Below are 57,671 nucleotides of genomic sequence, written 5' to 3'. Positions count from 1 at the left end.
GTATCCATGCTTACTTTAAAAGGAACAGGACCTTCATCTTTTTTATCTTCTTTTACTTCCCCTGTTTCTACCTTTAAGTCTTTCACTTCGATACCAGAATAAATTTTTTCATATTTCTCAGTAAACTCTTTCTTTGAAATATCTTTTTTTGCATTTTTTGATAGTTGATCATACATATCTGCAAATTTTTGTTTATTCCACGCTTTTACATATGTATCAAACGCTTCTTGTGGTTTTTCTTCTTTACCACATCCAACTAACATGAATGCTAAGCAAAGAAAAAGAATCCCCCATATCTTTCTCAATCGATTCTCCTCCTCTTTCTATATTAGTACTTTTGAAAATTTTAGCATTTTTACATGCTACCTATCATTATAGCACTATCGAATCTCATCTATAAACTTATATTAGTGAATATAAATAAAAAGATTGATGCGAATTCTCACATCAATCTTTTTTATTATTGTTGTTTCTCATATACATGGTAATAATACGTATACGGGTTTTTTTCATCCGTTAAACCTTTTTCTACAAAAATCTCTTTCCAATTTGTCATATCTATTTCTGGGAAGAATGTATCTCCTTCAAATGCATGATGGATTTTTGTTATATATAACTTGTCTACATAAGGTAAAAAGAGATCGTAAATTTGCGCTCCACCAAAAATAAAAATCTCTTCTTCATTTTTACATAGTTCGAACACTTCTTCTACAGAATGAACAACTTCACAGCCTTCAACATGATACCCTTCATTACGAGTTACAATAATATTACGTCTTCCAGGCAGTGGTCTACCAATCGCTTCATAGTTCTTTCTTCCCATAATAAGCGGGTGACCCATCGTTGTTTTCTTCACGTATTGTAATTCACTCGGTAAACGCCAAGGTAAATTATTATCTTTACCAATTACTCTATTTTCGTCCATAGCGACCATAAATGAAACAATCATTTTTTCATCTCCTCTACAATTATACTGCAACCGGTGCTTTAATTGCTGGATGCGGATCGTATCCTTCAATCGTTAAATCTTCCATTTCAAAATCGAAAACAGATTTCACATCTGGATTTAATGTAAGTTTCGGGAATGGACGTGGTTCACGTGCCAATTGCTTTTCTACTTGTTCAAAATGATTTGTATAAATGTGTGCATCACCAATTGTATGAACAAATTCTCCCACTTCAAGTCCGCATTCATGTGCAATTAAATGTGTTAGTAGTGAGTAACTTGCAATGTTAAATGGAATTCCAAGGAATATGTCACCACTTCTTTGATATAACTGACAAGAAAGCTTTCCATCTGCTACATAAAACTGGAATAGCGTATGACAAGGCGGTAAGGCCATACTTGGTACATCTTCTGGATTCCAAGCAGAAACGATTAAACGACGTGAGTCTGGTGTTTTTTTAATCATTTCAATTACATCTTTTAATTGATCAAGTGTCTCACCAGCTGTCGTTTTCCAAGCACGCCACTGTTTACCGTAAACGTCTCCTAAATAACCATATTTATTTGAGAACTCATCATCTTCTAAAACGTTCTTTTTAAACAATTCCATTTGCTCGTCGTACTGTACTTTAAATTCTTCATCTTGTTGTGAGCGAAGACCAAAATCAGTCATGTCAGGACCAGTATACTCATCACTTTCTACCCAGCTCTTAAAAGCCCATTCATTCCAAATGTTATTATTATGCTGCAATAAATAGCGAATATTTGTATCACCTTTCATAAACCAAAGCAGTTCACTTGCTACAAGGCGAAACGGTACTCTCTTTGTTGTTAATAAAGGAAAACCTTTACTTAGATCAAAACGCATTTGATATCCAAATACAGATACAGTGCCTGTCCCTGTACGGTCTTCTTTCTTCGTACCATGTTCCATTACATGGCGGCATAAATTTAAGTATTCATTTTCAGCATGTTTCATATGTAGGAAAACCTTCTTTCAATCGTATATGCAATTTATCATAACATGAAAAATGATAAATTTAATAATCCTAATTAATAAAATTTCTTGCGCTAATTCTTACAAAATTATTAACTTTCCGAATATAAAAAGGTTTTCATTTTCTATTACCGAAAGTATAGTGCGGTAGAACAAAATTTATATTTGGAGGTTAGAAGTATGTCTAAAATTGAAACGCCTGTTATGACTTCTTTACAAACAACGGTTGAAAAAATGATGAAGGATTTAAATGTTCCTGGTGCTGCTGTCGCTGTTATAAAAGACGGTGAAGTTATTATTTCAGAAGGTTTTGGCTATCGTAATATAGAAACAAAAGAGGCTGTTACACCGAATACTCGATTCGCAATCGGTTCCTCAACGAAAGCATTTGGCACACTTTCATTAAGCTTGTTAGCACAGCAAAAAAAGTTTAATTGGGATACCCCTATCCAGTCTTATATACCTAACTTTACTTTATCTGAACTACTTGCTAGCTCACAAGTTACAGGACGGGATTTAGCTTCTCATCGAACTGGAGTGAGTCGTCATGAGGCTCTTTGGTACAGTTCTTCCTTATCTCGAAAAGATCTCGTTGAAAAAATAAAACATTTACCACTTGATGCACCGTTCCGAACTGCATTTCTATATAACAACTTAATGTATGCAACAATTAGCTACATTGTTGAAAACATTACAAATCAAACGTGGGAGCAATACACTACAGAACATATTTTAGAACCTTTAAATATGAGACATACAAACTTCTCTGTTAACGATTCACAAACTACAGATGATTATGCTTTACCTTACATTGAAAATGACGGTGAAATAAAAGCAGTTCCATTCCGTAACATCGATACAGTTGGCGCTGCTGGGTGTATTAATTCCACAATTGAAGATATGGCAAATTGGGTACTTCTCCACTTAAATGAAGGAAAATTTGGAGATCATGAATTAATCTCCTCTGAATTATTACAACAAATGTATACACCACACAATTCAATTCCAGACCAACCGGTTTTATCACTCCCTGAATCTCCATTAAATAGTTACGGTCTTGGTTGGTTTATTAGCGCTTATCGTGGTAAAAAAGTGATTCATCATGGCGGTAATATCGATGGATTTTCAGCGCTTGTTTCATTCATACCAACAGAAAACATAGGCCTTGTCATTTTAACGAATGCTGGAGGAACATTACTTCCTACTTATCTCGCTAATCAAATTTATGACGAACTACTTGAATTAGAATCCATTGATTGGCATAAACGTGCTGTAGAAGATACTAAAAAAATGAAGGAAATGATGAAAGAAGCAACTGAATCCCTCCCTGAACAAATTAAAGGGACTACACCTTCGCACAAGTTAGAGGATTATACTGGTACTTTTGAACATCCTGCATACGGAACATTACAAGTATACAAACGAGATGATTCGTTATATGCACAATTTATGGAAATGGATATTCAATTAGGGCATCATCATTACGACATCTTCTCTGCAAAAGTTGACTTATTCCAAATGAAAATGAGCTTATTATTCGCTTATGAAATGAATGTAAGTGGTGAATTCCCATCCCTTCAGTTACATGTACCAGCTACATTAAGTACTCAGCCGCTTACATTTAAGAAAATTAAATAAGTATTTTGATGGTAAAAAATAAAGGTAGGTGCGAATCACACCTACCTTTTCTATTTCATATCAATCTTATCTGGTTGAAACCAAATTGGCTTCGATAACTCAAAGTTATTATGATCCTCTAAAACTATAGTAAGACGCTCTAACATATCCTCTAACATATGCGGTGCTGCTCGTAATGTCCAGACAACTGAGGAGAAAACTGTCATACCAACGTACACTGTGTATAATTTCCAGAACTCCTCTGGTATTTTCCTATTAAAGTATCCTTCTATTTGTCCGATTGAATACGGAATACTAATGTCCCTTGCAAACAGTGCAATTTTCACAAAATCATGAAGTGGGTCGCCCCAGTCGTAGCCATTAAAATCAACAACACCTACATATTTTCCATCCCGTACAATTATATTTTCTAAATGAAAATCATCGTGTTGAAATCGATTTGGGCGGTTCTTTAAAGATATTTCATTTTCTTCAATAAACTTTATGATTTTATCATCATTTTTTATGTTTATTCCACATGTTTTATATGCCTCTAAATATTTACTATGTTTTTTCATTGCTCTTTCATACCATGGAAGTATATTATTAGGAGCTTCATATGTATGCATTTTTGCTAAATCTTTTCCTGCCTCTATACCAATATCATATTGTTCTTTTGGTGAATACGTAGGCAATAGCTTCTTCGCATCCTCCCCTTCTAAATATGAAAAAATGCCATAGCATAAACCTTCTTCTGCCAACAAACCCATTTCAATTGGTTTTTGTGCTTGCACACTACGATTTTGCATTTCATTTAAAATTTGAAACTCTATTTTCTTTCTTTCATACTCTTTTATATCGCCTGTCCGCAATAAATATTTTTCATTATTCGTACTCGTAATTATATATTTCTTATCAGGCGAAAAACCTTTAGAAATTTCTTTAATATCCACTGCATCTTTTACTATTTGTATATTATTTTGCCATGCTGTAATTATCTTCATATCTATTCCCCTTACATTTCTGCATTTGGTGTATAGGCAACTTCTACAATAAATCCATTCGGATCGTAAAAATCAATCGTATAATAACCTTCCGAATAATGATTCATTTCAATTGGACCACGTATTACCTTCACTTTCGTACTAGAAAGAAAATCTGCTACTTCATCAACTACTTCTCTATGAATAGCTTGATAACAAATATGTCTAGGCCCTAACGTCCTTACAATTTCCTCATCTACTTCTTTAAAGTATATTTCACTTTCTCCTGTGCTATATGCTACTTCATTTAACTTTCTCCACCCAATTATGGAAAACAACTTATTATAAAAAGAAATGGATTCCTCTAAATTTGCTACCCAAAATTCAATATGATGAATGCCTGCTCGCAGTGTATTCATATTAAGAATACGCTCCTTGTACTACTTGCACAATTTCCATCGGCTTATGAACCATGTAATCTGGTGCATCTTTTTTCACTGTTTCAATAACATCATATCCCCAAGATACCCAAATTACGTTCACTCCAGCCTTTTTACACGCTGCTACGTCTCGCTGTTCATCACCGACATATAACATATCTTTCTCTGTTATTTTTTTTGATTTCAAAAATCTTTTTATCATTTTATCTTTACCAAACAAATTTTTAGAACAATACACTTCTTGAATATTTTCGATACCATTCTTGTGTAAAAACGCCCGAATATGCTCTTCTGAGTTCGATGATATGACTGCAATTCCGTAGCCTTTTTTATGTAGTTCATCTAATACTTCTTTCATCCCATGGAACAAAACGAGATTTTTTATAGCAGGCTGATATAATTTATAAAATTCCAACGCTAATATCGGTAGTTTATACAGTGGTACATTAAGTTGTTTACATCTCTCTGGCATCGTTAATTTACGTAAATGTTCAATTTCGTCTTCCTTTACTGCTTTATACCCATGTTTTTCAGCAAGTTGATTATAAATCGGTACAAATATATTTTGTGAATCTACTAATGTGCCATCAAAGTCAAAAACAATATATTTTTGCATTCCCATACTCCCTTTGCTTCTTTTTTCTAAACCTATGTTATTCAACAACATAGTTGTCTGTCCCTTCTATAAAAATAAAAAAGAACAAGATTTTCTCTTGTTCTTTTTAAGACAACCATTTCGGTGGTACATTCGTATTCCAATAAATATTTCCTAACTCATGATGTCCAGAGTATCCATCATCAAAACGGTGGTAATGGAAATTAAAATAATAACCATCTTGCGGTGGATGATCTCTTCTTACATGGAAACGCAATAAATCATTTCCAGATTTCGTATCGTAGACGTGAAAAATCTTCTCATTATTTCCACCAGCTGGTTTTTGAGAAATCGCTAATGATTGTAGTGAATCTTCTGGTACATCACTAGCAAGCTCAGCAATTGCCTCTTCAATTTTCGGTAATATTACATCTTTAAACTCATCTTCAATTACTGGACCAATTTTAGTACCAAACTTTTGCATCGACTGCTTCTCTGCTTCTTGCATTGCATAAGTAATAAAAGTATCGGTGGTTAACCTGTCATTCGTTTCTTCATATGTATAGGACGTGCTCTCCAAACTTTGTTGCCCAGCTGTGCTCGTAGGCTTGTCCGCAGCTTTGGCATTATCAAGTAATATGGAAGGAGGCGTCACTAAACCAAATGTAAACACGGTAATTAATGCGACTAAGGTTTTTCTAAACCAATTTGGCATTTATGTTCCCTCCCCTTTCACTCATTATTTTTTATATAACGGTGGTTTCTTCTATTATACAAAATGATTGTAATTTTTGCACTTTACATTTTTGTTAACGTTCACATATTTTTCACTTGAATATGAAATTGTAAGATTTCATACAATAAAAATACAACAACAATAAGGAGGCGATCAGATGACTTTAGATGTCATGTATTCCGCCGCAAGTATACTCGTTTTAGTATATTTTATTTATCAATGTGTTACAGACTAGAAAAAGAGCCGTCAATGGCTCTTTTTTAATGGTACAAATACAATCCATACAATTAATAAAATAAAAACAACGCTGCCTACCACAGCTGGCAATAAATAAAACTGTGAAAGTATAACTATTCCATATAAAAGTATTGCTGGTAGTAATAAATAACGATCTGCCTTCCATCTTAACAATAGTAATTTCCCTTCATCACAATATAAACGAAGAAACATCTTATTCGTAAATTCATTCCAATAATCACGTGCATAGCGAGAAATTGCAACTACAGCAAATACGAGAACAATAGCTGCAATCCACCTTGGAGTCATAATTATACTTGCAGTACTGATACATACAATTTGAATATAAAATATTCGTGCAGTACTTGTACGGAAAAATTCTTTCAAAAAAGATTCGACAATACGAGAATCAGCTTTTTTCCCTAAAAGTCTTTTAGAGCGCGGAAACATCCACGGTTTTTTATTCGAACTACTCGGTTTAGCCGCATGACCACCAACTTGCATAATTCCGCTCGTCCAGCGCATGCTTTCCTCCTTTTCTTTCTCGATTTCTTTAAAAAAGAACTTTTTATAATTCATTTTCTCTTTTACTAATACACTACTTAAGAAAATTACTAGACCGATAAATAAAATTGAATACAACGGATTTTTATAAATAAAAAATAAACTAATTCCAAAAAAGGACACGCTCATAGAAAATACTACATTTTTTACAATCCATAAAATCCATCGTTTCCCCACATGTACATGAACAAATCTCGTTAACAACGACAACATAAATCGAAATATAGTAAAGAATACCCAAAATAATAGGACTTGTATCTCTGTTACTTCGATACTTTTCATCAACACCGGTAACATAATAACGACTACTATTATATTCGTTATCGCTATTCGAACAACTGTGTACATCATGCCATACTGGACTAATTTTCGCATATGTGTTGCATACGAAATTAAAAATAAACTATCCGCTTGCTCAAAAAATGAACGAACTCCTCTTGGATATGTTACTAAATAAAATGCGAGTAATCCTAATCCGAAATAAATCGTCTCTTCCGTTGATAATTCATTTATCCATAGCGATCGATAATAGATTCCCATAAATATAAGTGCTGGAATAATAATATATAATGCGACTGTCCAATCTGTTACCGAATATATAGACTTCCATTTCCGCTGGAGTTCATGGCGTAATCTCTTATAAAATTGTTGTTTAATCATGTTGTTCACGCCTTACAATTACATCAAAGCAGTCTAATAATGAACTACCCGGCATTTCCGCTAATATTTGAATAGATTCTAAATGTCCATCTGCGACTAATGTACCTTGTGAAATGAGTAAAAATCTTTCACAAATTTTTTCAGCAGTATCTAATACGTGCGTACAAAGTAAAATTCCTGCCCCGCGCTCTTTTTCTTTATATAAATAATTTAAAAACTCTTTCGTAGCTACTGGATCTAAACCGATAAAAGGTTCGTCAATGATATAAAAATCTGGCTCAGTTAAAAACGCCAATATTAGCATCGATTTTTGTTTCATGCCTTTTGAAAACTTTGATAAATACTCATGTTTATGCTTATTCATTCGAAAAGTATGTAATAATTGTTCCGCTCGTTCTTCCAAACTTCCCATTTCACTTCCACGAGCTGCCATTAATAATTCAATATGTTCCCAGAGCGTCAAGTAATCATAGTATGTTGGATGTTCTGGTACGTATGCATACGGATTTTTCTTTTCACCGAATGATATTTCACCGTCCATATTTACAAGTAATCCGAGTATCGTTTTAATCGTCGTACTCTTCCCAGCACCATTTGCTCCAATAAGAGCAACTAGTTCACCTTTTTCGATAGAAAAAGCTATATCATGAATTATTTTTTCGCCTATTTCATATCCAGCTGAGCGGATATTTACTTTTAACATGCATTCCCCTTCTTTCCATTTCTAATACAATCAAGGAAAAGAATAACATATAGCTATCTATATATCATTATAAAATATTTATTTTCATAGCAGGAAAAAACATTTTTTAACAGAATATTAAATGTTTGATTACATTTTATTGGAGTGGATAATATGTCTTTTCAAATTCGTGAAGCAACGATAGATGATATAGACGCACTTTGTTCTTTAACGAAAGAATTAAAAGGTTCCTCTATTTCCTATGAAGATATGAACAACCGATTACAATTCGTACAAATGAGTCCGTTTGATTTTTTATATGTTTACGAGGAAAAAGAAGCTATATTTGGATTACTTGGATTTCGTATACGTGAAAATTTAGAAGATGTAACACGTTATGGAGAGATTTCAATTATTAGCGTTGATTCTAACATACGACGGAAAGGCATTGGACAAGTTTTGATGGATTATGCCGAGCAATTAGCAAAGAAACATAATTGCATTGGCACATGGCTAGTTAGTGGAACAAAAAGAGTAGAAGCTCATCCTTTTTACAAAAAATTAGGATATGAAGTAAATGGCTACCGATTTGTAAAATATTTTTAAACTACTTTATAAAGTGAAGGGACTATAACTATGACAAACATTAAAGCAATTTTCATTGATCGTGACGGTACAATTGGTGGTGACACTACAATACATTATCCAGGATCTTTTACATTATTTCCATTCACAAAAACATCCTTGCAAAAACTAAAAGCTAAAAATATAAAAATTTTCTCTTTCACAAATCAACCCGGTATCGCAGATGGAATAGCAACTGTAGCCGATTTTGTACAAGAATTAGAAGGCTTCGGTTTTGATGATATTTATGTATGTCCTCATAAACACGGTGATGGTTGTGAATGCCGTAAACCAAGTACAGGCATGCTGCTTAAAGCAGCAAAAAAACATGGACTTAATTTAACACAATGTGCTGTAGTTGGTGATCGTTGGACTGATATTGTTGCAGGAGCAAAAGTAAATGCGACTACGATTCTAGTCCGAACAGGCGCTGGGTATGATGCTTTGCATACGTACCGAGACAAATGGGCACATATTGAACCAAACTACATTGCAGATAACTTTGAAGATGCAACAAACTGGGTTTTAAATCAACTATAATACAAATGAAAATTTTGATTCACCCGAAATAATTTAAAACATAGTTAAAATAACCTTTTTGGCAAATAATTGTATTCCACAAAACAGATCACCTCAAAAGGTAGCAAGTTCCCTTTTGATACGCAAACATTGCAATTCAAATTATATTTTTTATTAGTAACAGCAATTAACGTAAAGAAGGAATAGCTTAGTGGCTATCCCTTCTTTATTGACTTCTATTATTTACATTTGTTATCTGTTTTTATTGAGTATTCTCATCGTTTTTATACTCCAAAATATCCCCTGGCTGACACTCCAAAGCTTTACATATCGCTTCTAATGTTGAAAAACGAACCGCTTTTGCTTTCCCATTTTTCAAAATAGAAAGATTCGCCATCGTAATTCCAACCTTCTCTGAAAGCTCCGTTACACTCATTTTTCGTTTTGCTAACATGACGTCAATATTAATAATGATTGTCATATCCGCCACCTCAGACCGTCAAATCATTTTCTGATTTTATGTGAATTGCTTCTTGTAGAAGTCGTTGGAGGATAGCAGCAAAAACGGCGATAACGAGCGAAGCAAAAACGATAATGAGTCCCACTAACCCAATAGGAGGGTCCATTTTTTTCGCTATAAAATAAAAAAGTGGCAAACTTAATACATACAAACCACTGATTGTAATTGCACAGCGCTTTATATTCTTTAACGCCTTTACTGATAATTCCGAGAACGCTGTGTTCTCATCAATGTACTGTAAAAGATTGAAAGCCTGATAAAGAGCAACATAAAAAGGCACAGCTGCTCCATACATCACAATGAAAACAAGATATTTCATCGGAGCAATATTAGGATACAAATTTGCTGCGAAATTCGCCATTTCCGGCACTAAAAATATGCATAAAGCAAGTACTGAAATTCCAGCAAGAAAAATAATTACTTTTAAGAACGTTGTTGAACTTCGTTTAAGATTCATTTACAATACCTCACTTATTTAATGGCAACATAATTTTATCACAACGTTTATCGCTTAACAATAAATAAATATCGTTTTCATTAATGTATTTTTTAATTTAGGCAAAAATAAAAAAGAATTTCTCATTACAAAGAAATTCTTTTTCTTGAAAATGCCTCTTTCAACTTAATTTTTTAAAACGTTAATTCGTAATGGAAATAACGATTATCTCTCAAATAGCCATTTTCAGCGTATAATCGTTGTGCTGATAAATTATCAATCTCTGTTTGCAATTTTACACCTTTTGCTCCATTTTCTAATGCGTATTCTTTAGCAGCTTCTAATAATTTTTTACCTGTTCCGGCTCCACGCTTCGCCGCTTGTACAAATAAATCATTTAAAATCCATAATTCTTTCATTGAAATGGAAGAAAATGATGGATATAGTTGCGTGAATCCAATATATTCGCCGCCTTCAACTGCTACGAAAATAACGGACTCTTTTTTCTCAATTCGATTTCGTAAAAATACTTTTGCACCTTCTAAATCAGAATCCTGCCTATAAAACATGCGATAGTTATTAAAAACTGATGCTAGTCCCTCTAAATCTGCAATTGTTGCCTCATATATTCTCATTTTACTCCATTCCCCTTCCAATACTGTCTCATTATATCCGTTGCCCATTTAGGCTGGTGTATTTCTTCTTTCGGCATAAACTCTTTCATTATTGGTTTTATATCCAATATAGGAGTACCATTAATAGCATCTAATCCCTCAACAATAATTGATTTACCTTCTCTTTTGATCACCTTTACAATTGTTACACCTATGCGATTCGGGCGATTTTTTCCGCGCTGTGCAAAAATACCTACTTCAGGATAATCCTTATTATTTCTAGGATGTCTAGCAAAATACTGAATTTGCTCGTCAGTTACTTTATGAAAATAAAAAACAACTTCAATATGAGAAAAATCTTCAATCCCTTGTATACTTTCTTCTGCATACATTTCAGTTAAAGTTATACGGGATCTTACTTCTCCCCACTCATCATCTTTTATTTCCTTTCTTTCATTATGTACAAATGCGATTGGTTGAACTGAAAACATACGCATTCCCCCTTAAATGTAACCACTTACATTATAAAATATTTTCTGAATGTTTTCCAGATATACGAATTAAGTTTACATAATATAATTATAATCTATTTATCTAAAGCTACCTTGACTGCTTCAATTGCATGTATATGGGTCGTATCAAATATCGGGACTGATACGTTTTCTTGCTTTATTAATAAACCTATTTCCGTACAACCTAATATAATTCCTTGTGCTCCTTCTTGTACTAATTCTTCTATAACCCTTTTATAATACTCTCTAGATTGAACTACTATTTTTCCTAAACATAATTCTGTATATATTACTTCGTTTACTTTTTCTCTATTTGTTCCTGATGGTACTATTATTTTTATATCATGCTCTTCAATACGTGACTTATAGAAATCTTGCTCCATTGTATATTTAGTTCCAAGCAGACCAACCTTTTGAATGTCTTTTCTTTTAATTTCTTTTGCAGTTGCATCAGCAATATGTAAGACTGGAATATCAATTTTCGCCTTTATTTTTCCAACTACCTTATGCATTGTATTTGTACAAATGATTATAAAGTCTGCTCCCCCCTTTTGTAATGAATATGCCGCATTCCCTAGAATTTCTCCAGCACCATCCCAATCTCCGCTAGACTGACATCGTTCAATCTCTTCAAAATCCACACTATTAATCAAACATTTTGCTGAATGTAGCCCTCCTAATCTCTCTTTTATTTCTTCATTAATAATTCGATAATATTCAGAAGTTGATTCCCAACTCATACCACCTATAAGACCTATCGTTTTCATATAAACACCTACCTAAACTATTTTTATAAAACTAATAACAATGTTTTATTATGTATATTATACATAATAAAACAAGACTTTAAGTTTGGAATATAAAGTCTTGTTTTAACGGAAAATAAAGAATAATTCTACTTTCATTTCCAAGGAAATTTTTATAGAATATTCTGAAATTAACAATCTGATGTTTTTATAAATTCTTTATACTTATAATTAAAACACTCTCGATACAACTCTTTGATTTCATCATATGATGGAACACGTGGGTTATTAGCTGGGCTACCACTTTCAATTGCATCTGATGCCATTTTAGAAATAGCATTTTCAAATTCAATTTCATCGATTCCGTATTCTTTTAAATTTGGAATACGAAGATCAAAGCAAAGTTTTTTTATTTCACCAAGTGTGTAGTCTGCTACTTCCTCATCAGAATTCGAATACAAATCCTTATTTAAACTACGTCCAATTTTTGCTAACCTTTTCATTGCACTTGTTTTTGTAAACTCTAACACTGTAGGTAATAGTATGGCATTTGATATTCCATGCGGTACATGAAATAATGCTCCCACTGGCCTTGACATTCCATGAACTAATGTAACTGATGCATTAGAAAATGCAATTCCAGCTTGTAAGGAAGCAATCATCATCGCTTCTCTTGCCTCCATATTACGTCCATCTTCATATGCTATACGTAAATATTTCATAATACTTTCAATAGCTGAAAGAGCAAGTACATCTGTAAGTGGTTGTGAAACTTTAGAAATATACGCTTCAATCGCATGACATAACGCATCTATTCCTGTTGCTGCCGTAATTTGTGGGGGTAACGAACTTGTCAAAACTGGATCTATAATTGCTACTTTCGGTATAAAACTAGGATACTTCATCATCATTTTTACATCTGTTTTTTTATTCGTAATTACTGCTACACTTGTAACTTCCGATCCAGTACCAGAAGTTGTTGGAATTGCAATAAGTGGTAGTGGATTGTTTTCTATTTTAATATCCTTTTGGACATAATCCTCAACTTCTCCACCATTTGTATATAAAACCGCTACCGCTTTCGCAGCATCAATACAACTTCCACCACCAATACCGATAATAAAATCGCACTTTTCCTCTTTACAAAGAGATAACGCTTCTAATACGTGTATATTTGTAGGCTCAGCATCCACTTTATTATATGTACTAACAGTAATACCTTTCTTATTTAATTGTTGCATACACTTTTCAACATATCCTAATTTTTCCATAATTGTATCAGTAACTATAAAAGCTCTTTTCCCTAACTTTTTTGATTGTTCTCCCAGTTTTTCAAGCGAATTCCTTCCATATAATACCGACTTTGGCATACGAAACTCAGAAACCTCTTGCAAGTCCCCCACCCCTTCTTATCCTAATTAATATTTTATAACATAAATTATCGATTTGATGAATCTTTACGATTCAAATTTTTTAATAGAGTCCTGTTAAAGTATAGAATGCGATAACTAAAAATACAGCAACCGTTTTCAAAATTGTAATAGCAAATATATCTTTATATGACTGTTTATGTGTTAATCCTGTTACTGTAAGAATAGTAATAATAGCCCCGTTATGTGGTAGTGTATCCATTCCTCCTGATGCCATTGATACGATACGGTGCATAACTTCTAATGGAATATCAAATTGATTGGCCGCTGCAATAAATTTATCTCCCATTGCACTTAATACTATTCCCATTCCTCCTGATGCCGAGCCTGTAATTCCAGCTAAAATATTCGTCGTTACTGCACCATTCACTAACGGATTTGTGAAAGTAGCAGAGATGCCATCTCTCATAATTGCGAAACCTGGAAGTGCTGCAATGACACCACCGAATCCAAACTCAGCTCCTGTATTCATCGTTGCAAGTAGCGCTCCACCAATACTTGTATTCAATCCAGCTTGGAAACCTGTTACTACTCGCTTCCAATATAATAATAACGTTGTTAAGATCCCTATAATAAGTGCCAATTCTACAGACCAAATTCCTACTACTGCACTTAATTCTACTTTTCCAAATGCTTTCATACCAATTGCAGAAAAATCAAAACCGCTTGGATACCACTTCGGTATCATAATAGTAAACACTTTATTCATTACACCTACTAAAATAAGTGGTATAAATGCAATAAGTTGTTGTGCTCTTGTGATTTCAATGTTATTAATTAATGGCATATTTTTTTTTTCTACTTGCAAAGATGCTGCCATTTCAGTATTTCCATCATTAAAACCAAAGTATCCTTCACCTGCCGCTTTTGCCTTCTTACGTCTACTCTCTAAATATAGTAAACCTAATGTAAGAACAAAAATTGCTCCTACAATCCCAAGTATCGGTGCAGCATAAATATCCGTTTTAAAAAATGTTGTAGGTATTACATTTTGAATTTGTGGTGATCCAGGTAACGCATCCATTGTAAACGTTACTGCTCCAAGAACAATCGTTCCAGGGATTAAACGCTTTGGAATATTAGCTTGTCGAAACAACTTAGCTGCGAACGGATAAACAGCAAACACTACTACATACACACTAACACCACTATACGTTAAAATAGCCCCCATTAATACAATCGCTAATATAGTACGTTTTTCACCAACTAACTCAATAATCGTTTTTGCGATAGAATCTGCAATTCCTGACATTTCCACTACTTTCCCAAATATTGCTCCTAATAAAAACACAGGAAAATATAATTTTATAAATCCAACCATTTTCTCCATAAAGATATTAGAAAAGAAAGGTAATACATAACTAGGTTCTGTCAAAAATACTGCAAATAATGCAAATATCGGCGCGAATAAAATAACAGAAAAACCTCTGTATGCTACGAACATAAGTAAACTTAGTGCTAATAATATAATAACTAACTCCAATTTTACCCCTCCATTAAACAGAATATTCTAAATTTTATTGATAAATTTCTACTAACCTTTTAATTCTGACATCCCTCCTCTTATTCATACAAATTTTTATGCTAAAAATGTCTAATTATAATTATTCGATTACATATGAAAAATCCCTTTAAACAGAAACGAATTCATCGTCATACGTTATAAAGGGATTGCTAGAATCTATATTTACTGCTTTATTAAACTTTTTTCTACACAAAAATGATACAGTTCTTCAACATCTTTCACTATGTAAGTCGCACTAACTTCAGTCAGTTCTTTCTCACAGCCATAGCCATATAAAACACCAATTGAAGCAATTCCATTCTGATTCGCACCTATTATATCGTGCTTTCTATCACCGATCATTATCATTTCTTCTTTATTTAGTTCTTCATTTGTTTGTAAAATATGAGCAATTATTTCATCTTTTTTTATTCTTGTACCATCTAAATTACTTCCAATGATATCTTCGAAATAATTCGTCAATTGAAAATGCTCTATAACTTGTTTCGCAAATACAGTGGGCTTTGAAGTTGCTACAAATATGCGATTCCCTGAACTTTTTAATTGTTGCAAGAGCTTCAGAATCCCCTCATATACATTATTTTCAAACAATCCACGCTGCTTTAAATACTCACGGAAATAAAAAACAGCACGTTCAAGCTCTCCTTCACTCATATTATATCTCTCTATGAATGATTGCTGAATAGGAGGACCTATAAATGAATCTAACTCACTTACATGTACTTCTTCAATTCCTACTTTTTTTAACGCATATAAAACCGAGTTTACAATCCCTTCTTTCGGATCCGTTAAAGTTCCATCTAAATCAAATAGAAATGTTTTATACATGTTTCATTCCTCCACTTAATTTGCTGTATAAATAACTGCTAACATCTCTTCCACTTCTCCCTATTATACTATCATTATCTATTTTTTCGAAAAATCAATTTCCATATGTCACATACTTTCAGTTACAAAATACGATAGATATGATACAGTAAAAAAGTTACAATTATTTTAATAGAAACTGGTGAAACAAATGTCAATTACGTTAATTTTTATAATGGCTTTCACAATTGTAATCCACGCAGTTGAAACAAGCTCTTATAGTATTCGATTAGCGGGGGTTCGTTTAAAGAAGATTGCTGTCGCATTATCCGTCGTAGGAATCGTATTACTCATTTCAAGAACGTCAAACTTACTACAAGCCTTTTTACTTGGCGGGATTGTGGACGAAGCAAAACTAGATCCTTCTATTGATTTAGAGCATATTATACGTCTTGTACTATTATCTGCTTCTATCGGTACATTGCTTGCGATTATACTGTATCCAACTTTGACAAAACTATTTGGATATGTCATTCAAAACTTTGAAACAGACGGTTCTTTCATTCGAATGATGAAAACGAATAACATTCAAAAATTAAAGTACACAAAAAAATATGTCCGCTTTCCAAAGTTAGAAATGATTCATAGACTGCGTATCGGCGGTATTCCAAAGCGTATAATGCTTATTAACATGTTCGCTACTGCAATTTATACAGCGGGAGTTCTTTCCGCACTATATGCTTCTTTTTTAATTCCAGCTTTCGCAACAAAAGCCACTACAGCTTCTGGTCTTATTAATGGTTTTGCTACTATTTTATTAACAGTGCTACTAGATCCACGTATTGCTCTTTTAACAGAGCGAGCTCTTCAATCAGAAGAAGGTGCTGAAGCAATGAGTAAAATGTATGCTTGGCTAATGATTTCTAGACTTTTTGGTACATTACTTGCTCAACTGTTATTCATACCAGGTGCTTACTGGATTACATGGATTATAAAGCTTATGAATTAAATTTACTCTCTAAAAAAAAGCAGGTGAGATAACAAATGACTATACAAACAGAACAAGATATCATTCGCTTAATAGAAAACGACGAATGGATGATGAATGTATTACAAATGGCAAAATCACTAGAGTTACCTGATTGGTGGATTTGTGCCGGATTTGTTCGTTCTAAAATTTGGGATACTTTACATGACTATGAAGCTAAAACGGCTATGCCTGATGTTGATGTAATTTATTATGATAGTCTACATCAAGATGAGATATACGAACAATCATTAGAAACGAAATTAATGAATATTGATGCTACTATCCCTTGGTCTGTAAAAAATCAAGCTCGTATGCATGTAGTGAATAATATGCCACCATATTCTTCTTCTGTTGATGCTATTTCTAAATTTCCTGAAACAGCAACGGCATTAGGAGTTACACTTGATGAACTAAACAACGTCATATTAACAGCCCCATGTGGTATTGAAGATGTCCTTTCCTTACAAGTGAGACCAACAGCTCATTTTCTTGAATCGAAAGAACGATTACATATGTACAAAAACAGAGTTATAAAAAAGAATTGGCAAAGTAAGTGGCCTAACATCACAATCACATATCCAGAAATATAGAAAGGGTGCCTCTCATTTATAGAAGCACCCTTTTCTTCATTTCAAAAAATGTATGACTGTTTCTGCAAACCTATCTGCTTCCTCATAATGAGGTGAATGACCGCTCTCTTCAAATACGATATACTTGCCGTTTCGGGCATCTTTATTAAATGTTTTAATTTGTTCTTCACACGTTACTACATCATGTTTTCCTACAATTAATAACATTGGATTCTGTACTTCTTTTATTTTATATAATAATGATTTATGACATGCACCCTCTAATTTTAATCTATCAAAATGAATTTGAGAGCGATTTGAAAATACTTCCCACTCTTCATCGCTATATAAACTATAGTCTGTCTCATCTTCCTTATAATTGTAAATCTCCATTCTTTTTTCTTCTAATTCAGCGCTTAATCTTATATAGGCTTCTAACAACTCTTCTGAACTAGCATAGCTAGATGAATAAGCAAAGCACTCTTTTGCTACTTCTTCTTTTTCATGCTTTTTTAATAAATGCCCTGTCTTTTGTAATAAAGCTCTACTTGTTAATGCAAAGTCGAAAGTTGGCCCTTCAAATATTATTTTCTCTATTGAACTTGGATATATCGACGCATATAACAATGCTAAATAGCCACCGAAAGAATGTCCAATTACAGACCACTTTTCAATTTGTAATGCTTTTCTTAGTTCCTCACAGTCTTCAATTAAATCATTTAATCCAAAAGCTTCATCCTCAGTAATTTCTTCTGAGCGACAAACACCCCTTTGATCTATCATAATTACATATAGAGAATCTTTTAAACGTTCCGCTTGATGAAATGAAAAATCATAGCAACTCTCTCCTGGTCCACCATGCAAATATAAGACTGGTTTATCTTTAGGATTTCCATGCGTTTCAACGTATAGCTTTTTCCCTCTAATATTCATGTATCTCCCTGCTTCTATCAAATTTGCCTTTATGATCATCACCTCCCCTTTTTTACTGAATATTATAACATTTAATGTTAAATAATCCCTATTACATTTAAGAAGACGATAATTATTGCAAGTGGTGCTACAAATCGAAGTAAAAATGCCCAACAAGTAAATACTTTCTTTCCATAATTACCACCTACAAAAAACTCTGCTTCTAGTACCTTCTTCTCCATTTTGAATGAAACGAAAATACTAATAAATAGTGCTCCAAGTGGCATTAATATATTACTAGATAAAAAGTCTACCGCATCAAAAATATTCTTTCCAAAAATCGTAATATCACTCCATACTCCAAATGATAACGCAGATGGTATACCTACTAAGAAAATACAGAAACCAATGATCCATGATAGTTTCGTTCTTCTTTCTTGTTCACCATTTGCTAATGCTGAAACAACAGTTTCTAGTAGAGAAAATGCCGATGTTAATGTCGCAAATGTAAATAGTGCAAGGAATACTGTTAAGAAAAACCCACCAAATGGAATTTGACTAAATACAGATGGTAATACGATAAATAGTAATCCAGGTCCTTCTGTCGGCTCCATTCCTAATGAAAATACGGCCGGAAAAATGGCAAGACCCGCAAATAAAGAAACAAATAAATTCAATCCAACAATTGTTATTGCTGATTTTGGTAAACTTTCTTTTTTATTTAAATAGGAACTATACGTAACCATAATTGAAATCCCGATACTAATTGCAAAGAATGATTGCCCCATTGCGAACAAAATACTTTCCGAAGTAATCTTTGAGAAATCTGGTTGTAAGAAAAACTTCACACCTTTCATTGCATCATCAAGTGTTAACGAACGAACAATAAGAGCGACAAATAAAACGAACAATGCTGGCAACATATATTTACTTGCTTTTTCAATTCCGTTTTGTACACCCTTTGATACAACCCATATCGTAATGAACATAAAAGCGAAATGTCCCATAATAGCCCAAGCAGGATTCCCAATTGTTTCAGTAAATAACGCACCGTAATTTTGTCCTGGAGTAATCAGTTGTCCAGTTATTCCTCTGAATAAATAAATTAATACCCATCCACCTACAACACTATAAAACGAAAGTAGTATAAAACACGTTCCAACGCCAAGGCGTCCGATCCAGTGCCATCCTGTATTTGGTGCGATGCTTTTAAATGCTCCAACTGCTTGTTTCTGCGTACTGCGTCCAATCATAAATTCAGCTATAAGTAGCGGTAGTCCAATTAAAACAGTAAATAATATAAAGATTAAAAAGAACGCTCCTCCCCCACTCTTCCCAGCGATATAAGGAAACTTCCATATCGCACCAAGTCCAATTGCTGATCCGGCTGCTGCCATTATAAAACCTAATTTCGAAGTCCATTGCTCCGTCTGTTTCATCTCATTTTCCTCCTAATTAAATCTTTTTATATAAATAAATAAATTTTATAGACCTATCCAAATATACCCTCCATTTCTTCTTCCATATAATAAAAAAATGGCCTAGCATCTCTATATAAAGAGACGCTAAGCCATTTACTTAACGCGGTACCACCCTTATTGATTCCATTATGAATCCACCTTAGTAGTAATCGTTTGATTACAAACCTAATATCGAAGGTTAACCGTTAAGATTTACTAAGAATGTAATTCCGTTCCACCTTACTGCTCCTAGGCGAGTTCAGGATGTCATTTGACTATGTCACACCAACCCATAGCTCTCTGTACAAATACATGACCTTACTACTCCTATTCAACACATTTTAATATTTAGAATATATTTTCTTTTGAAATTAATATGAAGTATATCTGTTATATTTGTAACTGTCAAGGGGTATATTATTTTTTTGTCGAAATGGTTCATATTTCAACTGACTTTTACTAAGCTTATTATAAAAAGAAAGAGTCTATATTTTCACCTTTTCAAACGAACTATAAAAAAGAATCTTCGCGATAATCGCGAAGATTCTTTTTACGGTATAAGACGAGTACAATCTCTCGGAAAAGCACTCGCCTCTCGTACATTTGTTAATTCTAATAGTTTATATACAATCCTTTCTAACCCAATTCCGAAACCTCCATGCGGGGGACAACCGTATCGGAATGTATTTAAATAAGATTGAAATTTCTCTGGGTGTAATCCTTTTTCTTTAAACGAAGCGAGTAACATTTCATAATTATGAATTCGCTGTGCCCCTGACGTTATTTCTAACCCTTTATATAATAAGTCGAATGAATCAGTAATAGCTGGATTCTCTTTATTTTGCATCGTATACATCGGTCTCGCTTCTTTCGGATAATGTGTAATGAAAACAAATTCACTATTATATGTTTCCTTTACATATTTCCCTAGTAACTTTTCACCTTCTGTATCTAAATCCCCTACAGGAGATTCTTTACGATACTTACTTTTCAAAATTTCTTGTGCTTCTAACAATGTAATTTTAGGTATTTCAGTAATAACAGGTACTTCTATTTGTAATAGTTGTAGTTCTATTTCACATTTTTTCGCTACTTGTTGAAATATATATCGTAAAACATCCGTTTCTAGTTGCATCACTTCATAAAAATCATGAATAAATCCAAGTTCTACGTCTAACGAGATATATTCATTCAAATGACGGGAAGAGTTATGATGTTCCGCTCTATATACAGGTGCAATTTCAAAAACTCGTTCTAGTCCACCCGCTACCATCATTTGTTTGTAGAACTGTGGTGATTGTGCTAAATAAGCTTCTTTTTGGAAGTATGGAAGCTTAAAAACATTTGCTCCTCCTTCTGCCCCTTGCGAAACAATTTTCGGAGTAAATATACGTGTGAAATCGTTCTCTATTAGAAATTCACTAAAGCTCTGAACGAGTGTAGATTTCACTTTAAAAATCGCTGCAGTTCGCTCATGCCTTAATGATATTACCCGCTCATTAAGTAGTTGATCTAAGCCAACTTGTAACTTCTTTTTATTTATTTCAAATGGAAGTGGCTCTGCACCGTTTATTACTTTCACTTCATGAGCAAGTACTTCAACACCCAATTCCGTTTTCGACGTCTCGACTATCTCACCGATTACATGGACAACACTTTCTACATCAACTTTATATCCGGCCAATTCATTTTCTAATACACATTGAATTACTCCTGTTCTGTCCCGTAATAATAAAAAACTAACATTTCCAAGGTGCCGAATTTTTTTTACCCATCCTTGAAGTAATACAACCTTTCCACTTTGCTTTGTACATTCTTTTGTGAGTGAACGCTTCATTATTGAATCCATTATTTTTCCCTCCAGTAATTTTATATTTATTTACGTTATTGTTGTCATCGTCATCATCCACGGTCACTCACCCCCTTTCAAAGAATACAAAAATCCGCCCCTATAAATAGGGACGGATTTTTTCCGCGGTACCACCCAAATTGTCATATTGACCATCTTAGCCCTGATAACGGTAGGTACCGTTTGCTTTTACTAATAATCACGTTCAAAGCAACACTCACAGGTGTCTTTCCATCATGCGGTATCGCAACCTTCCCAGCAATCGGCTGCTCTCTGTAGACCTTTGCACCATGTACTTTTCCTGATCATCACTTTTTATATTTACAGAGTATTCTAACTCCTCACCTTATAAAACGCAAGCTTTTTTTGAAACATTCTGGTTTTATAACTCCTAACTTCTTCTAAATTGTGAAAAGTTAATTTTGTAATACATATTCTTATGTATTAAATCCAAAATTACACCTTTAATATTTTCCAATTTTTACATAAAAACTAATTCATTTACGCATATTAATAAAAATTTTAAAGCGAGGTGTGTATATGCAAAAAGCAATTAGTTTCTTTCTCCTTTTGTTTTGCTTAATTGTAGTAAACGAAACGTATGCCTATTCACCAAAATCTTTACCAATCTCTCAAAACTCTGATCAATGGCAAGTGAATATTGATAAACCGAAAAAAACAAACAAGAATATGCTTCAAGCTAAAAAAGATGAATTTCAAACATATCATTTTTCAGTAAAGAATGTCGGGAATAGTGAAGTATATAATGTAAACGTCGAAGTATTCCGCAACGAACCAAATAAGAAAACGAAATATGAACTCTTTTCCCTAAAGGAAAGTCGTTTGGCAAGTGGAAAAACTGGATTTGAACACGCTAATTTACCCGTTGCTACAAAAGCAGATGAAGTTGATGTTATTATTACATGGCAAGAACACCCATTCCAATCGATGCGAAATGGTCAAAAAGTTGAATCTAGAAAATTTAAAGAGCATTTTGTTTTTAAAGAAGCTAAAAAGTAAATGGGATACGGATATATTCACACTATCATTGATATAGCTTTATTTACTAGTACCAGTTCGTAAGCAAATTAAAAAGTCGTGGCTTATAATGCCACGACTTTTTATATTAATTCGTACTAATGCCTCTCGCTGCCCAAATGCGATCGATATCAGCAGCATGTTGTCCGCCATATAAAAGAGCATCCGCTTGCTTAATCGCTTTCGCTCCATCACTGAATTTAGAGTTTGGTGTTAATGACCAGTGTGATTGTAAAATGATTTTTGTTGCTACATCACGGCCAAAAGCTTGTGCCATTTCGTATTGGCCTTGAGCCCAAATTTCACCATCATCATGCACTTCATTCGTTATATCTTTCGGATATACTTTATTCGTATCTAATCGGCGTAAGCATGTTGGATCTGAACTAGAATAAGCTGTCGCATCCCATTCTCCAACACATGCTTTACCATATCCAGTAGTCGATACTGCATCTTCATATGTAGCACCTAAGAAGTCGCCAAATCCTTCTCCCATCGCTCCACCTTCTGCTGAACTACCAAAGCCAGGAACTTGGTTATCTTGAATCGAATGCCCATATTCATGTGCGATAATACCAGCATCTTCTGCATCATCAACACCGCCAGTACCGAAAGTCAAAGCTTTTGTTGATGGAGAATAGAATGAGTTATCATCAGTTGTACCATTAACATTCACTTTTATCGAACGGTTATTAATATTTTTAAAACCTAGACTTTGAATGTAACGTTGCAATGTGTCGATATGATAGTACGACATAACATCTTCAAAGCTATCATTTGCGCGTGTATAGTTAAATTGTAAATTCGTAGATTTTGTTTTCGCTTTTGAAGAAATCGTTACATATTCTCCAATTAAAAATCCTGTTCCATCTAAACCTTTTAACGTAACAGTTTTCAGTTGGTTCGTTAGAGCTGTTGAATCTGCATCGTTATTATCTTTTAAGCCTACTTTACTACCGCTAGATACGACTGGGTTAGGTAAAAATACTTTTCCTGACCCTTCAGCTTTTCGGTTTATATCAACCTTTTTAATTAACTTTCCATTTTCTGCATCAATAAATGTTTCCCATGCACCAAATGGATTATTAGAATGGACTACAACTTTATATACTGGACGAGCAATTCCTTCTTCAACAATATATCCGAACTCTTTATCTGTAGGAGCCCATAAATTTTGCTCACTTGCTTCTCCAACATACGCCATTGATTTTTGTATTGCATCTTTTTCACTAATTTTTGTCGTTACTTCCTTCACACCTGTAACAGGCTGATAATCAGAAACAGCGAGTACTCCCTTTCCCTCTCCGTTAAGCGTAACTGTTATTTGTTTTGAAAATACAGGTGCACCATTAACAACTTGTTGGAACCTAACATATGAAGCTACTGACGTTTCTGTTGTAGAAATATATTGCAAGTCTGAAAGATCTGTTTTCAATCCATACTGCGCAGCATTTTCTTTTAAATATTCAGTTGCTTTTTTCTGTGGCGAATAAGCTTCTAACTTTACTTGCTGTTGTTTTTCCAATGCCGAAACCGTAGAAATTGTCCCCATTACTAACGGCACAGTCATTGCCATTGCCACCATTTTTTTATTAAACATAGAACCACTCCCCCTAATAAAGTAGCTCAACCTTATCCCATTACCACTAGGCAATGATTCCCCGCAAAACGGATGGATAAAAATTGAATCTACGAGTAATTCTCTATGAACACTTCTATTACCTTTCCATTTAGGGTAAGTGAAATTTTCTCAATATTTATGTGTAAAGTGAACACAATACTTTAGAAAGAAATTTCTAAATCCATTCCTTATCCCTAAAGCTTTTCATATTACTGTTTAAAAAAACAGGCTATTTTTTACCTAACGGTAGGTTGAAAAAATCACTTGTAAATGATACGATTTAAATAACCTTTTTTTAGGAGGATCTATATGAGTAAAAGTGAAGAAACACTCTCTTCAATAATGGAAGCAAGTTATCGCCTTTTTGCTACGTACGGTATTGTTAAAACAACTTATACAATGATTGGTGAGGAGGTTGGTATCGCAAAACCATCTATATATTACTACTTTAAGTCTAAAGATGCTTTAATTGAATGTATTTTTACTGAATTATGTAAAGCTATGCAGTTCTCTTCGTATTTCCATACAGAAGAGTTTACAAAATCAAATTTTATTGAAAAATGTATTGCAATTGGCCTTAAAATAATTGATGAACAGCGAAACGACCCTTATTTTAACCGAGTGCTACAAGAATATGTATTACTATCTTCAAGAAACAAGATGTACAAAGATCGATTACTAACTGTGCAAACAGAATATTTACATGGATTTGAAGTACTCCTTACAAAAGCAAATGAACTTCAATTAATTGAAAATAAAAATCTAGTTTCAAAAGCTCATATGTTAGCATTAGTGCTTGATAATATCGGAAATTTTATGATGATTGATGCAAAGATAGATTATAAACAAATTTGGATTGAAGCTGTAAATAACATTTTTGAAAGAAGGGGTTGAAGTGAATATAAAAAAACGCATTATCGGCTTAGATTTTGCTAGAGCTTGGGCGATGTTTGGTATGCTACTTGTTAATTTCATGGTGATAACAGGTGCAGAAGGAAATGGTCCCCCTTTTTTAATAACCTTCATGTCACTATTTGAAGGTAGAGCCTCTGCTTTGTTTGTTATACTTGCTGGCATCGGTATAACTTTAATGACTAGGTCAGCCGTTGCTAGCAATGAACAAATAAAAATTTCTAATAGCCGAAAGACCATATGGAAACGATCACTTTTCTTATTTATTTTAGGATTACTACTATATGTAATGGAGTGGACTGGGGATATATTACACTACTATGGTGTTTACCTTTTCGTTGCTGCATTACTCATGACAGTACGCAAAAAACTATTACTTTTTCTTTCTATCATTATTTTATTGTTCGCACAATCTCTTCAGCTTACTTTCAATACTTTCGAGGGTTGGGTAGGTCCAACTCCATTTATAAATTATGTAGACTTCTGGACAATAAAGGGTTTTCTTCGCAACTTATTCTTTAATGGCTATCACCCTATTTTCCCTTGGTTCTCGTTCTTCTTAATCGGTATGTTAATTGGCAGGTTAGATCTTCATAATAAAAAAATAAAAAAAAGATTACTCTTACTCGGTATTACAATCACAATATTGACAGAACTTTTATCAAAAGGACTTACACACTTTTTTATTCCATACATCGGCAGAGAGGCCGCCACATTTTTATTTAATACAGGACCCATCTTACCAAATGTATTATATATTTTATCTGCTACAGGATCCTCTATTGCTATATTAATCATTTGCCTCTATATCGCTGAAAAATATAGAAATAATTGGTTTGTCACTTCCATTGTACAAACAGGACAATTAACATTAACTCATTATGTCAGTCATGTATTTATCGGTATTGGGACATTAATTCTATTAAATAGAATGGAAAATCAATCACTACTATTCGTTTTATTATTTGCTACTGCATTTTTCATTTTCAGCATTTTAATTAGTGTGTTATGGAGAAAGAAATTTTCTAGAGGTCCTATCGAATGGATTATGAGGAAATTAGCCGGATAAATTTCCATCATACAAAAAGGAAGTTGGAATCATTCCAACTTCCTTCTCCTTTAATGAGCCGCGCTTAATTTAATTCGAACTTTCGTTTCACCTAAAGAAAGTTCATCGTCTTCGTTCGTTAAGTGACCAAATGTAAATTGTTTAACGAGTAAGTTTTCTTCCAATAAATCTTTATGGTTCGTTAACGTTCGCTGTAGCTCTACTTCTGTATCAAGAATAACATCCACTCGTAAATTAACTGGTAAATTCAACTGTTTACGATATTCTTGAACCGCACGAATGAATTCACGCGCTACTCCTTCTTGCAACAATTCTTCCGTTACATTCGTATCTAACATAACCGTATATTGTCCGTTAGTCGTATTAGAGAATCCTGATTTTGCAACTTTCTCAACTAACACATCTTCAGCAGTTACAACTACTTCTTCTCCTGGCGTTGCTTCGTAAACTGCTCTTCCTGTTGATACAAAGTTTTGTACTTCTTCTTGTGATAATTGTTTTAGCCAACCATTCACTGCATTCACATTTTTACCGAATTTCGGCCCCGCTGTTTTAAAATTAAGCTTCAATTGATATGATGTGTATTTTGTTTCATCGAGTTCAACATGGAATGCTTTTACATTTAACTCATCCATAACGATATCACGATAAGATTCCCAATCCATATCATTCTCGTTATGCTCAAGTAATACAAGTTCTGCTAGCGGCTGTTTTACTTTTAAAGAATGCTGATTACGGTTACTTCTTCCAAGTTCAACAACTTGTAAAACAGCATCCATTTCCGCTTCTAATTTCGGTTGAAGTAGTGATTCATTTACAACTGGATAATCAGCTAAATGAACGCTGCCTCCTTCTAAATTTAGATGAATGTCTTCCGCGACAAACGGTGTAAATGGTGCAATTAATTTACTAATTGTTACAAGCACTTCATGAAGTGTCTCATACGCAGCTGCTTTCTCAGCGTTCATACCAGATTCCCAGAAACGATTACGTGAGCGTCTTACATACCAGTTACTCACTTCATCTACAAGTGCTGCAATTTCACGAGCTGCATTCGTAAATTGATAATCATCAAGTGCAGTTCTTACTTTTTTCGTTGTACTATGCAATCTTGATAATACCCATTCGTCTAATTTTGTAAGCCTTACATCATACGTTTCTTTCGGATTATATTCATCTAAATTTGCATATAAAACGTAGAAGCTATACACATTGACTAATGTATCTACAAATTTAGATTTCGCTTCCAGTACTGTTCTTTCAGAAAAACGCTTCGCATTCCACGGGGCACTATCAACAAGTAAAGCCCATCTTAGCGCATCTGCACCAAACTTATCTACTAAATCAACTGGGTCTAGTGCATTCCCTTTACTTTTAGACATTTTCTGTCCTTCTTCATCTAAGACATGCCCTAATGATAACACTCGTTTATACGGTACTTTTCCTGTATATAGTGCTGAGACTGCTAATAAACTATAAAACCAGCCGCGTGTTTGATCAATTCCTTCTGCAATAACATCCGCTGGAAACTGCTCTTCAAATAACTCTTTATTTTCAAATGGGTAATGATATTGTGCAAATGGCATAGAACCACTATCAAACCAAACATCAATTACTTCTGGTGTACGATTCATTGTTCCTCCGCATTTCTCGCAGCAGACTTGCACTTCATCTACATACGGCTTATGCAATTCCAAATCTTCCGGTGTTTCTTTCGTACTATGCTTTCTTAATTCGGCAATGCTTTTCGGTGCGAACTGATGATCACAACTTTCACATTCCCACACGTTTAATGGCGTTCCCCAATATCTATTTCGGCTAATATTCCAGTCCACCATATTTTCTAAAAACTTACCAAAGCGCCCATGTTTCATATGATCCGGATACCAAGTAACAGAATCATTATTTTGTAAAAATGTATCTTTAATTGCAGTTGTTCGGATTAACCAACTTTCTCCTGCATAATAAAGTAGTGGTGAATCACAACGCCAGCAATGCGGATAGCTATGTTCATATTTTTCTTTATGATACAGTAAACCTTCCTTCGCTAAATAACGAACGATATCCACGTCACAATCTTTTACAAATTTCCCTTTCAAAAATGGTACTGCCTCTGTATACTCACCTTTTTCATCTACAACGTGCAAGAATGACAATCCTTCACTTTGAACAACTCTATAATCGTCCTCTCCATATGCTGGAGCAATATGAACAAGTCCTGTACCACTATCTCCCGTTACAAAATCTGCTGCAATAACGCGGTAACCATTTGTAACTTCTTTCATCGGAAATGGCGCTGTATAAGATGTGTTTAATAATTCTTCGCCTTTATGAACAGATAATACTTCATAGTTCTCTTTTAATACTTCTTGTACACGTTCTTTCGCAACAATGTATACATGACTTTCTTGTTTTGCTTTAACGTATTCCATATTTGGATGGACAGCAAGCGCAACGTTTGCTGGAAGTGTCCAAGGTGTTGTGGTCCAACCTAAGAAATACTCATTTTCACTATCTTTCACTTTAAACTTCACAGTTGCACTTAAATCTTTTACTGTTTTATACCCTTGTGCAACCTCATGTGAGCTCAATGAGGTTTGGCAGCTTGGGCAGTATGGTGAAACTCTATGTCCTTTATATAACAATCCTTTTTCATGGATTGTCCCCAAAATATGCCATACACTTTCGATATATGGATTCTTTAAAGTTACATATGGATCATCCATATCTACCCAATAACCAATACTTTCAGTGAATTCACGCCACTGCTTCTCATATGTGAAAACACTCTCTTTACACTTTTGAATAAATGGTTCAATACCATATTCTTCGATCTCATGTTTACCAGAAATACCAAGTTGCTTCTCAACGCCTAATTCTACAGGTAAACCATGTGTATCCCATCCCGCTTTTCTTAACACTTTATAACCAGCCATCGTTTTATATCTTGCTACTAAATCTTTAATTGTTCGTCCAAGTGCATGACCTACATGCGGTAGTCCGTTCGCCGTTGGTGGTCCTTCATAAAATACGAAAGACTGTGCGCTTTCTCGATTCTGAATTGATTGTTCGAAAATATTTTGTTCGTTCCACTGTTTGCGAATTCGCATTTCTCTTCCTACAGCTGATTCTTTTACATCTACTTTTTCCATATACAATCACTCCTTTGAATATTTTAAAGCACACAAAAAACCCGTCCCTATAAAGTAGGGACGGGTTTACCCGCGATACCACCCTAATTCTATTAGCATTTTCACTAATAGCACTTAGCAACGTACTATCATACGTGTTCTTTGTAACGGTAGACATCCGTCCGGGCTTACTTACTTTCAGCCTCGGCTCCTCGGAGATGATTTTCAAATAACGTCTGCACACCGGCTTTCAGCAATATACCGGCTCTCTGGAGAACAGCTCACTATTTTACTCTTTCTCGTCTTCAGATTTGTATACTTTGTTAAAAGTTATTTTATGCCATTTAGCAACTAATTGTCAACTAATTCAAAATATATCCTTATCTTTTTTCCCTATTCTTATACAATTACTTTTCAAATTCTCGCAATGCTGCTAAATTTTCATCATCCTCAATAAGTTCAGCAAAGAATCCCGATTCATCCTCACGAAGGACAAATTCAAGCTCTTCCTTCGCCTCTTCATTTCTATTTAACTGCGCTAAATAACAAGCACGATCATATCTTGCTAACAAATCACTCGCGTCAATTATTAATACTTCATTTGTTATTTTTTCTGCCTGTATCGTTTGGCCGGCACCATGATATGAAGATGCTAAAGAAAGAAGAATTGCTGTTTCATTTGGATGATGTATAGAAGCATTTTCTAATACATGAATTGCCTCTTCAAACCTTTCTTGACTTTGATATATTTCTCCTAAAGCAAGAAATGCTCTACTTACAAACGGTGTTTGCTCTGTTAATTGTAAGATAATCTTTTCTGCTTTTCTTTCTTCCCCTGCTTTAAAGAATACTTGTGCTTGCAGAAGAAGAGTATCATAATCATCTGGTAGTTCTCGAACCATTTGTTTCGTTAATTCCAAAGCATCTCTTAACATATCTTCTTCCTCGCACTCAACGAAAAGATTTACAAGTTGCTTCGCTACGTCATAATCCCATTTATTTTCTAGTGACGTGTGCAGAATCTCTATTGCTTCTTTATCCATCTCTACATTCTCATAAAATAGCGCAAATCGCTGTGCTGCCATACTATTTTTCGGATTTAACTTTAAAGAGATTTCATATAAATCAATTATCATAGTAACCATTGAAATTTCTTTCGCACGATTTTTCATACGATAAAAAGCTCTCGTAATGATAGATCGTTTTGGCTGTTCATGCAGCTGGCGTTCAATCCATATTTCCGTAACCGCAGCTGCAGCATACATGAATGCTGTACTCCTTTCTGCTTTTTTCACCTTTAACGTATGAAGAAAATCTCGTATGTTAGACAATTTTTTATGTTGCTCTACTGCTTTTACATAAACATCAAATATACGTTCATTATCAAAATCTTTTTGTATTACTTTCATTGCAACTTCAATTGCTTTTACATTTCTTTTTTTCACTAATACTTTTGCATAATGATATAGAACTTCTATATGCTCACCATCTAATTGTAGTGCGTATTCAACCTGTGCTTGTTCTTTATCTATTTCATTCATCGCTCCGTACACATATGCAATCGCATCTAAACGCCATATTTCAGGTACTTCGTCCGCTAATTGTTCTAGTTCAGTCAGCAATTCTTCCTGAAGATTCATATCTACTGAAAGCTGTGCTAAATATTCCATATTAATATGCAACGGCTCTTCTTTCATCGCCTGAACCATATGACTTTGTTCTTTAGAACGGTTTTCTTCTTTTTCGTATATTTCCGCAAGCTGTAAATGTACACCTACGAAATTCCCATCAAGCTCTAAACATGTTTCATACGCTTGTTTTGCTTCCGTCAATTGCCCTAATGCCATAAGTGTTTCACCAATTCGGTAATACGGTAATGCCGTTTCCATTTGTTCTATCGCCTTATTATATCTTTTCATCGCTTGGCCGTACTGTCCAATAGATTCATATAAAATACCTGCATAACAACCGTACTCACTTACTTCATTTCTTTCTTTGTGTAACGTTCTTAAAAATGCTATACCTCGTTGTACAAATTCCGTTCCTTTAATTCGATTCACATATTCATCTAACGCACTTGCTACATTATAATCACTTTTCTTTATACCCTTTTCTAACTTAGATAGTGCTACTTTAAACCCTTCTTCATTTCCACCAAGTTCAATTTCAGCATCCCATAAAACCATTCCTGCATTCATGAGGAAATCTTGGCTCTTTTCAATTTGCTTCTCAAGACCAAGTATATATTCTTTTGCTTCCTTATATTGTTCTCTTGCCATATAAACTTGTGTAAGTCCGAAGTGAGAATAAACATCCTCATCATTTTCTTCTAAAGCACGCTTATACAATACTTCTGCTTCTTCCAAGCTATCATTTTGAAAATGATAATCACCTAATTTTACGTAAAGAGGTGCTTTATCATCACAATTCTCAATACCGTTTAATAAAATTTCTTTCGCACTTTCCTCATCCTTCAAATCAGATTCGTATATTTCCGAAAGTTTCGTATAAATGTAAGGTGCATTACTATCCAAATGAATTGCTACTTTAAGCCCTTTTATTGCTAAATATAATTTCCCTAGTTGATGTGCACATCTCGCTCGTTCATACCATACATGCGCTTCATATTTGTACTCTTTTAACAAGTCATTAAAGATTTCATATGCTTCTTCATATCTTTCTAAATCTATTAATATTAAACCGTGATTTGTTAAAGTGAACCTTTCAGGACTACGCTCTAACGCAACTTGAGAGTATTGCAATGCTTTTTCAGATTGATCAATATACATATAGGATAAAGCGAGAAAACTCCAAGCAATAGGCTGATCTGCGTCTAATTGTAACGATAAACGAAAGCTTGAAATCGCTTCTAGATAACTTTCCTGTTCAAACGCATATCTTCCGTTTATTAAATGATATAAAGCACGATTATTTTTCTTCTCAACGCTTGTCAGCATTTGCTCCGCTTTCTCTACTTCCTGAAGACGAATAAAACACTGTGCACCATGCAATTTAACAAAGTCCGAGTTCGGAAACTTTTCCATTAACTTATCGATACAATATAAAATAAATTCTTTATCTACTTCAACATCTAAGTGCTTTATCGTATATAACCACGTATTTGGATTATCACTCGTTTCTTTTAAAAATTGTACTAAGTTACTAATTCCCTCTTTGTCATGTTCATCTAAATGATCCGTAAGAGAAAAAATAGATTTAAAGTAACGATTTTCTTCCTCACTTAGAAACGCTAGTTGCTCCTTCTTTTCTTTCGGAACAAACGTGATTGCTAAACAGCCTGTATAACGATATTTTTCTTGTAATTTACTATATTCCACAAGAACTGGTTCTATAAAGTTTGGATCTTGAACATAGAAAGCTTGCAATGTATCATCATATCCAGATAGAACTTGTACGTGTGAAGCATGCTCAATATCTATACTTAATAAAACAGGAATTCCTTCGTCAATCAGTCTCTTATAATTCTCTTCATTCCCTTTAAAATAACGATATTCATAACCTAATTCTTCTAAATAAGAAACAGTATCTGAAAACTTCGATCCTGTCATATCAAAAATAAACTCTGCTATTTCATCTTGTGTACGTTTCTCTCCCCATATACGCAACATCATCTCTAAGCTTGTCGGAACACAATAATTATCCTTTTGTACAATAGGAACTATCGGCAAGTGAACCTTTTTTCCATCCAGATTTTTTTCTAAATTATGATATAAAGATTCTTTTAAACTCTTTTCTTCTTTTAATAGTTTTTGTAAATCTGCAAATTTATTCATTTTGTACAGCGCTTCTGCACGTAAATGTACAAAGTAAGTATTATAGGCATGATATGGCAGCTGAGTATTTATATTATCTATTACCGCTAACATCTCTTCATATTGCTCTAAATCTAATAAATACTTTATCTTCTCAAAATGAAAATATGGTACTTGTGGGAATTTTACAATCGCATCATCGATTAACTGTATCGCGCGTTTTTGTTCTCCTTTATTCGCATACAATTGTGATAATAAATAGGTAGATAACTCTTCACAATCTTCATGCTGCATGCCAGCAATAAATTGTTCTTCCGCTTTCTCCCATTCACCTGTATGCATATAAACGTAGCCCCATTTATCAAACACTGCGCGCGCACTGTACTCCTCTGCTTTTTGCATATACATTAACGCTTCTTCGTTTCGTTTCATTTCTAAAAGACATCGTACTAACGTAAAATATGTTTTCGCTAAAAAATCTGCATCTATTTCTTCTTTACTTAACTCTTCTAAAGAAGATTTTAACAACTGCTCTGCTTCAAGAATTTTCCGCTCATCAATTAACTCATCACAATATAAAGAGAGCGTTCTCATATTTGGGAATTTTTTATAAGCGTAACGAATGAGGAATGAACTGTATTGGTGCATAAGCCCTTCATCAGTAAGGCGAATTAATATATCGAACTCCTTATGCGAAGGAATATTGGCAAGCCAATTCTTCACATAGGATAAAGTATTCGTTTCTTTTATATATGCAATTTCATTATTTATTTCCTGTAATCCATCTACAAATCTCTTGTCTTTTAAACAAGTTTCTAATTGCTTAAAATCTAGCATGCATTCACCTCGAATTTATATTTAAACTGCTACTTGCTTAGATTTTACACACCATATAGTATGTATTCAACTAAAATCTCTTAAAATGGATGGTATTAATTAATATTATTCAAATTTATAACAAAATATAGTAAAAACGATTGTTTTTCTCCGTATTTTGTTTAATTATATGGAATAACGTAACATGCGGTTTTTATCTTGTAGAAGCTGAAATTAGTACATAAAATTATATCGGCCATAATTCAAATATATCAGCGATTCTTTCATTTTATCGGCGATTTTCAAATTATATCGACCGATTCTTAACATTTATCAGCGATTATATGTCGAATATCGACTTATCGACATTAAACGACAATCCTTATACATCATACCTTTTAACAAACTATGTCACCAAATGTAATTTTCATATTGGGAGCGTATACAAAAGAAGAATACACATGAAATATGTTAAAAAATCGTAGTTCAGCTTCATATTGAGCTAGCGCATTATCATATGTTAATCCTCTGGCTATTAAACGTTCTACAAATTGTTGCTTATCACCCGGATCACCTGCAATCCCCTCTTCTTTTAATGATTGATACAAATCGTTTTTATCATTGTGATGCATATTTGAATCTAAAAAGTTCACTTTATCGCTTACTCTACATTCAATATTTTTCACACCTAATTCACTTAAATATATCGGTATTTTCATGCCTATATTGCCATCTTTACCATTTCTTTGCGTATCACTTTCAAATAATTTCTGCAAAACACCTAGCTGAATAAATTCCGATTGTTTCTCCCCATCTAGTAAATAAGAAGCCATATTAGAAATCCAATGTGGTTCAAAACAGATTATTTTTCCACCCTTTTTAACTGAATGTATCATTTTTTCTAGCATTGTTTCTGGAGTAGTCATATGTAATAAGAAAGCATGACAGATTGCTATATCGTATTTATCGTTCAGTTCAATTTCTGTAGCATCTCCTTCAAGAAATTCTGAATCATACGGAAGTAAACGAAACAACTCTCTGGCTTCAGCTAATAATGTTTCTCCACTATCAATACCTGTATACTTTGAACCTTCTGGGAGTAATGGCATTAATACTAATCCTAAATAACCATATCCACAACCGTAATCAACGATATGTACAGGCTTAGTAATCTTCCAAACTGTATTTACTAAAAAGCTTACATAATCGTCGTTGTAATATAAATCTCTCGTGTTTTTTAAATATGTTAGTTTATTGTTCCAATTATACGTTTCCAACATCTAACGCCTCCTTTTATATACAAAACTAAAGTTCTCTATATAATAGCCGTATTCCTACACTTTTCTTAAAATTTCAAAGCAAAAAAGCTAGTGTATTTTTAATAATACACTAGCTTTTTATTTGGAAGAAAAATTTAACAAGTACAATCACAATCAAAACAATCCGTACAGTCTAAATCGTCACAATCTGCTTTTCTCTTTCTTTTGTTTCTTTTAAGATAATAATACAGTAGCCCAAACAATAGTATACAAATAACAAAAGCTATTATTGCTTCTGTATACTTATTTTGAATCATAAAACCAATTCCACTTCCGCCTGAAATAAAAATTAGAATTAAGTAAATCCAGAACATCTATGTAAATACCTCCATTACTATATATCTTAAGATAATATCCATATAACACTAGAGGAAATGAATAATCCCATACCATTACCGCTTAATACACCAGTAGTTATTCTTAGCAAATTTGAGCTACTTCTCCATTTCCACTTTTGGGTGAACCCATCGATAAGTAACGGAATTTGAGCGAAAAATGATAGTATGATTGCCAAAAGAAATGAAGGTGTCATATAAAAATAAATTGGAAACATTAAAATACCAATAAGCATGCCTGTACAACGCGCACATAAAGGTATGTACTTTTGTAGTTTAAAAAAACTCCTATCTAATCTTCTATGACAAGGAATTTGTAAAATAAAAGTTCGAATCAATATGAATCACCCTCTCTAAAAAGATTTTAATTGATTTTGCAAAAAAAATATATATCCAATAAAAAAACAAACCAGGTTTATACTAGACCCAGTTTGTCAGTTTACTACTATGTTACATTTCCTCAGGTGCCTCCACCCCAAGTAAACGTAATCCTTCTTTTAATACAACCGTCACAGCATAAACCAATGCGAGTCTGCTGTCTTTTTCTTTGCTCTCTTCTAATATACGAACATTACCGTAATATTTATTGAATGATTGTGCTACATCTAATATATATTTCGAAATAATCGATGGCTCATTTTTATTGAAAGCTGCTTCAATTATTTGCGGGAATTTATTTAGTAATTTTACGACACTCCAGCTATGATCGTCTTTTAAAGCAAATGTACATGTTTCAAATTCTACACTTTCTTTTCTTAAAATAGAACAAGCACGTGCATGTGTGTACTGTACGTAAGGTCCTGTTTCTCCTTCAAATTTCAGCATATTTTCTAATGAGAATTCGATATTATGCATACGCTCATTTTTTAAATCGTGGAAGATGACTGCACCAACACCGACTTGCTTTGCTACTTCTTCTTTCTGTTTTAAGTTTGGATTTTTCTCTTCAATATTTTGTTTTGCAAGTTCGATTGCTTCTTCGAGTACTTCTTCAAGTAAAATAACTCTTCCTTTACGTGTCGACATTTTCTTACCATCTTTTAAAATGAAGCCAAACGGTACGTGTTCCATACCATCAACCCAAGTATAGCCAAGTTTTTTTAATACGGTGAAAAATTGATTGAAATGTAAGCTTTGTTCTGGACCAACAACATATAGCGCTTTATCAAACCCATAAGTGTTTTGACGATATAAAGCTGCCGTTAAGTCACGCGTTGCATAAATCGTCGCACCATCTGATTTTCTAATTAAACAAGGCGGCATTCCTTCTTCTTCTAAATTAACGACTAATGCACCTTCTGATTGTTCAAGCAACTCATGTTCTTCTAAAATCCCAATAAAATCTTCCATTAAATTATTATAAAATGCTTCTCCCTGAAAATTAGTAAATTCTACGCCGAGAAGTTCATAAATGCGAGAAAATTCTTTAAGGGACTCATGACGAAACCAATTCCAAAGTTCTACCGCTTCTTCATCACCTTCTTCTAGTTTCTTAAACCAAGCACGTCCTTCTTCTTCTAGTTCTTCGTCGTCTTTTACCTCTTCATGGAATTGGACATATAACTTAAATAGCTCACGTATTGGATCTTCTTTAACTACTGCTTCATTTCCCCATTTTTTATAAGCCGTAATTAACTTTCCAAACTGTGTTCCCCAATCTCCTATATAATTAATCCCTACAACTTCATAGCCACATTTTTCAGCGATATGTTTCAGCGAATTTCCTATCATTGTAGAACGTAAATGCCCCATCGAAAAAGGTTTCGCGATATTAGGAGAGGAATAATCAATTACTACTGTTTTTTCACAGCCAAAGTGGTTTTGACCGAACTCTTCTTTCTCCGCTAAAACTGTTTTTAATACTGCATCACTTACAGTTTCACGATTGAAAAATACATTTACATAAGGACCAACGGCTTCTACTTTCGTAAAAAACGGATCATTGAATTTCTCAGCAACTTCCTTTGCGATAAGAGCTGGTGCTTTTTTATATTGCTTCGCTAATGAAAAGCATGGGAACGCTGCATCTCCAAATTCATCTTGTTTCGGTGTTTCAATTAAATCTAAAATTTGTTTTTGCGTTAATTCATTCGTGAAAATATTAGATAAACTTTCCGCAAACTGCATTTTATAATCCATGATACAACCTCCTTATTTTTTAAAACACAAAAAACTCGTCTCTAAAAAAGAGACGAGTTTTAACCCGTGGTACCACCCTTGTTGTTCGTTACGAACCACTTTCCCGTTTATAACGAGGACAGGGGGCCTCGGCTTTCTCTACTATTCGTTCAAGAAGCATCTCCGAAGTGCGCTTCATCTTTTTCTTCCGTACTAGGCTCACACCATCCCTAGCTCGCTTTCCTTCTAAAAAAGACTACTCTCTTCATCACAGACAGTATATTTAATTAATTATTGCTTATTATACATCTTTTCAAACAATTAGCAAGGGTCAATTACACCAAAGTGAAACTTAGCACTTTTTCTTTTGTATACATAAAAATTGTGTTTTTCAAATCTAGAACTACGAAAATGATCTTTTAAAACGACACGTTTTCTCGCCACTCGTTTTGCCTCCGCAATTGTTTCGTCAGTAATATCATGATACAAAGCGAAGTGTTTTAATCCTTTAATTCCATCGGATTCTATGACAGTTTCTTCAAACATCGGATCAAGGTAAACGACATCGTAACTATTGTCTTCACATTGCGCTAAAAATGAAAAATGCTCCGTTTGCTTTACTTGGATTCTTTGCATTGCTTCATCAATTTCAGAAACAGATGAAGACCATGTTTTCAAACCATTTTCCATAATATAAGCCATATACTCATTGCCTTCAAGTCCTGTTACTTTTCCGCTTTCCCCAACAACATAACTAGCTACAATACTATCTGATGCCATCCCGAGCGTACAATCTAACACTGTCATTCCTCTCTCTAATTGCGTGGCTTGTACAAACGGATCGTGTTCTCCACGCATTAACCTTTTCACACGAAACATCGCTGAGTTCGGATGAAAGAAAAACGATTCTTCCGTACCTTTTGGATAAATAGCTAATCGGTTCTTCCCTACGACAAGCACATCTTGTTCATACTGCTCATGTAGCTTATGTACCGGTATGTCATTACGTTTAACGAAAGAAGCATTTAATTCTGCTGCTACCTCGTTTGCATAATCTGTCATTTCTTTGTTCGTTCTTCCTGCTGTTGTTACGATCATTGTTTCACCTCTATATAAAGAAAAGAGGGAGATTTACTCTCCCCCTTCTTTAGCAATTCTTTTCGAAAGCTTGTTCTAAGTTCGTAATAATTTCGTCCATAGTTGCACCTTCAATTTCATGACGGTGAATGAAGTGAACAACTTCTTTTCCTTTTAATAATGCCATAGATGGTGAAGATGGAGGAATTTCTCCGAAGTATTCACGCATTTTTGCAGTAGCATCTTTATCTTGACCTGCGAATACAGTTACAAGATGATCAGGTTGTTTTTCAGCACGAACAACCGCTTGACCTGCTGATGGACGTGCTAAACCAGCTGCACAACCACAAACAGAGTTTACAACTACTAAAGTTGTACCTGATGTATTTTCCATAAATTCTGTTACAGCTTCTTCTGTAGTTAACTCTTCAAACCCAGAACGCACTAACTCTTGGCGCATTGGGATTACCATTTGGCGCATGTATTCTTCATAAGCATTTGACATCTTGTAATCTCTCCTTCAACTTTCATTCCAAATTCATCATATCACGCTCTATTAATAGGTGCAAAAGAAAGATAACGATGATTTCATTTTTTTGTAGGGATTTCACAAACCCCATCGCGGCAATGTCCCACTGGAACAAGTTTTCTATTATTAGCGATATAATCGTATACTTTACTTCCAAAACCAAGTACGATAGATAGCTTTATAAAAGGAACTGCAAACCAATAAGATGGAACGGCCTTTGCTAATACATCTATGCTCTGAATACCGTCATACCACTTATTATTTTTAAAAATATACAGTCTTTGTTCCATCTTACTTTGTAGTTCTTGAGAAAGCTCATACTTCTCAACTACATCTTCATTTCGAAATGAAACAAATTTCATCTTACCCTTTTTATCTAATTTTTTCGTACGTTCTGCAACGGCCGTACACATCGGACACCAACTATCATAGAAAACAATCATACATTATTCCCCTTTACGAGACTCCGTCATTTGTTTCCATACAGAACCTTTTGCTTCTTCTCCGCCTTCAATACGCTCTAATGCTAGACGTGCTTGCATGGCTACTTCAAACTCTGGATCATCTTGCGCTGCTTTTAATGCTGGAATCGCACTTTCATCTCCAAGTTCAAATAAGAACATCGCTGCACGCCAGCGTACTAATTTACTTGGATCTTTCAGAGATTTAATCATAACGAACATCGCTGCCGGATCACCTACATCTGATAAACAATCTCCTGCAGTACGGCGAACACTTACAGAGCGATCTAACAAAGCTTTATATAATAACGGTAATACTTCATCACCTTTTACCATACCTAAATAAGCTGTTGCTAAACGGCGTATTGAAACTTTTTCATCATCTAACGCCATCTTCAACACTGGAATATCTTCTTCAGTAGGATCCATTTGTTCTAATGCTGCAAAACGATTTTTCCAGTCAGAATCTTTCATCATCTCTTCTGTTACTTTATATGGCTCACGCTTTTGAATCGTTACTTCAACAGCACCTGCTTGATTTAATAATTCTTTAACCGTTTCATTTACACGTTCTTCTGAATAAGCAGCAACAATCTCTTCCACTACTTCTTTCCCAATTTCTTCAAAATTACCGTAACGTGTACTTTGTTCTACCCATTTACGCTCTTTTACAACGTTTGGTGCAGACATTTGCACTTTCATAATTGATTCTTTAAAACGATCTGGTAAGCCAACACGTTCTTCCGATGTTCCATCTGTTAACTTTACTTGCATTGGAATTGTAAAGAACATTTGAACAAACACTTTCACTTCTCCAAAATGAGACAGTTGTTGTTCTTCACTTTCTTCCAATACTTCTTCGCCGAAAACAGCACGAACTTGTTGTAATAAAACTTTCCAGTCATACTTCGCATTTCGCTCCACTGCTAAAAAGTCGGCTACATGATATACACCTTTAATGCCTTCAATTTTCAAAATTTCTTGCACTTGCATTGGTGCTTGTTCTTTATTTTCATTTGTATAATTATTACGTGCTCCTGATGGTAATACTTCATTCAAAATAACTTTCATTGTATTTGGACTTGGCGTCGGTTCAATTGCTTTAATCTTCACGTAAAAAACTCTCCTTTATTGCGTGTTCTTAGCTGTATTGTAACATGTTATCACTCTATACTCCTACTGGGATGCTTAATTTTACTACTTTCTTCCCGCTACCATACTATTTCATTCTTTTTACATTTTAAATTAGGAACGGGATTTTAAAAGCTTTCGTTTCCGATGATTTTTATTTTTTATCCATTTCTTGAGGTACCACCAGTATAAAAAAAAAAAAACACGCTAAGCAAAAAAATATATTAAGCTATCCATATGGATAGCTTATTTACATAATTTTCGTTATTGGAAGACAACTATTTTTATAAATACAAAAGGCAGAAAAGTATATAGATTCTACAAAATATTTTGATTGTGATACATTTACAGAATCTCTTATTTTGTAATTAATGTCTTATTATTTTTTGGAGGGAATTCGATGAAAAAGTTTGTTTTGATATTTGGGCCACAAGCAGTTGGGAAAATGACAGTTGGACAAGAACTAGCAAAGATGACTGATTTAAAATTATTTCATAACCATATGACAATTGATTTATTGGAGCCATTGTATGGATTCTCTTCGGAAATGTGGCGATTAACACATCTTTTTCGAAAGGAAATATTTCAATCATTTTCAAAGAGTGAACATTATGGAATGATTTTTACATACGTATGGGCGTTTAATGAAAAGAAAGATTGGGATGATGTTGAAAGTATATGTAATATTTTTCGTTCCCAAGGGGTTGATATTTATTTTGTTGAATTAGAAGCTGATGTAGAAGAAAGACTTCAACGAAATAAAACACCTCATCGACTTGAACATAAGCCAACGAAAAGAAAGATTGAACAATCTGAACAAAATTTATTAAGCACATTTGAAAATTTTAGATTAAATTCAAGAGAAGGAGAAATTACAGAGAAAAATTATATAAGGATCAATAATACGAATTTAAATGCTACAGAAGTAGCTGAAATTATAAAGAAAGAATTTCAACTATAGTTTTTTTTAACAAATTGAACAGTTCGGATTTTATGAATATCGTATACATTTCTAATTAACATAACGTCCTATTATCGGTAGCAACAAAAAGGAGGATTCCTTACTCTCAGAAGGAATCCCTTTTTTATTTTCTATCACTCGATTCATCTTTTTATACATTCCTATCCTGTGATGGGTTTTACGGTTCTCGTTTGTTACTGGATTAGCCAAAAAACGTTATAAAATTTTGTATACTCTTTACTTGTTTTTTCAAAAAAGCTGGCGGTATCCCCTCTTTAAGTTTATTAAAATACTTTCCACAATTTTTTCCGAAGCTATTACTTCAAATCACCTTTTATTACGATGCCCCCTCCCGCCTTCTCTCCAAAAAGGTAATACTCTCAATCACAACTTCAGTTCTATATATTCTCTTGCCTTGTTCATTATCGTAATTACTAGTCTGAATACGCCCTGTAATCCCAACGAGTGATCCCTTTTTACAATATTCAGTTACATTCTCAGCCGATTTGCGCCAAACGACACAATTAATAAAATCGACTTGTTGTTCACCTAAACTATTTCGAAATCCTCTATTCACCGCAACACATATTCGTGCATAAGCGACGCCTTGTTTTGTGTAGTATAATTCTGGCTCCTTTGTCAATCTACCGATTAATACAACTCGATTCATCATAAGTTATACCACCTCACATGTTTTTCTTCATTGTAAGGAGAAATGTTTGAATGGTAAAAAGCACAAAATGATATATCCGTAAGTAAAAAGTATTATTTTAGACCTTACAAAACAAAAAAAGAAACCATACATAGTTCAAACATGTATGGTTTCAAAATTTATTACACTTCAGTACAAGATATGTAATATCCTCCGCGAGCCATCTTTATTTCAGCACGGTACATTGCATTTTCTAAGTAGAAAGTAATCGGTTTAACTTTACTCTCAAATTTTAGTCTTTCATTGCATTCAGCTGCATATCCTTCAATCGCTGAAGTAATAACTTTTGATGATGGATACGTTAAAGCTTCATCTAGTTCTATGAAAAAACTTTTAGAAAATAGTTTTTTCATAATCCCCTTCTTCTCTTTCATCATATTCCATCTCCTTCACTTCAAGTTGCTATCATCCATATTATACCATACATTCAATATATCTTTGAAAATAAAAAAATCCTGCATTTTTCATGCAGGATTTTTTTATTAGTCATTTTTCGTAAAGTAAGAAACGAAACGAAGAATTTCTAAGTATAACCATACTAATGTAAGCATTAGTCCCATCGCAGTATACCACTCCATATATTTCGGAGCTTGACTACGTACACCATTTTCGATTAAATCGAAATCTAGTAATAAGTTTAATGCAGCAACTACAATAACAACTGCACTAATAATAATACCGATTGTACCACCTTGGTGAATGTATGGAACAGTTACACCAAACATATTTAGTAGGAATACGACTAAATACATAACCATAATTCCAAGTGTTGCTGCCATCACGCCTGTACGGAATTTATCCGTTACTTTTACTACGCGTGTTGCATATAACACTAACATTGCAAATAGAATTGAGATTGTTAGTAATACAGCATTTAAAACGATAGAATCGCCAAATTTCATTGTATAAACTGCTGAAATACTTCCTAACACAACCCCTTCTACCGCTGCATAGATTGGTGCACCAAAAGGTGAAATACGTGGGAAGAACATAGACGCAAATGCGATGATTGCCGCAACGATTAAAGCACCAATTAATACTGGCATCTTCATCGTCCCCTGCATCATCTGTATGTATGAATAGACAGACGTTGCAAGTAGCAAGATAAGCATAATGAACGTTTTGCCTACTGTTCCGCCAATCGTCATCGCAGAAGCACTTGCTCCCTCTTTACGGAATGCCTCTTTTTTCAACATTGGATTAGATGTTCTCATTTTTTCCCTCCTAAAATAGGTTCTACCAATAGTGTAAAGTTTTTCTCTTTACTTTTCAATATATGCAGCTTGTTTTTATTTTAATCCTTCAACGATGTCTGATAGTTCACTCCATCTTTCCATCTTTTTTTCTAGCTCTTCTTCTGTTTTCTGCTGTGCTTCAGATAATTCTTGTGCCTTTGTGAAGTCAGATCCAACTTTCGCAAGTTCTTCTCCAATTGACTCAATTTTCTCTTCAAGTTCGGCAATTGTATCTTCAATCGTTTCCCATTCACGCTGTTCATTGTATGAAAGTTTACGTTTACGTTGTTGTTTTGGCGCTTCTTCTACAACTTTTTTCTCTTTTTGAACTTCCGCTTTCTCCATAAGTTCTCTCGTTTTTTCCATTTCTAAATAATCTGTATAACTACCTAGAAACTCACGCACTTCGCCTCCGCCAGTAAAGATGAACAGTTCATCTACTACTTTATCTAAGAAGTAACGGTCATGCGATACAGTTAAAACGACACCTGGGAAATCTTCTAAATAATCTTCTAGTACTGTTAATGTTTGTGTATCTAGATCATTCGTAGGTTCATCAAGTAAAAGTACGTTTGGTTCTCCCATTAAAATACGTAATAAATATAAACGTCTTCTTTCACCACCAGATAGTTTACCAAGCGGTGTACCATGTGAATGAGTCGGGAATAAGAAACGTTCTAACATTTGAGATGCACCAATTACTTTTCCATCTGTCGTATGAATAACTTCTGCAATCTCTTTAATGTATTCAATCATACGCTGATTTAAATTCATCTCTTCATTTTCTTGCGTATAATAAGCAACTTTTACAGTTTGTCCTACTTCCACTTCACCACTATCAGGAGATAACTTACCTGCAAGCATATTTAATAGGGAAGATTTCCCGCTTCCATTCGCCCCAATAATTCCGATACGATCACCCGGTTTCACAATATGATTAAAATTATGTAATACCGTCTTATCGCCAAATTTTTTCGTTACATCTTTTAACTCAAGTACTTTCTTTCCTAGACGACTTCCGCTTAGTGCAATATCAACTGACTGTTTTGCAGCTGGTCCTTCTTGTGCCTTTAGCTCATCAAAACGCTGAATACGCGCCTTTTGTTTCGTAGAACGGGCTTTTGCACCACGACGAATCCAAGCAAGTTCACGACGATATAAATTTTGGCGTTTCGATTCTTGTGCCAATTCTTGCTCTTCACGAAGTGCTTTCGCTTCTAAAAATGTACTATAGTTTCCTTCGTAGCTATATAGTTTACCATTATCTAATTCAAAAATACGATTCGTCACACGATCTAAGAAATAACGATCATGGGTTACAAGTAATACCGAACCTGTATATCTCGCTAAATATTCTTCTAACCATTCAACTGTCTCGTGGTCAAGATGGTTCGTAGGCTCGTCTAAAATTAATAAATCCGGTGTTTCAATAAAACATTGTGCCATTGCGATACGTTTTTTCTGTCCACCAGATAAATTCCCAACAATTGCAGTGAAGTCCGTAATTCCTAATTTCGTTAAAAGAGATTTCGCATTTGCATTTGCTTCCCATGCACTCATTGCATCCATACGTTGCTGCACTGCAAATAATTGTTCCTGTACTTTTTCATTACTTGGATCTTTTTCAATATTTAATAGTGCTTTTTCATAATCACGAAGAAGACGAATTAAAGGTGTATCGCCATGGAACACTTGCTCTAATACTGTCAGTTTTTCATCAAACTCTGGTTGCTGTGATAAATAACTAATTGTATACCCACGTGAATGCGTCATATCACCTGTATCAGGAGTTTCTAATCCCGCAATAATTTTTAATAATGTCGATTTACCAGTTCCGTTTACACCAATAATTCCGACACGTTGTCCTTCTGTAATACTACATGATAATCCATCAAATAACGGCTTTTCTCCATATGATTTTGATAAGTTCTCCACAGTTAACATTTTCATATTTGTGCATTCCACTCTTTCATAAATTGTTCAATAAACTGTTCCATATAAAGATGACGAATTTCAGCCTCTTGTTTTGCTGCATTCGTATTCATTAAATCTTTTAATTTCAAAAGTTTTTCATAAAAATGATTTAAAGATGGATCATTATTTTTTCTATACTCTTCTTTCGTCATTTCTTCACGCGGCGGAATAGTTGGGTCATACATTAATCTCCCTTTCGCCCCGCCATATGCAAATGTACGAGCAATTCCTATTGCACCAAGAGCATCTAAACGATCCGCATCTTGAACAATTTTCCCTTCAAGTGACTCTACTGTGCCGCCATGGCCACCTTTATAAGACATATTGGCGATGATATGAAGAATATGTTTACTTTCCTCTTCTTCAACACGTAGCTCTTCTAACCAATCAGAAACTTTTTTCATTCCTGCTTCTTCACTTTCATTTAGCTTTTCATCTGCCACATCGTGAAGTAATGCTGCCATTTCAATTATAAAACGATTTCCACCTTCTTGCTCAGATAAAGAAATCGCCATTTTATGTACACGTTCAATATGATACCAATCATGCCCACTCGCATCTTTTTCTAAAATATGTTTTACAAAAGTAATTGTTTTTTGAATTTTTTCTTGTTTTGTCATTTTATCTTCACCCAGTTACTTATTGTAACACGCCCGCATTTTTTCATCACATATTTTCTTGTCCGCCCATACACTAGGTGGTAGGCATCATCATGAAGGAGGAATAAACATGTTCTATAATAATCAACCGCCTTATCCAAGGCAACCATTGTATCCTCAACAACAAGAACAGAGATACACAGAACAATACGAAGAACAAGAGTTACAACAGCAAGAGCAACAACATGACGAAACCCCATATGCAACAACGCAAAACCAAGAAACTGAATTTCAACAAAATCCATATGACACACGTCCAAATTATGAATATCCTCAAAATCCATATGCAGCACCACAAAATCAAGAACAGCGATATCCTCAAAATCCATATGTAATACCACAAAACCAAGAACAACAATATCCACAAAATCCATATGTAGCACCACAAAACCAAGAACAACAATATCCACAAAATCCATATGTAGCACCACAAAACCAAGAACAACAATATCCACAAAATCCATATGTAGCACCACAAAACCCATACACAACTCAGCCACAACAACCGCAATATCAACAACAAATGTATCAACCAAACTACGACGCACGTGTCTCACCACCTAAACCACCAACAATAGATCCAACTCAACCACAAATTTTACCGCCCGGACCAACACTAGACATTACACAACCACAAATCTTACCACCTGGACCAATTACTGAACCAACACAACAACAAATTCAACAAGTTGTCGGTACACAATTTTTACCTTTCAAGAAACCTGTACTAGATTTCGTAAAACCATGGGTAGATTACGGTTTAAATGAAGCAAAACATACATCACACGAACACGCATTAACAGAAGTTGCTGCGATTATGTTTTTAGTTGGTAAAGGCTTCAATCCGACGATTGCACATTATATCGTTGAATCTTGGGAGAAGAATGAGCAGTTTTAGGGTTGTTTATTTGATAAAATATAAAAAACACAAAAGTGCCAAACCCCTTATACCACAAGGGTTTTGGCACTTTTTAATATCTAAAACAAATTTTATTGAAATAATTATTTTTATAGATTTTCATACTTTTTTATATAGTACGTGAACATATACAGTACAAAAATACACCTTTGTATACACATTTTTAGAAACATCTTACGTTTATCAAACAATAACCAAAAGACGTACCTGCAACCTCATCATATAAATAATAGATATTAAAAAGAGGACACTATAAGCGCCCTCTTCCTTAGGTTTTAAATATGTTCTCCATGATCCATAAACACTTCAATTGCTTCGTTTTGTGGTATGTCTTTTGCATTAGTAAGACCAAAAGTAAAAACAGCGGATAACATCATCATTAATAAGATTGCTTTTTTCATTTTAGCGCCCTTCTTTCTATGCTCTTTTTGTCTGCATCTAAAGCGATGTGCAAATACTTGCTTGCTTTTCTATGATTTTCTGAACCATAGAATATTTCACCTAAAAGAGAAGCATATTCTTTTACCCAATCATATAATTCTTCTTTTTCAAAATACGAAATACCTTCTATAACCACATTTTCTAATTCTTCTTGCGGTACATAGTTATGTACTGCTTTTAAAATTCGGAAATGATGACGATAACATAAGTCGCTAATCTTATAGCCATTCTCAATATATTCATTAGCGATATCACTATAACCTAACTTAAAATGTTCTCTTGCTAAAAGAAACATAGTTTTAGCGTTATTTTCTAATGAATCCTCTAAGTGTTTAATTGCTAACTCTGGCATGTTTTGACTTGCGTATAAAAGTCCTAAATTATGCTTAACTCGTTTAATAAGAAGTTCATCATTAGATTTTTGGAAGGTACCTAGTGCTGAAAGTAAATATTCCTCTGCACTTTCGAATTCATTTAGTCGAATGTGTGCCATTCCTAAAGTATTTAAGCATGCTGCAGTTTTTAATTCATACCCTGGACTAATTGAAAATACTTCATTCGCCTTTGTAGCAAATTGAACTGCTAGGATCGGTTTTAATACGTGATAGTAATGGACTGCAAGCCAATAATTAAATTCTGCTTTTTCAATTTCATCATGCATGTATTCTAAAAACGTTTCAGCTTTTTCAAATTGCATTCTTGCTTCACTATGGTTTGCTTTATTAATAGCGTAAATTGCTTTAAATAAATGATGATAGTACTCTAAAAATGTTTCTGTAGACTCTGGTAAAGGCTCGATTTTGTCCAGAATATCTTTTGTACTATCCATATCCCGAATTAGCAGTTTATACCGTGCATTCAATAAAGCGTAGTAGACTAATATTGTTTGGTCTTCCTTAATATTATTGATTTTATTTGCAATATCTTCTTTTATTTTCTGAGACTGTAATACACGTTGTGAAATCATAGCTTGATACCAGTCGTTTAATAATTTTGTGATTTCTTCTTTAGAAATAATGTCAACACTCATCTACTTCTACCCCCTTTTGTTAAATGTTATCATGACATGCTTGTTTGCATAAATAAGTTTTTGAATATTCTAACTTGAAAAATTATTTTTGAATATTCATGTTAACAAAATGGTCCCTTTTCAAACCAAAAAAGAACACACGTTTGTTTGTAGTGGAGTTAAAAAAACAAAAGTGAGGTATTACATCATGGAATATAACGGCTTTCCTGTAGTACGTGGAAGAGGTATGGTGAAATGGAATCCGTTTGCTTCAATACCGGAGCAATACGAGGAAATACATAGAATGTTTGAGGAACAATATAAAGTACCTAAACCTTTTTTAACACAAGATACTATGGAACGAATAGAAAGAGCGTTAATGCAATCTTTTCACGAGGAAGAAGAAATACATATCTCATACTATCGTGATGGAATGGTGCAAGACATGTACATAAATGTATTACATATTGAACCGATGACGAAAACTATATATTGTACAGATGCTTTTGGTTTGAATACTAAGTTTAAGTTTGATGAATTGGTGAATATAAATTAAAAGAAGCCGCCCGACAGGACTGAAGTGGCTTTTGTACGACAAAAAAAGAGCTCTGCTATACAGCAGAGCAAAAGAAAAATATATAACCCTATAAAAATAATACAAATTATTGATACTTTCAAAAGACGAAATTTAAATTTCCATCACAATAATACCTATGTTTAAGTATGAAACATTCTACCTTCCCTATAGCTATGAATATTCTTATTTTAGAATTTCATAGTATCCAAATAGCTCTTTGAGAAATACCTCAATACCGAACTTCTTCAAAGAATCTTTTCTTTATTCAAAGAGAAGTTCTAAAACTTTTTTCTTATCTTTGTCTCTTCCATAATGAATCAACCTATGACAGTTCGGACATATACTAACTATACTTCCAACAACATCTAAACTATTTTCAAAATCATGTTGCATTCTTAACGGTATTAGATGATGGGCCTCCATATAATTTTTTCAGCTGGCTTCCGATACAAATGTTTCATGTGTGTCATCTATTTCACATTTAAATTCTGCCTGTTTAATAGCTTGTTTAGCTTTTTTCGGATCACGAGGCCATACTTCCCTACCAGATTCCATTTTAGTTTTTTTTCGATTTTCCGATTTCTCTTCTTCTGCAATCTTTACTTTACTAAAATCCGAATCAATATTAGTAAATCCTTGTGGTGTATGGTTCAATTTGTAGCCAAAGAAAGCTGCGAATTCGATTGCTTTAATGTTTACAGGTTTTAGGTCCTTAATAAAATAGATGTATTCCCAAGTTTCATCATTATCGTTTGTTTTCTAAATTTTTCTAGCCACATCTGGGTTATGAGTCTTAGCAAAAATTGTCCCGAAAAACTTAAATTCCCCTTTAGAATATGCTAAAATCCCGTCACCCTCTTTTAACTTTTCCCATCTATCAACATTTGAAGAACCAGGAGTTGCTCCCCACATACATACATTCTCATGTAATTCATTATCTTTAAGTTTAGTTACTGTATCGGCATCTAAATCTGCTAAACATGTAGAAATAGGATATGTTTTTTCAATAGTAGCTTCCAAATTTTTTATAGCACTATCATTACTTGCAGTAAAAAGATATAACATATTTAATTCCACCTTTTTTAAATTTCATTATATTTCTTTTTAGAGTCTCGAGATTTCTCTACTGGATATTTTTTATTATTTTTTCTATTTTGTTTATAATAATCTCTTCTAAGTCAATATCCAATTGATCTGCCAACTCATCTTTCATGTCTTCTTTTTTTGTTTCTACAGCTTCCTCACTGCTTTTCCACTGAAAATTCTCCAACAACTCACTCGCCTCTAAAGAAAGAGAAATAGCTAAATCTTTAGGATTGTGGAACTGCTTCCAGTTCCTATCATCCCGAAATTTTAGGACTTTCTCTAAAATAGTTTGATTCATTTTTTGAATCCCCCAGTTACTTTTCATTGGTAAACTCTTCTATTTATCAGGTAAACTATCATAAAAACGTTCAATGGCCGCTACTAAAACTAAATCTTCTAAATGAGCAGTTTTAGGGTTGTTTATTTTTAAAAACATCAAAAATACCAAATCCCTTATATCACAAAGGATTTGGCATTTTTAAGTATCTAGAACACACGCTAAATTTAAGGAGAAATTAACAGACATGCGTCCGGCATAATGCCGTGTCCACACCCAAGGATCGGTTACATAAAATAACGTATCTAACATGGGAAGTCTATTGGTCTTTTCCCCTTATAGTAACACTCTCTTCTACTAAGACCTTTTCTTTCTAGGACCTACAATTAATTTAATCGCTGTTCTTTCTTCATTATTGATAGAAATCTCTTGAAATGCTGGTACGAAGGCTAAGTCAATACCACTTGGAGCGACGAACCCTCTTGCAATCGCAATTGCTTTAATCGCTTGATTTATAGCTCCAGCCCCAATCGCTTGAATTTCCACATTACCACTTGTTCTTAGCACTCCTGCTATTGCACCCGCGACTGAATTTGGGCTTGATTTTGAAGATACCTTTAATATATTTTCCATGTAAGTTGCTCCTTCTATTATTTAATCTCTCTTTCGTTACAATTTTAAATATTTTAGCGTATCTTTAATTACTATTCACACCAAAAACAAACGATGCTTCATATGTACATTTATTCTATATTTTCTGACTTCTTCCTGCCCAGCTACACAAATAAAAAAATAAACTAAATAATCTAATATATATACGATTAAATATCATAACTTCACCAAACAATAACATCCATACAGCAAAAGATAATATTGCTGTTTGTCAGACGAAATTAATATAGTAAAGTGAAACTTTACTCAGTGGGGGTTTTGTTCATCCCCCAACTAACTTCTTTGCTTTCACTGAATTTTGAGGTGGGGTCTTACTGCTCGGAAAATAGCGGGATAAACGTTTCCTCGTTACTTTAATCCATTTAGAAATCCCATTCATTTTTCTATCAAATCATGAACCTTATCATCTTCAAAAAGTGTTACAGGTAATACCCCAATACTATATTTCATCATTTGAGCACTTTATATTCCACATCTATCTCCTTTTATAGTACAAGCATACACGCCAATTTTGATTCATTTTCATAAACTATTATGTGTTTTACATTTATTAAGAATAGGAGGTAATATATTGGGTTCATACTATCATTCTTCAAACTCGTATAAAAAATGCTCATGTAAATCTTCTTCCAGTTCAAATAAAAAATGTTCATGTGACCATTCGCATAAACGAAGCTGTCCTGCATACGGAACTTTTTGGCAAACTGAATTTATAACTGTTCCTTTTGGCAACCCTTTTCCATTTAATCACGTTGGACCTTTAGCAGGAGGCGTTTCCTTACTAAACCCTACTACTATACAATTTAGACAAGCTGGTGATTATAGAGTTTCGTTCATTTCCAGTATTAATACTACTTTAAATCCTGTATTTCCACATATCCCAGTCATAACTATATTTTTAAATAACAATCCACTTGCTAATAGTCAAGGTGACTTCGCTATTCAAATGAATACTTCATCAAATAACGAATGTCTTCAACTCATTGGCGAAACGATTGTTACAGTGCCAGCTAATTCAACTCTTCAACTTAGAAATAATAGTGGCTTTAATCGTCAAAGTATTGTAACTTGTGACAATGGTATAAATTCAGTTGAATTAACAGTTACAAAACTAAGTTAATATTATTTCTTTACATTCAGATGCTATTTCAGCATCTTTTTTTATTGAATAACAGTTTTCTTCGACTTTTATTATCTTTCATCACGCAAAAAAAGTGCAGAATTCTTTCTAACACAAGATTTCTGCACTTTTATATTATGCTTATTTATTCTTCCTTATTTCTCTACATAAACCGACTTAACAATCGTACGATTATATGGTTTTCCTTCTTTATTCATCCCTTTTATATCCATCGTAACGTTATATACTCCCGGTTGTTTTATATCTTTCAAAGCACCTGTAAATGTATTCGTATTAACATTTTGTAATTCATTAAATTCAGAGACTAACTTACCTTCTTTATTAACGACTCTTACTGTTATGGAAAGATCCCCTTTCATTTCAGGTGCCACTGGTGATTTTTTCAGTTTATACTCAGGTTTATTTACTTTAACTTTTGTAGGCATTTGAAGAACAAATGGCGCGCTATTATTGTAATCGCTTACAACTAAATATGCATCTTTCGACTGCTTCGCCATCATTTTGATTTTCCATTCGCCTACTTCCAATCTATCAAACTTAAATGTTCTAATTGTCGCCCCATTAAAGAAAGATTCGCCTTCACCAGTAGTTATAGCGCTATCTTTGTTTGCATAGATTTCTCCTTTTGGAGATACCATTTGTACTTCTACATCAGAAGAAGCAGTTAGTACAGAAACTATTCCTTCAGCCTTTTTATCAACAGAAATACTTTGCTCTATCCACTGATTTTGTGGTAATTCGCCTCCTAAAATATTTTGATTTGAAGTTGTATTTAATTGTTCTAGATTTTCATTTGAACTAGTGCTGGATGCTACTAAAGCTGGTAACCCCACATTTGTCGTACGTAAATATGGTTCAATTCGTGCAAAAACAGCTGATCCTTTTCTTATATTGTCATGATCAAATCTGGAATCTGTAAATAAATGTGTACCGTACGATAGCTTCGCACTCCATTCATTTACTAGTCCATCATTTGAACCGTACGATGATAAATATAACCCGCCCATAGATAATGCAGAAAATATTGGTCCCCAGCTAGTCCCAGTAGCCGTATAGTAACGGTTTAATTTAGCTGCTGGGTTGTTATCTATTATTGAACGAAACTTTGCCATTTCACCTATTTGTAACGAATACGTACCATCATCTTTTTGACCTAATATAGAAGCAAGCCACCCTGCCCACCAACTATATGACAAATCTGCTAAATTTGAGCCATGATGCGGTGTAGCAAGTGTAATAACATTTCCAACAAATCGATTCGCACCATATTCAACTAATGCAGCTTGTGTATCAATTCCACCTTTACTATGCGCTACAATATTAACTTTCTTACCGAAATGATTATATATTTCTTCAAGTTTTTGTGCCAACAATTTTCCGTTATCCCACTGACTAGCCGAACCTTTCCCCGCTGCATCATACAATTGTATAAACACTGTTTGATAGCCTGCTTTTAAAGCATAATCATACATATCATTTATATCATGATATACTGTCTTTCCATACCAACTATCAGCATTACCATTTCTTCCTTGTACAAAGAGAATTGGCGGTTTATTCTCATCATAATTAGCAGGTTTTTGGCCTAAAAACCATTCTCCAGGTGTGAATACTTCTGTATCAGGAAACCCCTTTCCAAGCTCTTTTACAACTTCTGCCTGTACATTTGTGCTAATCGTTGGAGCCATGATAAAAAATACAATTAGTAAGGCCACACATCTTCTCATCAGTCGCATATTACTCCCCCTATTTTTTTGAAAGAAGGTGTTCTTTATAATATTTTATATTTTCCCTTCCTTAATAATAGCTAATCTTTTATTTTTAAAAGATGTTAGCCCTATTTTTAGAAGGTTACTAGTTGTATACCCTCTTCCTTAACTCTCGTTATTCTCTTTGTTTCTACCTCTTCCTTTTGATAGAATACGACAAAAAAGTTTCTCAATAATTGTTAACTTCGCTACACCCAGATATTTTTTAAATCATTATTGTTTATATAAAGCATACAAATCTTGAAAAAATTTTAGTAAAAAAACATTTTATTACTAGTTAGTTATTTAAAAATATAATAAAGATATGTACTTTCTTTTCATTAAATACAAACTAATTTTAAAGGAGCTTGTATTATAAGACTTTCCTACGATTAAAAATTAAACTGAAATTTCCGAATAGAAAATCATATTTCCAGAAACATATATTATGATAATTTCCGCACACTTGAATTAACTTTTTAGAAGTACTAACCTATCGGTGAGCAGAAGAAAATTCTGTAAAAAGAAAGGAGAATACTTTATGATGACCAAATTACAAAAGGAGTTTTTTAAACGCTTAGAAATTCCTGCAAAAGAAATAACATTTGATGATTTAGATGAAATTCTCTTAAAAATGGGAATGATTCTCCCCTATGAAAATCTTGATATTATGGCTGGTACTATTAAAAATATCTCAAAAGATAACTTAATAGAAAAGTTACTTATTCAAAAACGAGGTGGACTTTGTTATGAATTAAACTCCCTATTGTATTATTTTTTAATTGATTGTGGGTTTCAAGTATACAAAGTAGCCGGTACTGTTTATGACCTTTACGATAATAAATGGAAACCCGATGATGGTCATGTCATTATCATATTAAGTCATGAGGATAAAGATTATGTTGTGGATGCAGGTTTTGCATCTCATCTCCCTTTACATCCAGTCCCTTTTAACGGAGAAGTCATCTCCTCTCAAACAGGAGAATATCGAATTCGTAAGCGAAATACTCGAAAAGGTACGCATATTTTAGAAATGAGAAAAGGAGCTAACGGGGAATCTACAAGTTTCTTACAATCTGAACCTTCAAACGAATGGAAAATAGGCTATGCTTTCACTGTAGATCCAATAGATGAGAAAAAAGTGAATAAGATTCAAAAAGTGATTGTAGAGCATAAAGAATCTCCTTTTAATAAAGGAGCTATCACTTGTAAATTAACTACTTATGGTCACATATCATTAACAAATAAAAATTATACAGAAACCTTTAAAGGCACCAAAAATAAACGACCAATAGAATCTAAAGATTATGCTCGCATTCTTCGTGACTCTTTTGGAATAACGCAAGAGAAATATGTAGGAAAAACACTAGAAAGAGGCTAGTTGACTACAAGTATTTCATAATAAAGCAGATTCTATATTTAGAATCTGCTTTATTTTATATTTTGTTATAAATTAATTTAATTTTGTTGTTACCCTTTAATTTTCAATTATATACTCATCATCATATTTATCGTATTGTAGCCCTTTCCCTATCTTTGACTCCGTAACTTGATCTCTTAAAAACGGTGCAGCATCCATTTTACTAGTTGCAATTTCAATTCCATATTTTTTCGTTAAATGAGCTAACTCTATTAAAAACCACTCTCTTCGCAATGTAACTGGAATATCCAATGTTTTTCTTTTCATATATAATAGCACCTCTTTTATTTTCATAGCTTAAAAATATCACTGGATGCACTTATTAAAACTACCTTTCACCGCTAACATCCAATGAAACATTATAGTATATGCATGTCCATTTCAAACGTGCTATCACAAATATGATATTTAAGTTTACATAATTATATTATGTAATAGTAGGAAAGGAAGGCATGTCCCTTCCTCTTCTACTATAGAGATTTAAATTAAGAACATCTTGGTACACCTAAAGCTAAAAATAAACCTGCTACTCCCGCAGTAATCGGTACTTTTAACGTAATAACATCATCTACCTTCGTTACTAAAAAGTAAGCATTACCTTCTTGTAATATACAAGTTACCAACAATTGAAATTCCATTCAAATCTCCTCCTTTCAATCGATATACTATAATTTATGAAATCTCTTTCAAAAAGTAATAGGAAATATATCCATTTTTCCTTATATATAAAATAAATGTTTATGAGTCTATTAAAAATATTAATTTTCTAAATTTATACAAAACGTGTAATATCCAATAAATTCCTATATAATCAATAAGAAGAATCTTACAAATGGAGGTATGAAAATGTCGATTTTAAGTAATATTGGTGCAGCTTTATTTTTTATTGCTTTTATTCTTTTAATCTTATGTATCATTTCATTCTTTAAGAAAAATGGAAAAGCAAAACAATATGGACGTCCTACCGTTATTCTTTTTATGATTTCTATTATATTAATAACGGCCGGTACAACAAAATCGGAACACCCCGTCGTCGAGTTTTTTTCTACTTTAAGTTTCATTCTATTTATATTCTTCCTTGTTCTAGCAATCTTATCTGTTATTAAGAAAACAGGTGTAGCGAAAAAACAATTTATTATTACAGCTGTATTATTTGTCATTTTTGTTGCGTTATTAGGTATTTCAGCTCCTTCTTCTGAAAAAACGACAGCAACTAGTACAAAAGTTGCCTCTAATAATGAAGAGCCAAAAGATAGCGAACAGAAAAAAGAGCTAGAAAAGAAAGAGGCGGACGAAAAAACTCAAAAGCAAGAAGATGAGAAGCGTCTAGCCGAAGAACAAGCTCGTAAGCAAGAGGATGAAAAACGTCAGGCTGATGAACAAGCTCGCAAACAACAAGAAGAACAAAAACGTCAGGCTGATGAACAAGCTCGTAAACAACAAGAAGAACAAAAACGTCAGGCTGATGAACAAGCTCGTAAACAACAAGAAGAACAAAAA

General features: G+C 33.7%; 59 protein-coding genes and 4 other annotated features (1 of these 63 running past the window's edge). Of the genes, 14 read left to right on the top strand and 45 right to left on the bottom strand.

What is annotated here, in order from left to right:
• The 3 genes from pbpC to ACTFRU_RS22000 all read right to left on the bottom strand — a co-directional run.
• Positions 1-305: the start of a penicillin-binding protein 3 gene (gene pbpC / locus ACTFRU_RS22010; protein ID WP_086389039.1), read on the bottom strand. The gene continues 1,681 nt to the left of window position 1, outside the view; 305 of the gene's 1,986 nt are visible here — the first part of the coding sequence; the start codon lies at positions 303-305; its stop codon lies beyond the left edge, outside the window.
• A gap of 155 nt (positions 306-460) precedes the next feature.
• Positions 461-949: a dihydrofolate reductase gene (locus tag ACTFRU_RS22005; RefSeq protein ID WP_000637205.1), complete on the bottom strand. Its 489-nt coding sequence runs from the start codon at positions 947-949 to the stop codon at positions 461-463.
• Between the two features lie 19 nt (positions 950-968).
• The gene (locus ACTFRU_RS22000; RefSeq protein WP_000679609.1) at positions 969-1,925 is read right to left on the bottom strand and encodes a thymidylate synthase; all 957 of its coding nucleotides are present in this window, start codon (positions 1,923-1,925) and stop codon (positions 969-971) included.
• A 198-nt stretch (positions 1,926-2,123) separates the two neighbouring features.
• Here ACTFRU_RS22000 and ACTFRU_RS21995 point away from each other — a divergent pair, with 198 nt between their 5' ends.
• Positions 2,124-3,581 carry a serine hydrolase gene (locus ACTFRU_RS21995; RefSeq protein WP_114555965.1) on the top strand — a complete coding sequence of 486 codons (1,458 nt, stop codon included), beginning with the start codon at positions 2,124-2,126 and terminating at the stop codon, positions 3,579-3,581.
• Between the two features lie 50 nt (positions 3,582-3,631).
• On the opposite strand, the gene ACTFRU_RS21990 is transcribed toward ACTFRU_RS21995, so the two are convergent.
• From ACTFRU_RS21990 to ACTFRU_RS21965, 6 genes are all read right to left on the bottom strand, one after another.
• Positions 3,632-4,564 carry an aminoglycoside phosphotransferase family protein gene (locus ACTFRU_RS21990; protein ID WP_000692085.1) on the bottom strand — a complete coding sequence of 311 codons (933 nt, stop codon included), beginning with the start codon at positions 4,562-4,564 and terminating at the stop codon, positions 3,632-3,634.
• A gap of 11 nt (positions 4,565-4,575) precedes the next feature.
• Positions 4,576-4,962, bottom strand: coding sequence for a VOC family protein (locus ACTFRU_RS21985; RefSeq protein ID WP_001094668.1), 387 nt, complete (start codon positions 4,960-4,962; stop codon positions 4,576-4,578).
• Position 4,963: 1 nt separating this feature from the next.
• On the bottom strand, positions 4,964-5,599 hold the full coding sequence (locus tag ACTFRU_RS21980) for an HAD family hydrolase (RefSeq protein WP_025687389.1): 636 nt from the start codon (positions 5,597-5,599) through the stop codon (positions 4,964-4,966).
• A gap of 106 nt (positions 5,600-5,705) precedes the next feature.
• The gene (locus ACTFRU_RS21975; protein ID WP_001134421.1) at positions 5,706-6,293 is read right to left on the bottom strand and encodes a YpjP family protein; all 588 of its coding nucleotides are present in this window, start codon (positions 6,291-6,293) and stop codon (positions 5,706-5,708) included.
• A 267-nt stretch (positions 6,294-6,560) separates the two neighbouring features.
• On the bottom strand, positions 6,561-7,775 hold the full coding sequence (locus ACTFRU_RS21970) for an ABC transporter permease (protein WP_102956374.1): 1,215 nt from the start codon (positions 7,773-7,775) through the stop codon (positions 6,561-6,563).
• On the bottom strand, positions 7,768-8,478 hold the full coding sequence (locus ACTFRU_RS21965) for an ABC transporter ATP-binding protein (protein ID WP_440037864.1): 711 nt from the start codon (positions 8,476-8,478) through the stop codon (positions 7,768-7,770). Before ACTFRU_RS21965 ends, ACTFRU_RS21970 begins: the two co-directional genes overlap by 8 nt.
• A gap of 153 nt (positions 8,479-8,631) precedes the next feature.
• Here ACTFRU_RS21965 and ACTFRU_RS21960 point away from each other — a divergent pair, with 153 nt between their 5' ends.
• Both ACTFRU_RS21960 and ACTFRU_RS21955 read left to right on the top strand, forming a co-directional pair.
• Entirely contained in the window at positions 8,632-9,063 is a 432-nt protein-coding gene (locus ACTFRU_RS21960) for a GNAT family N-acetyltransferase (protein ID WP_016122419.1), read from the top strand.
• Between the two features lie 30 nt (positions 9,064-9,093).
• Positions 9,094-9,621 (top strand): HAD-IIIA family hydrolase, encoded by a 528-nt coding sequence (locus tag ACTFRU_RS21955; RefSeq protein WP_000181785.1) that lies wholly within the window; start codon positions 9,094-9,096, stop codon positions 9,619-9,621.
• Between the two features lie 241 nt (positions 9,622-9,862).
• On the opposite strand, the gene ACTFRU_RS21950 is transcribed toward ACTFRU_RS21955, so the two are convergent.
• From ACTFRU_RS21950 to ACTFRU_RS21915, 8 genes are all read right to left on the bottom strand, one after another.
• On the bottom strand, positions 9,863-10,081 hold the full coding sequence (locus tag ACTFRU_RS21950; RefSeq protein WP_000152534.1) for a helix-turn-helix domain-containing protein: 219 nt from the start codon (positions 10,079-10,081) through the stop codon (positions 9,863-9,865).
• 10 nt (positions 10,082-10,091) lie between these two features.
• Positions 10,092-10,577: a DUF2975 domain-containing protein gene (locus tag ACTFRU_RS21945; RefSeq protein ID WP_016122418.1), complete on the bottom strand. Its 486-nt coding sequence runs from the start codon at positions 10,575-10,577 to the stop codon at positions 10,092-10,094.
• A gap of 173 nt (positions 10,578-10,750) precedes the next feature.
• Positions 10,751-11,191: a GNAT family N-acetyltransferase gene (locus tag ACTFRU_RS21940; RefSeq protein WP_001223881.1), complete on the bottom strand. Its 441-nt coding sequence runs from the start codon at positions 11,189-11,191 to the stop codon at positions 10,751-10,753.
• A complete protein-coding gene (locus ACTFRU_RS21935) occupies positions 11,188-11,661 on the bottom strand; it encodes an SAM-dependent methyltransferase (RefSeq protein ID WP_000493252.1) in 474 nt (157 codons plus the stop codon). Before ACTFRU_RS21935 ends, ACTFRU_RS21940 begins: the two co-directional genes overlap by 4 nt.
• Before the next feature lie 95 nt (positions 11,662-11,756).
• Positions 11,757-12,449: an aspartate/glutamate racemase family protein gene (locus tag ACTFRU_RS21930; RefSeq protein WP_000848568.1), complete on the bottom strand. Its 693-nt coding sequence runs from the start codon at positions 12,447-12,449 to the stop codon at positions 11,757-11,759.
• Between the two features lie 170 nt (positions 12,450-12,619).
• Positions 12,620-13,822, bottom strand: a complete 1,203-nt coding sequence (locus ACTFRU_RS21925) for an iron-containing alcohol dehydrogenase (RefSeq protein WP_102956373.1) — start codon at positions 13,820-13,822, stop codon at positions 12,620-12,622.
• Between the two features lie 79 nt (positions 13,823-13,901).
• Positions 13,902-15,341, bottom strand: a complete 1,440-nt coding sequence (locus ACTFRU_RS21920) for a GntP family permease (RefSeq protein ID WP_088363739.1) — start codon at positions 15,339-15,341, stop codon at positions 13,902-13,904.
• A gap of 204 nt (positions 15,342-15,545) precedes the next feature.
• The gene (locus ACTFRU_RS21915; RefSeq protein WP_440037863.1) at positions 15,546-16,211 is read right to left on the bottom strand and encodes an HAD family hydrolase; all 666 of its coding nucleotides are present in this window, start codon (positions 16,209-16,211) and stop codon (positions 15,546-15,548) included.
• 190 nt (positions 16,212-16,401) lie between these two features.
• On the opposite strand from ACTFRU_RS21915, the gene ACTFRU_RS21910 reads away from it, so the two are divergent.
• Complete coding sequence (locus ACTFRU_RS21910; protein WP_000028911.1) at positions 16,402-17,199, top strand: lipid II flippase Amj family protein; 798 nt, start codon at positions 16,402-16,404, stop codon at positions 17,197-17,199.
• A gap of 35 nt (positions 17,200-17,234) precedes the next feature.
• On the top strand, positions 17,235-17,810 hold the full coding sequence (locus tag ACTFRU_RS21905) for a nucleotidyltransferase family protein (RefSeq protein WP_006922721.1): 576 nt from the start codon (positions 17,235-17,237) through the stop codon (positions 17,808-17,810).
• 36 nt (positions 17,811-17,846) lie between these two features.
• Here ACTFRU_RS21905 and ACTFRU_RS21900 read toward each other — a convergent pair whose 3' ends face one another.
• From ACTFRU_RS21900 to aspS, 3 genes are all read right to left on the bottom strand, one after another.
• Positions 17,847-18,722, bottom strand: a complete 876-nt coding sequence (locus tag ACTFRU_RS21900; protein ID WP_006922720.1) for an alpha/beta fold hydrolase — start codon at positions 18,720-18,722, stop codon at positions 17,847-17,849.
• Positions 18,723-18,799: 77 nt separating this feature from the next.
• Positions 18,800-20,140 carry a sodium-dependent transporter gene (locus ACTFRU_RS21895; RefSeq protein WP_366981825.1) on the bottom strand — a complete coding sequence of 447 codons (1,341 nt, stop codon included), beginning with the start codon at positions 20,138-20,140 and terminating at the stop codon, positions 18,800-18,802.
• Positions 20,141-20,256: 116 nt separating this feature from the next.
• Positions 20,257-20,505 (bottom strand) — a binding site (T-box leader).
• 206 nt (positions 20,506-20,711) lie between these two features.
• Positions 20,712-22,010 carry an aspartate--tRNA(Asn) ligase gene (gene aspS, locus ACTFRU_RS21890; RefSeq protein WP_000377342.1) on the bottom strand — a complete coding sequence of 433 codons (1,299 nt, stop codon included), beginning with the start codon at positions 22,008-22,010 and terminating at the stop codon, positions 20,712-20,714.
• 105 nt (positions 22,011-22,115) lie between these two features.
• Positions 22,116-22,328, bottom strand: a binding site (T-box leader).
• 222 nt (positions 22,329-22,550) lie between these two features.
• Between aspS and ACTFRU_RS21885 the strand changes: the two genes are divergently transcribed.
• On the top strand, positions 22,551-23,030 hold the full coding sequence (locus ACTFRU_RS21885; RefSeq protein WP_001167910.1) for a hypothetical protein: 480 nt from the start codon (positions 22,551-22,553) through the stop codon (positions 23,028-23,030).
• Between the two features lie 106 nt (positions 23,031-23,136).
• Here the strand turns inward: ACTFRU_RS21885 and ACTFRU_RS21880 are convergent, their stop codons facing one another.
• A complete protein-coding gene (locus ACTFRU_RS21880; protein WP_000482274.1) occupies positions 23,137-24,648 on the bottom strand; it encodes a M36 family metallopeptidase in 1,512 nt (503 codons plus the stop codon).
• Between the two features lie 330 nt (positions 24,649-24,978).
• Between ACTFRU_RS21880 and ACTFRU_RS21875 the strand changes: the two genes are divergently transcribed.
• Both ACTFRU_RS21875 and ACTFRU_RS21870 read left to right on the top strand, forming a co-directional pair.
• Positions 24,979-25,563 carry a TetR/AcrR family transcriptional regulator gene (locus ACTFRU_RS21875; RefSeq protein ID WP_000045224.1) on the top strand — a complete coding sequence of 195 codons (585 nt, stop codon included), beginning with the start codon at positions 24,979-24,981 and terminating at the stop codon, positions 25,561-25,563.
• Between the two features lies 1 nt (position 25,564).
• Positions 25,565-26,650 carry a DUF418 domain-containing protein gene (locus ACTFRU_RS21870; RefSeq protein ID WP_001022158.1) on the top strand — a complete coding sequence of 362 codons (1,086 nt, stop codon included), beginning with the start codon at positions 25,565-25,567 and terminating at the stop codon, positions 26,648-26,650.
• 50 nt (positions 26,651-26,700) lie between these two features.
• Here ACTFRU_RS21870 and ileS read toward each other — a convergent pair whose 3' ends face one another.
• The 10 genes from ileS to ACTFRU_RS21820 all read right to left on the bottom strand — a co-directional run bounded on the left by ileS (position 26,701) and on the right by ACTFRU_RS21820 (position 41,322).
• Entirely contained in the window at positions 26,701-29,802 is a 3,102-nt protein-coding gene (gene ileS / locus ACTFRU_RS21865; RefSeq protein WP_006922715.1) for an isoleucine--tRNA ligase, read from the bottom strand.
• A gap of 53 nt (positions 29,803-29,855) precedes the next feature.
• Positions 29,856-30,096, bottom strand: a binding site (T-box leader).
• Positions 30,097-30,188: 92 nt separating this feature from the next.
• Positions 30,189-34,391, bottom strand: coding sequence for a tetratricopeptide repeat protein (locus ACTFRU_RS21860; protein WP_440037862.1), 4,203 nt, complete (start codon positions 34,389-34,391; stop codon positions 30,189-30,191).
• A 377-nt stretch (positions 34,392-34,768) separates the two neighbouring features.
• On the bottom strand, positions 34,769-35,647 hold the full coding sequence (locus ACTFRU_RS21855; protein ID WP_142384855.1) for a class I SAM-dependent methyltransferase: 879 nt from the start codon (positions 35,645-35,647) through the stop codon (positions 34,769-34,771).
• Between the two features lie 137 nt (positions 35,648-35,784).
• Positions 35,785-36,003 (bottom strand): hypothetical protein, encoded by a 219-nt coding sequence (locus ACTFRU_RS21850; RefSeq protein ID WP_000498601.1) that lies wholly within the window; start codon positions 36,001-36,003, stop codon positions 35,785-35,787.
• A gap of 29 nt (positions 36,004-36,032) precedes the next feature.
• Complete coding sequence (locus ACTFRU_RS21845) at positions 36,033-36,362, bottom strand: DUF2085 domain-containing protein (protein ID WP_000621475.1); 330 nt, start codon at positions 36,360-36,362, stop codon at positions 36,033-36,035.
• 112 nt (positions 36,363-36,474) lie between these two features.
• Positions 36,475-38,163: an arginine--tRNA ligase gene (gene argS, locus ACTFRU_RS21840; RefSeq protein ID WP_000384910.1), complete on the bottom strand. Its 1,689-nt coding sequence runs from the start codon at positions 38,161-38,163 to the stop codon at positions 36,475-36,477.
• 45 nt (positions 38,164-38,208) lie between these two features.
• Positions 38,209-38,423: a binding site (T-box leader), on the bottom strand.
• Positions 38,424-38,463: 40 nt separating this feature from the next.
• Positions 38,464-39,240 carry a class I SAM-dependent methyltransferase gene (locus ACTFRU_RS21835; protein ID WP_000637459.1) on the bottom strand — a complete coding sequence of 259 codons (777 nt, stop codon included), beginning with the start codon at positions 39,238-39,240 and terminating at the stop codon, positions 38,464-38,466.
• 49 nt (positions 39,241-39,289) lie between these two features.
• A complete protein-coding gene (locus ACTFRU_RS21830; protein WP_000063706.1) occupies positions 39,290-39,724 on the bottom strand; it encodes a BrxA/BrxB family bacilliredoxin in 435 nt (144 codons plus the stop codon).
• 83 nt (positions 39,725-39,807) lie between these two features.
• Positions 39,808-40,191 (bottom strand): thiol-disulfide oxidoreductase DCC family protein, encoded by a 384-nt coding sequence (locus ACTFRU_RS21825; RefSeq protein ID WP_016122407.1) that lies wholly within the window; start codon positions 40,189-40,191, stop codon positions 39,808-39,810.
• A gap of 3 nt (positions 40,192-40,194) precedes the next feature.
• A complete protein-coding gene (locus ACTFRU_RS21820; RefSeq protein WP_000692566.1) occupies positions 40,195-41,322 on the bottom strand; it encodes a conserved virulence factor C family protein in 1,128 nt (375 codons plus the stop codon).
• A 418-nt stretch (positions 41,323-41,740) separates the two neighbouring features.
• Here ACTFRU_RS21820 and ACTFRU_RS21815 point away from each other — a divergent pair, with 418 nt between their 5' ends.
• Complete coding sequence (locus tag ACTFRU_RS21815; protein ID WP_000714950.1) at positions 41,741-42,301, top strand: AAA family ATPase; 561 nt, start codon at positions 41,741-41,743, stop codon at positions 42,299-42,301.
• Positions 42,302-42,638: 337 nt separating this feature from the next.
• Here the strand turns inward: ACTFRU_RS21815 and ACTFRU_RS21810 are convergent, their stop codons facing one another.
• The 5 genes from ACTFRU_RS21810 to ACTFRU_RS21790 all read right to left on the bottom strand — a co-directional run bounded on the left by ACTFRU_RS21810 (position 42,639) and on the right by ACTFRU_RS21790 (position 46,842).
• On the bottom strand, positions 42,639-42,974 hold the full coding sequence (locus ACTFRU_RS21810) for a single-stranded DNA-binding protein (protein ID WP_000982019.1): 336 nt from the start codon (positions 42,972-42,974) through the stop codon (positions 42,639-42,641).
• A 161-nt stretch (positions 42,975-43,135) separates the two neighbouring features.
• A complete protein-coding gene (locus ACTFRU_RS21805) occupies positions 43,136-43,390 on the bottom strand; it encodes a DUF4318 domain-containing protein (RefSeq protein WP_000975137.1) in 255 nt (84 codons plus the stop codon).
• Positions 43,391-43,495: 105 nt separating this feature from the next.
• Positions 43,496-44,227: a Bax inhibitor-1/YccA family protein gene (locus ACTFRU_RS21800; RefSeq protein WP_001260655.1), complete on the bottom strand. Its 732-nt coding sequence runs from the start codon at positions 44,225-44,227 to the stop codon at positions 43,496-43,498.
• A gap of 75 nt (positions 44,228-44,302) precedes the next feature.
• Positions 44,303-46,198: an ABC-F family ATP-binding cassette domain-containing protein gene (locus tag ACTFRU_RS21795; protein ID WP_000783169.1), complete on the bottom strand. Its 1,896-nt coding sequence runs from the start codon at positions 46,196-46,198 to the stop codon at positions 44,303-44,305.
• Positions 46,195-46,842, bottom strand: coding sequence for an HD domain-containing protein (locus tag ACTFRU_RS21790; RefSeq protein ID WP_000165965.1), 648 nt, complete (start codon positions 46,840-46,842; stop codon positions 46,195-46,197). The genes ACTFRU_RS21795 and ACTFRU_RS21790 overlap by 4 nt, the downstream gene beginning before the upstream one ends.
• Positions 46,843-46,951: 109 nt before the next feature.
• Here ACTFRU_RS21790 and ACTFRU_RS21785 point away from each other — a divergent pair, with 109 nt between their 5' ends.
• On the top strand, positions 46,952-47,779 hold the full coding sequence (locus tag ACTFRU_RS21785; RefSeq protein WP_086412143.1) for a hypothetical protein: 828 nt from the start codon (positions 46,952-46,954) through the stop codon (positions 47,777-47,779).
• Between the two features lie 296 nt (positions 47,780-48,075).
• Here the strand turns inward: ACTFRU_RS21785 and ACTFRU_RS21780 are convergent, their stop codons facing one another.
• Together ACTFRU_RS21780 and ACTFRU_RS21775 are read right to left on the bottom strand one after the other, a co-directional pair.
• Positions 48,076-48,201, bottom strand: a complete 126-nt coding sequence (locus ACTFRU_RS21780; protein WP_000709201.1) for an aspartate phosphatase — start codon at positions 48,199-48,201, stop codon at positions 48,076-48,078.
• Entirely contained in the window at positions 48,198-49,271 is a 1,074-nt protein-coding gene (locus ACTFRU_RS21775; protein WP_440037861.1) for a tetratricopeptide repeat protein, read from the bottom strand. Before ACTFRU_RS21775 ends, ACTFRU_RS21780 begins: the two co-directional genes overlap by 4 nt.
• A gap of 187 nt (positions 49,272-49,458) precedes the next feature.
• Here ACTFRU_RS21775 and ACTFRU_RS21770 point away from each other — a divergent pair, with 187 nt between their 5' ends.
• Entirely contained in the window at positions 49,459-49,806 is a 348-nt protein-coding gene (locus ACTFRU_RS21770) for a YolD-like family protein (RefSeq protein ID WP_000456182.1), read from the top strand.
• A 453-nt stretch (positions 49,807-50,259) separates the two neighbouring features.
• Here the strand turns inward: ACTFRU_RS21770 and ACTFRU_RS21765 are convergent, their stop codons facing one another.
• The 4 genes from ACTFRU_RS21765 to ACTFRU_RS21750 form a co-directional block, all read right to left on the bottom strand.
• Positions 50,260-50,481 (bottom strand): hypothetical protein, encoded by a 222-nt coding sequence (locus ACTFRU_RS21765; protein WP_080339949.1) that lies wholly within the window; start codon positions 50,479-50,481, stop codon positions 50,260-50,262.
• Between the two features lie 105 nt (positions 50,482-50,586).
• Positions 50,587-50,892: a hypothetical protein gene (locus ACTFRU_RS21760; protein ID WP_000966113.1), complete on the bottom strand. Its 306-nt coding sequence runs from the start codon at positions 50,890-50,892 to the stop codon at positions 50,587-50,589.
• A 58-nt stretch (positions 50,893-50,950) separates the two neighbouring features.
• The gene (locus ACTFRU_RS21755) at positions 50,951-51,238 is read right to left on the bottom strand and encodes a hypothetical protein (protein ID WP_002025705.1); all 288 of its coding nucleotides are present in this window, start codon (positions 51,236-51,238) and stop codon (positions 50,951-50,953) included.
• Positions 51,239-51,547: 309 nt separating this feature from the next.
• Positions 51,548-51,823 carry a stage V sporulation protein S gene (locus tag ACTFRU_RS21750; protein WP_000427801.1) on the bottom strand — a complete coding sequence of 92 codons (276 nt, stop codon included), beginning with the start codon at positions 51,821-51,823 and terminating at the stop codon, positions 51,548-51,550.
• A 610-nt stretch (positions 51,824-52,433) separates the two neighbouring features.
• Here ACTFRU_RS21750 and ACTFRU_RS21745 point away from each other — a divergent pair.
• Positions 52,434-52,982, top strand: coding sequence for a hypothetical protein (locus ACTFRU_RS21745; RefSeq protein WP_006929626.1), 549 nt, complete (start codon positions 52,434-52,436; stop codon positions 52,980-52,982).
• Positions 52,983-53,137: 155 nt separating this feature from the next.
• Here the strand turns inward: ACTFRU_RS21745 and ACTFRU_RS21740 are convergent, their stop codons facing one another.
• Positions 53,138-54,739, bottom strand: coding sequence for an esterase/lipase family protein (locus tag ACTFRU_RS21740; protein ID WP_139849474.1), 1,602 nt, complete (start codon positions 54,737-54,739; stop codon positions 53,138-53,140).
• A gap of 553 nt (positions 54,740-55,292) precedes the next feature.
• Between ACTFRU_RS21740 and ACTFRU_RS21735 the strand changes: the two genes are divergently transcribed.
• Complete coding sequence (locus ACTFRU_RS21735; protein WP_000988427.1) at positions 55,293-56,132, top strand: arylamine N-acetyltransferase family protein; 840 nt, start codon at positions 55,293-55,295, stop codon at positions 56,130-56,132.
• Between the two features lie 96 nt (positions 56,133-56,228).
• Here ACTFRU_RS21735 and ACTFRU_RS21730 read toward each other — a convergent pair whose 3' ends face one another.
• Together ACTFRU_RS21730 and exsG are read right to left on the bottom strand one after the other, a co-directional pair.
• The gene (locus ACTFRU_RS21730) at positions 56,229-56,438 is read right to left on the bottom strand and encodes a hypothetical protein (protein WP_000824207.1); all 210 of its coding nucleotides are present in this window, start codon (positions 56,436-56,438) and stop codon (positions 56,229-56,231) included.
• A gap of 218 nt (positions 56,439-56,656) precedes the next feature.
• Positions 56,657-56,809: an exosporium protein ExsG gene (exsG, locus tag ACTFRU_RS21725; protein ID WP_000395679.1), complete on the bottom strand. Its 153-nt coding sequence runs from the start codon at positions 56,807-56,809 to the stop codon at positions 56,657-56,659.
• 208 nt (positions 56,810-57,017) lie between these two features.
• Here exsG and ACTFRU_RS21720 point away from each other — a divergent pair.
• Positions 57,018-57,671: excalibur calcium-binding domain-containing protein (locus tag ACTFRU_RS21720; RefSeq protein ID WP_440037860.1), on the top strand; the 654-nt coding region annotated here is incomplete at its 3' end.

It is taken from the genome of Bacillus cereus group sp. MYBK220-1, assembly GCF_051916445.1.
In the GTDB taxonomy this organism is placed as follows: domain Bacteria; phylum Bacillota; class Bacilli; order Bacillales; family Bacillaceae_G; genus Bacillus_A; species Bacillus_A cereus.
This window is presented reverse-complemented; position numbering and strand designations above follow the sequence as displayed.

Coding starts and splice junctions, on each gene's coding strand:
- ACTFRU_RS22005 (WP_000637205.1), bottom strand. CDS start 949: ATGATTGTTTCATTTATGGTCGCTATGGACGAAAATAGAGTAATTGGT.
- ACTFRU_RS22000 (WP_000679609.1), bottom strand. CDS start 1,925: ATGAAACATGCTGAAAATGAATACTTAAATTTATGCCGCCATGTAATG.
- ACTFRU_RS21995 (WP_114555965.1), top strand. CDS start 2,124: ATGTCTAAAATTGAAACGCCTGTTATGACTTCTTTACAAACAACGGTT.
- ACTFRU_RS21990 (WP_000692085.1), bottom strand. CDS start 4,564: ATGAAGATAATTACAGCATGGCAAAATAATATACAAATAGTAAAAGAT.
- ACTFRU_RS21985 (WP_001094668.1), bottom strand. CDS start 4,962: ATGAATACACTGCGAGCAGGCATTCATCATATTGAATTTTGGGTAGCA.
- ACTFRU_RS21980 (WP_025687389.1), bottom strand. CDS start 5,599: ATGCAAAAATATATTGTTTTTGACTTTGATGGCACATTAGTAGATTCA.
- ACTFRU_RS21975 (WP_001134421.1), bottom strand. CDS start 6,293: ATGCCAAATTGGTTTAGAAAAACCTTAGTCGCATTAATTACCGTGTTT.
- ACTFRU_RS21970 (WP_102956374.1), bottom strand. CDS start 7,775: ATGATTAAACAACAATTTTATAAGAGATTACGCCATGAACTCCAGCGG.
- ACTFRU_RS21965 (WP_440037864.1), bottom strand. CDS start 8,478: ATGTTAAAAGTAAATATCCGCTCAGCTGGATATGAAATAGGCGAAAAA.
- ACTFRU_RS21960 (WP_016122419.1), top strand. CDS start 8,632: ATGTCTTTTCAAATTCGTGAAGCAACGATAGATGATATAGACGCACTT.
- ACTFRU_RS21955 (WP_000181785.1), top strand. CDS start 9,094: ATGACAAACATTAAAGCAATTTTCATTGATCGTGACGGTACAATTGGT.
- ACTFRU_RS21950 (WP_000152534.1), bottom strand. CDS start 10,081: ATGACAATCATTATTAATATTGACGTCATGTTAGCAAAACGAAAAATG.
- ACTFRU_RS21945 (WP_016122418.1), bottom strand. CDS start 10,577: ATGAATCTTAAACGAAGTTCAACAACGTTCTTAAAAGTAATTATTTTT.
- ACTFRU_RS21940 (WP_001223881.1), bottom strand. CDS start 11,191: ATGAGAATATATGAGGCAACAATTGCAGATTTAGAGGGACTAGCATCA.
- ACTFRU_RS21935 (WP_000493252.1), bottom strand. CDS start 11,661: ATGTTTTCAGTTCAACCAATCGCATTTGTACATAATGAAAGAAAGGAA.
- ACTFRU_RS21930 (WP_000848568.1), bottom strand. CDS start 12,449: ATGAAAACGATAGGTCTTATAGGTGGTATGAGTTGGGAATCAACTTCT.
- ACTFRU_RS21915 (WP_440037863.1), bottom strand. CDS start 16,211: ATGTATAAAACATTTCTATTTGATTTAGATGGAACTTTAACGGATCCG.
- ACTFRU_RS21910 (WP_000028911.1), top strand. CDS start 16,402: ATGTCAATTACGTTAATTTTTATAATGGCTTTCACAATTGTAATCCAC.
- ACTFRU_RS21905 (WP_006922721.1), top strand. CDS start 17,235: ATGACTATACAAACAGAACAAGATATCATTCGCTTAATAGAAAACGAC.
- ACTFRU_RS21900 (WP_006922720.1), bottom strand. CDS start 18,722: ATGAATATTAGAGGGAAAAAGCTATACGTTGAAACGCATGGAAATCCT.
- ACTFRU_RS21895 (WP_366981825.1), bottom strand. CDS start 20,140: ATGAAACAGACGGAGCAATGGACTTCGAAATTAGGTTTTATAATGGCA.
- aspS (WP_000377342.1), bottom strand. CDS start 22,010: ATGGATTCAATAATGAAGCGTTCACTCACAAAAGAATGTACAAAGCAA.
- ACTFRU_RS21885 (WP_001167910.1), top strand. CDS start 22,551: ATGCAAAAAGCAATTAGTTTCTTTCTCCTTTTGTTTTGCTTAATTGTA.
- ACTFRU_RS21880 (WP_000482274.1), bottom strand. CDS start 24,648: ATGTTTAATAAAAAAATGGTGGCAATGGCAATGACTGTGCCGTTAGTA.
- ACTFRU_RS21875 (WP_000045224.1), top strand. CDS start 24,979: ATGAGTAAAAGTGAAGAAACACTCTCTTCAATAATGGAAGCAAGTTAT.
- ileS (WP_006922715.1), bottom strand. CDS start 29,802: ATGGAAAAAGTAGATGTAAAAGAATCAGCTGTAGGAAGAGAAATGCGA.
- ACTFRU_RS21860 (WP_440037862.1), bottom strand. CDS start 34,391: ATGCTAGATTTTAAGCAATTAGAAACTTGTTTAAAAGACAAGAGATTT.
- ACTFRU_RS21850 (WP_000498601.1), bottom strand. CDS start 36,003: ATGTTCTGGATTTACTTAATTCTAATTTTTATTTCAGGCGGAAGTGGA.
- argS (WP_000384910.1), bottom strand. CDS start 38,163: ATGGATTATAAAATGCAGTTTGCGGAAAGTTTATCTAATATTTTCACG.
- ACTFRU_RS21835 (WP_000637459.1), bottom strand. CDS start 39,240: ATGATCGTAACAACAGCAGGAAGAACGAACAAAGAAATGACAGATTAT.
- ACTFRU_RS21830 (WP_000063706.1), bottom strand. CDS start 39,724: ATGTCAAATGCTTATGAAGAATACATGCGCCAAATGGTAATCCCAATG.
- ACTFRU_RS21825 (WP_016122407.1), bottom strand. CDS start 40,191: ATGATTGTTTTCTATGATAGTTGGTGTCCGATGTGTACGGCCGTTGCA.
- ACTFRU_RS21815 (WP_000714950.1), top strand. CDS start 41,741: ATGAAAAAGTTTGTTTTGATATTTGGGCCACAAGCAGTTGGGAAAATG.
- ACTFRU_RS21810 (WP_000982019.1), bottom strand. CDS start 42,974: ATGATGAATCGAGTTGTATTAATCGGTAGATTGACAAAGGAGCCAGAA.
- ACTFRU_RS21805 (WP_000975137.1), bottom strand. CDS start 43,390: ATGATGAAAGAGAAGAAGGGGATTATGAAAAAACTATTTTCTAAAAGT.
- ACTFRU_RS21800 (WP_001260655.1), bottom strand. CDS start 44,227: ATGAGAACATCTAATCCAATGTTGAAAAAAGAGGCATTCCGTAAAGAG.
- ACTFRU_RS21795 (WP_000783169.1), bottom strand. CDS start 46,198: ATGAAAATGTTAACTGTGGAGAACTTATCAAAATCATATGGAGAAAAG.
- ACTFRU_RS21790 (WP_000165965.1), bottom strand. CDS start 46,842: ATGACAAAACAAGAAAAAATTCAAAAAACAATTACTTTTGTAAAACAT.
- ACTFRU_RS21785 (WP_086412143.1), top strand. CDS start 46,952: ATGTTCTATAATAATCAACCGCCTTATCCAAGGCAACCATTGTATCCT.
- ACTFRU_RS21780 (WP_000709201.1), bottom strand. CDS start 48,201: ATGAAAAAAGCAATCTTATTAATGATGATGTTATCCGCTGTTTTTACT.
- ACTFRU_RS21775 (WP_440037861.1), bottom strand. CDS start 49,271: ATGAGTGTTGACATTATTTCTAAAGAAGAAATCACAAAATTATTAAAC.
- ACTFRU_RS21770 (WP_000456182.1), top strand. CDS start 49,459: ATGGAATATAACGGCTTTCCTGTAGTACGTGGAAGAGGTATGGTGAAA.
- ACTFRU_RS21760 (WP_000966113.1), bottom strand. CDS start 50,892: ATGTTATATCTTTTTACTGCAAGTAATGATAGTGCTATAAAAAATTTG.
- ACTFRU_RS21755 (WP_002025705.1), bottom strand. CDS start 51,238: ATGAAAAGTAACTGGGGGATTCAAAAAATGAATCAAACTATTTTAGAG.
- ACTFRU_RS21750 (WP_000427801.1), bottom strand. CDS start 51,823: ATGGAAAATATATTAAAGGTATCTTCAAAATCAAGCCCAAATTCAGTC.
- ACTFRU_RS21740 (WP_139849474.1), bottom strand. CDS start 54,739: ATGCGACTGATGAGAAGATGTGTGGCCTTACTAATTGTATTTTTTATC.
- ACTFRU_RS21735 (WP_000988427.1), top strand. CDS start 55,293: ATGATGACCAAATTACAAAAGGAGTTTTTTAAACGCTTAGAAATTCCT.
- ACTFRU_RS21730 (WP_000824207.1), bottom strand. CDS start 56,438: ATGAAAAGAAAAACATTGGATATTCCAGTTACATTGCGAAGAGAGTGG.
- exsG (WP_000395679.1), bottom strand. CDS start 56,809: ATGGAATTTCAATTGTTGGTAACTTGTATATTACAAGAAGGTAATGCT.